This is a genomic window from Luteimonas sp. BLCC-B24 (assembly GCF_028550595.1).
GTDB lineage: Bacteria > Pseudomonadota > Gammaproteobacteria > Xanthomonadales > Xanthomonadaceae > Luteimonas.
In genome coordinates, this window is record NZ_JAQQGN010000007.1 from 57,057 (window position 1) to 111,911 (window position 54,855).

Here is a 54,855-nt window from a genome sequence, read left to right on the forward strand (position 1 = left end):
CCGAGGTCGCCCAGTTCCGGCAGATCGGCATCCGTTCGGTCGATCCCGATGAGAAGCGCCTGGTCAAGGCGCACGGGCTCGATATCTACGACATGCGCTACATCGACGAGGTCGGCATGCGCCGCGTGGTCGAGCAGGCCTTGAGCGGACTCGACGCCGATACGCATCTGCACGTGAGCTTCGACGTCGACGTGCTCGACCCGACGATCGCCCCCGGCACCGGTACGCCCGTGCCGGGCGGCATCAACTACCGCGAGGCCCAGCTGGTGATGGAAATGATCGCCGATACCGGGCGGCTGGGCTCGCTCGACATCGTCGAGGTCAACACCGCGCTCGACCACGGCAACACCACCGCGGAACTGGCGGTGGATCTGGTGGAAAGCCTGTTCGGCAAGTCGACGCTGATGCGGGATTGAACGCGCGTGCATGGGCGCGGCGCGCGGAGGGAGAGAACGACGTGGCGTTCACAGGCGCGCTTCCTATAGTGCGCGCCATGGTTGCGGGAAGACGCAATCGCCGTTGCAAGACCACATCCTGGAGAGTCCCATGAAGCGTTCGATCGCACTTTTGCTGCTTGCCCTGTTCACCGCCGGCTCGCTCAGCGCCTGCAACACCGTTCGTGGCGCTGGCCAGGACGTGCAGAAGGTTGGTGAGAAGGTGGAAGACAGCGCGGAGCGGACCGGCGGCACGACCCGTCCCTGAGTCAGCCGCATCATCGACACCCGGGCCGGCGCTTGCGCCGGCCTTTTTTTTGCCTGGCCGCTGGAACGCCCGATCACGTCGGGCCGGCGGTATGACCGCACGCTCAGCGAGATGACGGCCCGGCACACGAAACCTTGACCCGGAGTTGATGGCGCGGCCGCGAGGATGGATCTGCACGGCGATGCAGCGCGCGACGCCGACGAGTCCGAAGGAGGACGCCATGAACAAAGACATCATTTCCGGCAAGTGGACCCAGCTCAAGGGCAAGGCACAGGCGAAGTGGGGCGATCTCACCGACGACGTGTTCGACGTCGCCGCCGGCGACAGCAAGTACCTCGCAGGCAAGCTGCAGGAGAAGTACGGCTGGGAACGCGAACGTGCCGAACAGGAAGTGCGCGATTTCGAGAAGACGCTGGACTGATAGCGTCGTACTGCCGCGCAGGCGGCACGGTCACCGAGCAACGGACCGGCCCTCGCCGGTCCGTTGTCGTGTGTGGCTCCCGGTGCGGTCAGGGGTCGGGCACGAACCCGCCGGGAAACGCATCGGGGCGCCGGCGCTGCGCGTGCACACGCGGTCCGATTCCGAGCGCGGCGAGTGCGTCGACACTGTCGTAGCGCAGTACGGTGCGCTGGGCCGGTACACGCGTGGCGCGTTCGAAGGCGGTGCGTGTGACCGGCGCCCATTCGCGTGCGCCGTGGCCGGTGCCGATCTGCTGCGGCAGGGCTGCCGACTCGCGGGCGCGTGACGCGTCCGCGCGGTCGCCGCTTGCGCGCGCGGACGGACGCACCGTGTCGCCCGCGGGTGGAGGCGCGGCCACCGCCACCGGCGCCGCCCGTTCGCGGAACACCGCGATGCCGATCGCACCGACATGGTCCGGGCGCCCGGTGCGCGCCGCGTAGCTGCCGGGCAGGGCGGTGAACTCGAAACGGGCGACATCGTCGTTCGATTTGCGCCAGCCGGTGATCTCCGTACGTTGCCACGGCGCCAGGACGTAGCCGGTCTGGTCGGGCGATGCGGTCTCGCCACTGACCGCGTTGACACCGTCGATCGAAAGCACGACCAGGACACGTTCGCCGGTCGTATTGCGCAACCGCACGGCATACGGCGTGCCGGGGCGCCCTGCGATCCAGTACTCGCCGCGATGTGGCCAGGCCGGCAGTGGCTGGCTCCGGTCGCGATCGACGATCTCCATTTCCACCAGCGGCTGCGGCGGCGCCGGGCGGTAGGCGACGGCAGCGGCTGGCAGAAGCAGCAGGCCGGCACAGGCCAATGCGGCGGACGAGCGGAGGAAGGGCGTCATGGCACGGTCTCGTTCGGGAAGGTGCAGAGGCGAACGCATGGGCGCGCGATCTGGGGTTTGCCGGGGCGGGTGCCGGCCAGCGGGTAGACTTGCCGCCTGTTCCAGGCCCGTCACCGTCCATGTCACAGCGTCCACAGCGCGTTCTCACCGGTATCACCACGTCCGGGACGCCGCATCTCGGCAACTACGTCGGTGCCGTGCGTCCGGCGATCGCCGCCAGCCGCGCGCCGAATACCGAGAGCTTCTATTTCCTCGCCGACCTGCACAGCCTGATCAAGGCCCAGGATCCGGCGCGCACCCAGCGATCCACGCTGGAAATCGCGGCGACGTGGCTCGCCGCCGGGCTCGACCCGGCGACGGTGTGGTTCTACCGCCAGAGCGACGTGCCCGAGACCACGGAGCTGATGTGGCTGCTGACCTGCGTGGCCGGCAAGGGCATTCTCAACCGCGCGCATGCCTACAAGGCCGCGGTCGACCGGAACCGGGCCGACGGCGAGGACGACGATGCCGCGGTGACCGCGGGGCTCTTCATGTACCCGGTGCTGATGGCCGCCGACATCCTGATCTTCAACGCCGACCGCGTGCCGGTCGGCCGCGACCAGGTCCAGCACATCGAGATGGCACGCGATTTCGCCCAGCGCTTCAATCACGTCTACGGACGCGACTGGTTCACCCTGCCCGAGGCGGTCATCGACGATCAGGTCGCGCTGCTCCCGGGGCTCGACGGCCGCAAGATGAGCAAGAGCTACGAGAACACGATTCCGCTGTTCGTGCCGCCGGCGCAGCTCAAGAAGCTGGTGTTCTCGATCCTCACCGACTCGACCTTGCCCGGCGAGGCGAAGTCGACCGACGGCTCGGCGCTGTTCCAGCTCTACCAGGCCTTCGCCACGCCGGACGAAACCGCCGGATTCGCGGCCGCGTTCGCCGACGGCATCGGCTGGGGCGATGCCAAGCAGCAGCTGTTCGACGTCGTCGAGCGCGAGATCGCGCCGATGCGCGAGCGCTACGAGGCCCTGATCGCGCGCCCCGGCGACATCGAGGACACGCTGCGCGAGGGCGGCCGGCGCCTGCGCGAGCGTTATGCGATTCCGCTGCTGCGCGATCTGCGCGATGCGGTGGGGCTGCGCGATCTGGGCAAGGTGACCGTGGCGACCGGCGAGGCGATGGACGTCGCGCTCGCGGTGCGACCGCTGGCGGTGTTCAAGCAGTATCGCGAACCCGACGGCCGCTTCTATTTCAAGCTCGTCGACGGCGAGCGCGTGCTGCTGCAGAGCGACGCGTTCGAGGCGCCGCGCGACGCCGGGCAGACGATCGCCCGGCTGCGGCGCGGCGAGCTCGCGGTCGGCGATGCGCCGGTGACGCTGGGCGAGGGCGTCGATGCCGCCACCGTGCAGGCCGCGCTCGCCGCGCTGGCCGCCGCCGATGCCGAGAAGGCCGCACCGTGAGTCCCCTCGTCGCCGAGAATCTGGCGCTGCTGCTGTTCCTGCCGTGGTTTCTGATTCTGGGTGTGCTGTTCTGGATGGTGCCGCGGCAGCCGCGCGGGGCACGCCGCGTGGTGTTCGATCTGCTCAGCCTCGGGGTCGCGCTGTCGGCCTTTCTGCTGTCGATCCATTGGGCGCACGCCGCCGCCGACCGGGGGCACGGCGCGATGTGGGCGCAGATTCTCGCCACCGCGGTCGGCTATGGTGTCTTTCTCGCCGCGCTCGCCGTCGCCTTCGTCGCGCGCGCGCGCGTTCTGCGTCCGCGCGCAGGCGACGACGGCTGAGTGCGCCGGCAGGCACGCATCGGGCGTGGACAGCGCACGTCCTAGACTGCCGGTTCTGTCCAGCAGGAGACCTGCGATGCGCGACCGGAACGGCATCACGATCATCGACACCGGCTACGTCCGGCCCGGCCTGTGCGCGGCCTACCTCGTCGAGTCCGGTGGTCGCGCGGCGCTGATCGACTGCGGCACCGCCACGTGCGCGCAGACCGTGCTCGACGCGATCGATGCGGCGGGCGTGGACCGCGCCGCCGTCGACTGGTTGATGGTCACCCACGTGCATCTCGATCACGCGGGTGCGGCCGGGCCGCTGATCCGCGCGCTGCCGAACGCGCAGCTGGTGGTGCACCCGCGCGGCGCGCCGCACATGATCGACCCCACCCGGCTGATCGCCGGCGCGAAGGCGGTCTACGGCGAGGCGATGTTCGAGCGCGACCATGCCGGCATGCGGCCGGTGCCCGAAGCGCGCGTGGTCGTCGCCGAGGATGGGCATGTCGTCGAACTCGCCGGGCGTCCGCTGCTGTGCATCGACACGCCGGGCCATGCGCTGCACCACTACAGCGTCTGGGACGCGGACACGCACAGCTGGTTCGCCGGCGATACCTTCGGTCTGTCGTACCGAGAATTCGACACGGCGATGGGACCCTTCGTCGTTCCCACGACCTCGCCGGTGCAGTTCGATCCCGCGCAGATGCACGCCTCCATCGACACCCTGCTCGCGCGTGCGCCCGAATCGATCCGGGTCGCGCATTACGGCGAGGTCGACGACTGCGTGCGGCTCGGCGCCGACCTGCACGAGCAGATCGACGCGATGGTGACCCTCGCACGCGCGGCCCAGGGCGCGCCGGATCGGCATGCGCGGATCGTCGACGGGCTGACCCGGCTCTACACCGCACGTGCGCACGATCACGGCGTCGAGGATGCGCCCGCGCGCGTGGCCGAGGTGCTCGGCGGCGACATCGAGATCAACGCGATGGGACTCGAGGTCTGGCTGGATCGCGCGGCCCGCTGACCGTGTCGCCGCCGGCGCCGGTGCCGCACGCGGGCGTCGGGCCGAGACCCTGCCCGCTGACGGCCGCGGTCATGCCCAGGTGGTGGTGTGCGCGCCGAACGGCTCGCGCTGCGGGCGGATCACGCAGAAGCGGTGCCCGCTGGGTGCTTCCATTACCCACCAGCGTTTGACAAAGCCGATCCGTCTGGCGCCGAGCGCCTCCAGGCGATCGGCCTCGGCGTCGATGTCGTCGGTCTCGATGTCGAGGTGGATGCGCGAGGCGTGATCGACCTTCTGCAGCAGCAGAAGGGGTTCGTCCGTGTCCGACTCGAGTTCGGCGTAGCGGCCGTCGCCGTCTTGGTCTCCGGTCGCGACCGCTCGGCCGAGGGCGCGGCTCCAGAACTCGATGTGCGGGGCCAGATCCTCGACCTGGCAATCCAGTACGAAGGTGGACAGGCGGCTGCGGTGGGGCATGGCGGGCGCTCCGGTGAAGGGAGCGCCAGCATGCCGCGGCCCGGTTGCAGCGGCTGCGACGACCCGCGCCGCGCGCCGGATTCGCCGCGGCGTGGCCCGGCAGTCCGTGATGACGCCGACGGTGCCTGCCCACGCGCCGCCCGGAGGCGCGTCAGGGCGAGGCCGCCGCCCTGATCACTGGGCGAGGGCCAGGTCGTCGAGCATCGCCTTGAGGAAGCGCGCGGCCTCGCCGCCGGTCGCGGCCCGGTGGTCGAAGGTCAGCGACAGCGGAATGACCTTGTGCGACTCGAAGCCGCCGATCACCGGGGTGATCTGGTGGCGGCCGCGGCCCGCGGCGACGATGGCCACGCACGGTGGCACCACGACCGGCGTGGCGTAACGACCGGCGAACATGCCGAAGTTCGACAGCGAGATCGTGTAGCCGCTGAGTTCGCTGCCCGGGATGCTGCGGTCCTCGACCTGCGCGCGCAGACGGTTGATGCCTTCGCGCACGCCGCGCGCGTCGAGCATGTCGGCATTGCGCAGCGCCGGCACGAACAGGCCGTCGTCGGTGTCGACGGCGATGCCGATGTCGACATGCGGGTGCAGGGTACGGGTGAGCTTGTCGCCGTCGAACCAGGCATTGAGCGCAGGCACCGCGCGCGCGGCGACGCAGATCGCGCGGATCAGGCGGCTGGTCACGTCGTTGCCGGGCACCCAGGCCTGGATGTCGGCATCGTCGCTGAGTGTCGTGGGCACCACCTTGGCGTGCGCATCGGCCATCACTCGCGCCATGTTGCGGCGCACGCCCTTCAGTGGCTCGGGCTGCCCGGAGGCCGAGACCGATGGCGGCTGCGTGCGCATCGGCTTGCCCGAGGCGGACAGCGCGGTGCGTGTGGCCGCCTGGCGGGGCGCGTCCTGTGCGGGCGGGGCGTCGTGGCTGACGCGGTATTCGCCGGCACGCGGCGGTGGCGCGCTGTCGTTCGCGCCGGGCGCGGCGCTGCCGTCGACGGCGGCCTGCTTGACGTCGGCCATCGTCACCACGCCGTCGGCGCCGGTGCCGCGCACGCGCGCGATGTCCACCTTCAGCTTGCGGGCCAGCGCGCGCACGGCCGGCATCGCCTTGACGCCGCCGGCCGAGCTGGCCTGCTCGCTGTGCACGGTGTCGGAGGACTGCATCGCGCCGACCACGGTGCCGCTGTCGGCGCGCGCGCCGCCGGCGTCGGACTTCGCTTCCGGCTGGGCGCCGTCGCCTTCGGCAATGGCGCCGCCTTCGCTGGATGCGACGACCTTGTCGTCCGGCGCCGGATCCTGGGTGCCGACACCGTGGCCGGCAGCGGGCTTCGGCGGGCCGTGATGGTGGCCGGTGTCCTGACCCTCGGCGCGCTGCGGCAGGCTGGGGTCGATCTCGAACTCGGCCAGCACCGCGCCGGTCTCGATGATGTCGCCGGCCTCGCCTGCGAGCTTCAGCACCTTGCCCGATACCGGCGAGGGCACGTCGACGACCGCCTTCGCGGTTTCCATCGAAACCAGCGCGTCGTCGAGGCGGATCGTGTCGCCCACCTTGACCGCCCATTCGACGATCGTGGCATCCGGGAGGCCTTCGCCGAGATCCGGGAGGCGGAAGGAAGTGGTGTTGGCCATGCGTGCAATCCTCAATCGATCGTGCCGGCGGGGGCCGGCGGTGCGAGCACGCGGGCCGGAACCCAGCCGCGTCTGCCCGTTCTGTCTTCGGCCCACCACCACTCGGCGAGCGCGTGATGCAGCAGCAGCGTATCGCCTGCTTCGGCGTCGAGCTCCTGCGTGTCGTAGTCGTCGCTGGCGACCGCGCGTGTCGGATCACCGGCATCGCGCGCGCACAGCGCGTCGGGAATCCAGCCGCCCAGTCCGTCGGCGCGGACGACCCAGACGAACTGCGGCCACTCCGTGTCGCGCGCGCCCAGCGTCAGTGCCTCGCCGGAGCGCACCCGGATGGCGGGGCGGTCCGGCGCACGATGCGCCGTACGGACCCGCGCGGATACCGGTGCCGCCATCGCGTCTCAGCCCGCCGCCATCGCCCGCTTGGCCGCGGCGACGATCTTCTCGACGCTCGGCAGGTACTTCATTTCCAGGCGGAACAGCGGGATGTGGGTGTCGTAGCCGGTGACGCGCTCCACCGGCGCGACGAGGTCATACATCGATTCCTCGGCCAGGCGCGCGGCGATCTCGGCGCCGAAGCCCGCGGTCTTCGGTGCCTCGTGCACGATCACGCAGCGGCCCGTGCGCGAGACCGATTCCGCGATCGTCGCGAAGTCCAGCGGCTTGAGCGTGGCGACGTCGATGACCTCGGCGCTGATGCCGTCCTGGGCGAGCGTTTCGGCCGCTTCCAGCGCTTCCTTGACCTGCGCGCCCCAGCTGATCAGGGTGACGTCGGTGCCGTCGCGCAGCACGTAGCAGACGTCGAGCGGCAGCGCCTCGCCATCGTCCGGCACCACTTCCTTGTACTGGCGGTAGATGCGCTTGGGCTCGAAGTAGATCACCGGATCCGGCTCGCGGATCGCGGCCAGCAGCAGGCCGTAGGCACGCGCCGGCGACGAGGGCATGACCACGCGCAGGCCGGGCACATTGGTGAAGATCGATTCGTTGGCTTCGCTGTGGTGTTCCGGCGCGCGGATGCCGCCGCCCCATGGCACGCGCAGCACCATCGGGCAGGTCAGGCGGCCGCGGGTGCGGTACCGGAAGCGCGCGGCATGACAGATGATGTGATCGACCATCGGATACATGAAGCCGTCGAACTGGGCTTCGGCGACCGGCTTCATGCCCATCGCGGCCATGCCGACGGTCAGACCGGCGATCGTGGTCTCGTCGAGCGGCGTATCGAGCACGCGCTCGGCGCCGAACTGCGCCTGCAGGCCGGCGGTGGCGCGGAACACGCCGCCGTTGACGCCGACGTCCTCGCCGAGCACGACCACTGAATCGTCGGCGCGCAGCTCGTGGGCCAGCGCCTGGGTGATCGCCTCGATCAGGGTGATCGCGGCGGGCGTGTCGCCCTTCGCGGCGGCGGCCGTGGTCTTGCTGGCAGCGACGTTCATGCCCGGCCCTCCGCGGCAATGGCCTTGGCGCGCTGTTCCAGCAGGTCCGGCGGCGGGTCGGCGTAGAGGTAATCGAACATCGCTTCCACCGGCTGCACCTTCAGTTCCAGATAGGCGTTGATCTCGACGTCGATGCGCTGGGTGCAGTCGGCGATCCAGGCCTTCTCCTGGTCCTCGTCCCACACGCCCTTCGCGGTGAGATAGCTGCGCAGGCGGGTCATCGGATCACGCGTCCACGCCTCCTTGACCTCGGCCTCGTCGCGGTAGCGGCGGGCATCGTCGGCGGTGGTGTGGTCGTGCAGGCGATAGGTCATGAACTCGATGACGCTGCCGCCTTCGCCATTGCGGGCGCGCTCCAGCGCGCGGCGCATGCCTTCGAGCACGGCGACCAGATCGTTGCCGTCGACCTGCAGGCAGTGCAGGCCACCGGCCAGGCCCTTCTGCGCCAGCGTCGGCGCACCGGTCTGCGACTTGCGCGGCACCGAAATCGCCCAGCCGTTGTTGATGATGCATTGCACGAAGGGCAGCGCGTAGGCGCCGGCGGAATTGATCGCCGCGTAGGTGTCGGTCTTCGAGCTGCCGCCGTCGCCGCAGCAGGTCACCGCCACGCGCGGCTCCTTGCGCAGCTTGAACGCCAGCGCCGCGCCGGCCGCGTGCAGGCACTGCGTGGCGATCGGCACGCACCACGGGAAGTCGTGCTTCTGGTTCTGGAAATCGTTGCCGCGCTCGTCGCCGCCCCAGTACATCAGGATCTCGCGCAGCTGCACGCCGCGCATGATCTGCGCGCCGTATTCACGGTAGCTCGGCGCGAACAGGTCCTCGGGCCGCATCGCCGCGCCGATGCCGACGTGCGTGGCCTCGTGGCCCAGGCACGCGGCATAGGTGCCGAGCTTGCCGGTGCGCTGCAGGGCGATCGCCTTGCTGTCGAAGGTGCGCACGAACAGCATCTGCTTGAACAACGGCAGCAGCGTGGCGGGATCGGAGAAGGCGGCGGGGAATTCGGCGACGGGCGTGCCGTCGGGGCCGAGATACTGCAGGTGTTCGATTTCGAATTTCGCGACGACGGTCATCGATCCAACCGGTCAGGGACAATGGTTGCCGATGATACCGGTGGGGTCGTTAAGGCCCGTTGCGCGCTGCCGCATGACGACGGGCATGCGGATCGCGTATGTGTGCCGCGGTCAGGCGTCGCTGCCGCGGCCCGGGCCGATGTGGGTGCGCACCTCGAACAGTTCGGGAAAGAACGTCAGCTCCAGCGCCTGCTTCAGGAACCCCACGCCGCTCGAACCGCCGGTGCCGCGCTTGAAGCCGATGATGCGCATCACCGTGCGCATGTGGCGGAAGCGCCACAGCTGGAACTGGGTTTCCAGATCCACCAGGTCCTCGCACAGCGCGTATTCGCGCCAGTAGCGGTCGGTGTCTTCGTAGATCGTCTCGAACACCGGCACCAGGCCATCGTCGAAGGTGTGCGGTTGCCGCCAGTCGCGGGCGAGGTGGCGCGCATCGACCGGGTGCCCCCAGCGCGCGAGATAGCACAGGAATTCGTCGTACAGCCCGGGGGCATCCAGCGCGGCACGCAGCCCGGCCTGGCCGTCGGGGTCGTGTGCGAACACGTCGAGCATCGCCGCGTTCTTGTTGCCCAGCAGGAATTCCACCGTGCGGTACTGCAGCGACTGGAAGCCCGACGAGGGCCCCAGCACGTCGCGGAATTCCATGTACTCGGCCGGTGTCATCGTTTCCAGCACCGACCACTGCTCGGTCAGCTGTCGCAGCACCTGCTTGCAGCGCGCCAGCACCTTGCGGCAGCGCCAGACCTCGTCGCGCTTGAGGTGGCCGATCGCGGCCGAGAGCTCGTGGATCATCAGCTTGAGCCACAGCTCGGACACCTGGTGCTGCACGACGAACAGCATCTCGTCGTGGTGGGGCGGCTCCGACAGCGGTTGCTGGGCGGCCAGCAGCAGGTCCAGACGCAGGTAGCCGCCGTAGGTGATGCGGCCCGACAGGTCGCGGTGGATGCCCGCTTCGAGCGGGCGCTGATTGCGGTCGATGGTCATCGCCACAGCGTACTGCATGGCCCCGGATGATCCGCCGGGGTGACGCCGGGCGGCGCCTTGTGCCGCGCCACGTCATGCAAACGACACGGTTTGCCGGCACACTCCCATCGGGGCGCCCGGTCCGGGGCGCGAGCGGGGTGAGGCATGACCAGATTCCAGGGCCGGCTGCTGTCGGCATTACTGCTGTGCTGCAGCGCGGGCGCCGCGCAGGCCGATGTCGTCATCAGCCAGGTCTACGGCGGCGGCGGCAACAGCGGGGCGCCGTTCAGTGCCGACTACGTCGAGCTGTTCAACACCGGCGACCTGCCGGTGTCGCTGGGCGGCCGCTCCCTCCAGTACGCCAGCGCGACCGGCACCGGCAATTTCGGCGCCGGCCCCAGCCAGATCGTCGTGCTGCCCTCGGTGGAGATTCCGGCCGGCGGCTATTTCCTGGTCGGCCTGGCCGGCGGCGCCAACGGTGCGGCGCTGCCCGCGCCCGATGCCAGCGGCACGATCAACATGTCCGGCACCACCGGCAAGGTGGCGCTGGCGAACACGACGTCCAGCCTCGGCTGCAACGGCGGCAGCGCGGCCTGCACGCCGGCGCAGCAGGCGCTGATCCTGGATCTCGTCGGCTTCGGCGGCGCCAATTTCTTCGAAGGCGGCGCCCCGGCGCCGGCGCCGAGCAACACCACGGCCCTGTTTCGCGCCGGCGACGGCTGCACAGACAGCGACGACAACGCCGCCGACTTCGCCACCGGCGCCCCCGCGCCGCGCAACAGCGCTGGTGTGCCCAACATCTGCAGCGGCGGCGGCACGCTGTATCTGAGCATCACCGACACCAGCGGCGCCGAAGGCGACGCCGGCACCACGCCGTTCTTCTTCACCGTCAGCCTGAACCAGCCGGCCGGTCCCGAGGGTGTGACCGTGGACTACGCCACCGCCGACGGCACCGCCACGGTGGCCGATGGCGATTACGTCGCGCGCACCGGCGCCCTGGTCTTCGCCGAGGGTCAGCGCGAGCTCACGCTGCACGTGGACGTCGTCGGTGATGAACGGGTCGAACCGGACGAGACCTTCCACGTCGATCTGGACAACGCCGTCGGCGCGCTGCTGGCCAAAGCCCGCGGCACCGGCACGATCGTCAACGACGACGTCAACACGGTCGCCATCCACGCCATCCAGGGCAGCGGCGAGCGTTCGCCCTACGAAAACCAGCCGGTCGCCACCACGGGCATCGTCACCGGGCGCAAGAACAACGGGTTCTTCATCCAGACGCCGGACGGCGAGGACGACGGCGACCCGGCCACGTCGGAGGGCGTGTTCGTCTTCACCAGCAGTGCGCCGCCGGCGGATGCCGCCGTGGGCAACAAGGTGCTGGTGCAGGGCACGGTGATCGAATACATCCCGGCCGCCGATCCCCACCAGTTGCCGCTGACCGAGATCACCAATACCTCGGTCGTGGCCCTGTCGACCGGGCATGCGTTGCCGGCGCCGGTCGTGCTGACGCCCGAACTGCCGAATGCGGATGGCGGCCTCGGCCAGCTGGAGCACCTCGAGGGCATGCGCGTCACCGCGCCCAGCTTCACCGTCGTCGCGCCCACCGGCGGCAACACCAACGAGACCCAGGCCACCGGCAGCAGCAACGGCCGCTTTGCGGTCGTGGTCACCGGCACGCCGCGGCCGTTCCGCGAGCCCGGCATTCCGGTGCCCGACCCCGACCCGCTGGGCAGCAGCGCGCCGGCGATCCCGCGCTGGGATTTCAATCCCGAGACGATCGCCGTGGGCAGCAGCACGATCGGCGCGCCGACCGCGAACCTGGCCGCAGGCTGCCGCATCGTCGACGGCTCGCTGACCGGCCCGCTGGACTACACCTTCCGCCGCTACACGATCTATCCCGACGCGGCGCTGATCAGCGACTGCAGTGGCGCGGGCGAGGTGCGGCCGGCGATGGCACCCGGTCCGGACCACGTCACGTTCGCGACCTACAACCTCGAGCGCTTCTTCGACACCGTCAACGACGGCAACAGCGGGCCCACACTGACCGCTGCGGCGCTGGAACGGCGCCTGTCGAAGGCCTCGATCGGCATCCGCGGCTATCTGCACACACCCGACATCCTCGGCGTGACCGAGGTGGAGAACCTGTCGGTGCTGCAGACCCTGGCGACGCGCATCAATGCCGATGCGGTCGCGGCCGGGCAGCCGGATCCGGGCTATGTCGCGTATCTGGAGGAAGGTTTCGACGTCGGGGGCATCGACGTCGGGTTCCTGGTCAAAACCGGCGAGGTGGCGGCCGGCATCGCGCGCATCGAGGTCGGCGCGGTCACCCAGCGGGGCGCGGACGCGGTGCTGCAGAACCCCAACGGTTCGACCAGCGTGCTCAACGACCGGCCGCCGCTGGTGCTCGACGGCGTGGCGCATTTCGCCGACGGCCGCACCTTTCCGCTGACCGTCATCGTCGTCCACCAGCGCTCGCTCAGCGGCGTCAACGACGACGGCCCGGGCAGCAACGGCTGGGCGACCGCCGGTCAGCGCGTGCGCGACAAGCGGCAGAAACAGGCCGACTTCCTGGCCGCGCTGATCCAGGACATGCAGCGGGCCGATCCGGCCCGGCCCATCGTGGTGCTCGGCGACTTCAACGCCTTCGAGTTCAACGACGGTCTGGTCGATGCGATCGGCACCGTGACCGGCCTGCCGTCGCCGGACAGCGCCACCGCGGTGGACGGGGACGGCGCGGTGCTCGTCTCGCCGTCGCTGCTCAACATGACCCTGGAGGCGGCGCCGGAGGAGCGCTACTCCTTCGTCTTCGACTACCAGGCGCAGTCGCTCGACCACGTGCTGGTGAACCAGGCGCTGGTCGACTCGCCGTTGGTGGTCGGGCTCGACATCAGCCACGCGCGGATCAATGCGGACTTCCCGGAAGTGGCCCGCAACGATGCCGACACGCCGACGCGGCTGTCGGATCACGACCCGACGGTGCTGCTGGTGCGCCTGGCGCCGGTGGAGACCGCCGACCTCGGCATCGAGGTCGAGGCGATCGAACCCGAAGCCGTCGCCGGTCGGTCGATGGCGTTCGCGGCCACGCTGGTCAACGCCGGGCCGGACGCGGCGCAGTTCCCCGGGGTCGGCGCGGTGCTGGACGTGGAGGTGGATGACCTCGTGATCTCCGCGGCCGATGGCTGGAGCTGCGAGGCACCGGTGGCCGCAACCGGCACCACGACGGTGTCCTGCAGCCGTGATGCGCTGGCCGCAGGCGACGAGGCGGTGTTCGCGCTGTCGGCCACCGCGCCGGCGACCGCGATCGGTCGCGAGGTCTCGCTGACCGTCGCGGCGGCCTCGCAGACCCAGGATCCGGAGGCGGGCAACGACAGCGCGGTCGCCGCGGTGGCCGTGGTCGAGGACCCCGCGTCCGCGGCCCGGGCGCTGGCCAACGGCGAGCAGGTCGGCGAAGTCGCCGGCGCGGCGGGCGAGTCCCGGCTGTTCCGCATCGACGTGCCGGCCGGTGCGCGCAACCTGCGCATCCTCAGCGCCGGCGGCACCGGCGACGTCACGCTCTACGCCAGCCGCGACACGCTGCCCACCGCCGACGACTGGCAACTGCGCTCGCAGCGGCCCGGCAACAACGAGGTCGTCCAGATCGCCGCGCCCCAGGCCGGTCCCTGGTACATCCGCCTTCGCGGCGAATCGGCGTTCGCCCGGGTCACGGTGCGCGCCAGCTACACGCCCTGACCGACGTCGCGACCACCGCGAACATCGAACCGGACCCCCGCGCGAGCGGGGGTCTCGCGTTGGCGCGGACGCGGTGCGCGGCGGCGCGGGCGCCGGGCCGGGCCCTGCCGGCTGCTGCTAGGATGCGGTTCGCATGTCAGCAGGGGATGCCCGCCGAATGAGCCAGTCCAGTCCCGAGATCGCCGCGCCGCGCGGCGTCGTCGCCCGTTTCCTCGACGCCGTCGAGCGCGTCGGCAACAAGTTGCCGGATCCGGCGGTGCTGTTCCTGGGATTGATGCTGGTGGTCTGGGTGGTCTCGGCGCTGCTGGCGAACGTCAGCTTCGCCGAGATCGATCCGCGCAGCGGCGACCCGATCCAGATCCGCAACCTGCTGGCCGGTGCCAGCTTCACCACCTTCATGGCCGACATGGTCCGCACCTTCGTGACCTTCGCGCCGCTGGGCGTGGTGCTGGTGGCGATGCTCGGCCTCGGCGTCGCCGAGCACACCGGCTTCATCAATGCAGCGCTGCGCGCGGTGCTGTCGATCACGCCGAAGATGCTGCTCACGCCGATGCTGGTCGCGGTCGGCATCTTCAGCCATGTCGCGGTGGACGCCGGCTACGTGCTGGTGATCCCGCTGGGCGCGGTGATCTTCTACGCCGCCGGGCGGCACCCGCTGGCCGGCATCGCGGCGGCGTTCGCCGGTGTCTCGGGCGGCTTCTCGGCGACCTTCATTCCGTCCAGCCTCGATCCGCTGCTGGCCGCCCTGACCCAGGAAGCGGCCAACCTGATCGACCCGGCCGTGGTGGTCAACCCGCTCAACAACTTCTATTTCACCACCGCCTCGACCGCACTGGTCGTGCTGGTGGGCTGGTTCCTGACCGACCGCATCATCGAGCCGCGCCTGCGCGGCACGCCGGTCGACGGCGACGCCAGCGACATGCCGACGATGCAGACCCTGACCGCACCCGAGCGCCGCGGCCTGGTGCTGGCCGTGCTGGCGATGCTGGCCTGCGTGGTGGCGCTGGTGGTCACGGCGGTGCCGCTCGGCTCGGCCTGGCGCGCGCCGGCTGACGCCCCCAGCGGCGCCGGCGAACTGCTGGTCTCCACGGCGCCGCTGATGCAGTCGATCGTGCCGCTGATCTTCATCCTGTTCGTCGTGCCCGGCATCGTTTACGGCTACGCCTCGGGCACGGTGAAGTCGCACCGCGACGTCATCGCCGGCATGAGCAAGGCAATGAGCGGCATGGGCTACTACATCGTCATGGCGTTCTTCGCCGCGCAGTTCATCTATGCCTTCGGCCAGAGCAATCTCGGCGCGCTGCTGGCGATCAAGGGGGCGAACGGCCTGCAGGCGCTGGGCCTGCCGACCGGCGTGACCCTGATCGGCATCGTGGTGCTGTCGGGCTTCGTCAACCTGCTGGTCGGCTCGGCGTCGGCCAAGTGGGCGCTGATCGGCGCGATCATGGTGCCGATGCTGATGCAGCTGGGCATCTCGCCCGATCTCACCCAGGCCGCGTATCGCGTCGGCGATTCGAGCACCAACATCATCACGCCGCTGCTGCCGTACTTCCCGCTGATCGTGGTGTTCTGCCAGCGCTACGTGAAGTCGAGCGGCATCGGCACGCTGCTGGCGCTGATGCTGCCGTTCTCGATCACGCTGCTGGTCACGTGGTCGGCCTTCCTGCTCGGATTCTGGGCGCTGGGGATTCCGCTGGGCGTCGGCGCGAGCTACGTCTACCCCGCGGGCTGAATGCGCGAAGCATGTCGATGACGCCGCCGGACCCCGTGCCCGGCGGCCACCGCGCGTGGCAAAAGTCACTTTCCATGCGGATCGGGCGCCGCTAAGTTAGCGCGTCGCCCGGGCCGGCTCCGGGCATCCGACCAACGTCAGGAGTCGCCCTACGTGTCCATGAATCCGTACGCCGCCGAGGAGAAGAAGACCATCCTCGGTCATCCGCGCGGCCTGTTCGTGCTGTTCTTCGCCGAGATGTGGGAGCGGTTCTCCTACTACGGCATGCGCGCGCTGCTGATCTTCTATCTCGTGCAGCACTGGATGTACTCGGATTCCGAGGCGTCGGTGATCTACGGCGCCTATACCGCGCTGGTCTACATCGCGCCGGTGGTCGGCGGTTACCTGGCCGACCGGTATCTCGGCCAGCGCAAGGCGGTGGTGTTCGGCGCGGTGCTGCTGACGTTCGGCCACTTCCTGATGGCGTTCGAGGGCGACGGCGGGCAGAGCGCGGCCGAGATCAACATCTTCTGGCTGGCACTGGCCTTCATCATCGTCGGCTCGGGCTTTCTCAAGGCCAACATTTCGGTGATGGTCGGCCAGCTGTACCCGCGGACCGACATCCGTCGCGACCCCGCGTACACGATCTTCTACATGGGCATCAATCTGGGCGCCGCGCTGGGCGCACTGGTTGCCGGCTACCTCGGCCAGACCTACGGCTGGGCCTGGGGCTTCGGCGCGGCGGGCGTCGGCATGCTGCTGGGCCTGATCGTGTTCGTGCTCGGCAAGCCGTTGCTGATGGGGCGGGGCGAGTCGAAGAACCCGCAGCGGCTCGCGGCGCCCGTGCTGGGCATCCGGTTCGAGTGGCTGCTCTACGTATGCGGCGTGCTGGCCGTGGGCGTGGTGTGGTTCCTGATCCAGTACCAGTCCCTCGTCGGTGGCCTGCTGATGGGCACCGGCGCGCTGCTGGTGGGCTACGTGATGTACACGGCCGTGTTCAAGCTCGAGCGCGAGGCGCGCAACCGCATCTTCGCCGCGCTGATCCTGATCATCGGCTCGATCCTGTTCTGGGCATTGTTCGAGCAGGCGGGTGCGTCGCTGAACCTCTTCACCGACCGCTCGGTCGACCGCCAGATCTTCGGCTGGGACGTGCCGGCGTCGATGTTCCAGTCGCTGAACTCGATCTACATCATCCTGCTCGCCCCGGTGTTCGCGATGGCGTGGCTCTGGCTGGGGCGCCGCGGCTGGGAGCCGTCGACGCCGATGAAGTTCGCGCTGGCGGTGGTCCAGGTCGGCCTGGGCTTCCTGATTCTCGTCTGGGGCGCGAACAGCGTGGGGCCCGGCGAAATGACGCCGGTGATCTTCATCTTCCTGATCTATCTGGTCCACACGACCGGCGAGCTGTGCCTGTCGCCGGTGGGTCTGTCGGCGATGAACCGTCTGGCGCCCGCGCACATGGCCAGCCTGATCATGGGGACCTGGTTCTTCGCCTCGGCCACCGGCAACTTCGCTGCGGGCCTGATCTCGGCCGCCACCGGCGGCGAGGGTGCAGGTCCGGGCCGTGTGCTCGAGGTCTACTCGAACGTGGGTTGGCTGGCGGTCGGTGTCGGCATCCTGATGATGCTGGTCGCACCGCTGATCCGGCGCCTGATGCATCTCGATACGCTCAAGGACGACGAGCCCTCGCTCGCCGGCCAAGACGCGATCGGCGAACCGGCCGCGGCCGGCGTCCGGATCGACGAAGAGCGCCGTCCCTGACGGAAGTGGCCGTCCCAAAACGACAACAGCGCCCTCGAGGCGCTGTTGTCGTTCAAGGGATCAGGAATGCGATCCGCGCCCGGTTCAGTCCTTCAGGGGCGCCTCGAGCTTGGCCATCAGCGCGGCGAGCTGCGCACGTTCGCCCGGGTCCAGCGGCGCCAGCACGTTGCGCTGGTACTCCAGCGCCAGCGGCACGATGACGTCATACACCGCGTAGCCGGCCTCGCTGAGTTCGAGCACCGAACGTCGACGGTCGCTGTCGTGCATCTCGCGCAGCAGCAGATCGCGCTCCAGCAGACGGGCCACGGCCCGGCTCACGGCGACCTTGTCCATCGCGGTGCGCTCGGCGACGTTGTTGGCCGACAGACCCGGGTACCGGCCCAGCACCGCGATCACCCGCCATTCGGTCACGCTGATGTCGAAGCGCTCGGAATACAGCGCCGCCAGTCCGCGGCTGATGCGATTGGTCAACACGCTGAGGCGGTACGGCAGGAACTGCTCGAGATCGAGCGCGGCGTGGTCGTGACCCGTGTGGTCGGCGCCTGTCGGGGCGGCGTGGGCGGACGCGGTCGAAGCCGGTTGCGTCATGGTGCAGTGCGCCTTGCAAGTGGTTGCACGTGAAACTATAAAGGAGGGTCTGAAGCCGCGTCCCCTGTCGCGGCCCCATCGCGATGGAGTATCCCATGAGCGCCCAAGCACAGACGTCCGGTCCCAACCTCGGCATGGACGTGACCACGTTCGAAAACCCGATGGGCATCGACGGTTTCGAATTCGTCGAGTTCGCCGCGCCGGCCGACAAGGCCGAGTTCATGCATGCCTACTTCCGGAACATGGGCTTCACCGCGGTGTTGCGGCACAAGACGCGGGCGATCACGGTCTATCGCCAGGGCGGGGTGAACTTCCTGCTCAACGAGGAGCCCGGTTCCTTCGCCGCCGAGTTCGCGAAGGCGCACGGCCCGTCGGCCTGCGGGTTCGCCATCCGCTTCAAGCAGCCCGCGTCCGAGGTCTACACGCGCGTGCTGGACAACGGCGGCGAAGCGATCGGCGCGGGCGAATCGACCAAGGCCGTCGACGCGCCCGTGGTCAAGGGCATCGGCGACTGCATGCTGTACCTGGTCGACCGCTACGGCGCGTCGGGTTCGATCTACGGCGACGACTATGTCGCGATCGACGGCGCCGAGCAGAACCCGGCTGGCTTCGGCCTCACCTTCATCGACCATCTCACCCACAACCTCTACTTCGGCAACATGCAGAAGTGGTCGGACTACTACGAGAAGCTGTTCAACTTCCGCGAGATCCGCTACTTCGACATCAAGGGCGCCAAGACCGGCCTGAAATCGAAGGCCATGACGGCGCCCGATGGTGTGGTGCGCATTCCGCTCAACGAGTCGAACGACCCGAAGTCGCAGATCAACGAATATCTCGACGCCTACAAGGGCGAGGGGATCCAGCACATCGCCTGTTTCACCGACGACATCTATTCGACGATCGAACAGATGCGCGAGAAGGGCATCGCGTTCCTGGACACGCCCGATACGTACTTCGAGGTCATCGACGAGCGCATTCCCAACCACGGCGAGGACGTCGAGCGCCTGGCGCGCAACAAGATCCTCATCGACGCGGACCCGGAAACCAAGCAGCGCAAGCTGCTGCAGATCTTCACCCAGAACGCGTTCGGCCCGATCTTCTTCGAGATCATCCAGCGCAAGGGCAACGAGGGCTTCGGCGAAGGCAACTTCCAGGCGCTGTTCGAGAGCATCGAACGCGACCAGATGAAGCGCGGCGTGCTGTAAGTCCGCGCCGCAGCGACGTTGCGCGGAGGGCACGCAGGCCGGTGCCCGAGACGCCCGCCGGCTCCGCGAACGCGGGTTGGCGGGCTGCGACACGAGCCGTAGCGACCCGCCCGGCCCCTTCCGTCCGCGGCGACCGAACCCTCCAGGTGAAGCGATGAATGCAGCGACCGACGACACCGTGATTCCACTGCCGCGCCACGATGCGCAGCCCCGGCCCGCGCTGGACTACATGTCCGGCTTCGGCAACGAGTTCGCCACCGAGGCCGAACCCGGCACGCTGCCGGTGGGGCAGAACTCGCCGCAGCAGGTGGCGCACGGGCTCTACGCCGAACAGCTGTCCGGCACCGCGTTCACCGCGCCGCGCGGCGAGAACCGGCGCAGCTGGCTCTACCGCATCCGTCCCGCCGTGATGCACGGCGGCTTCGTGCCGTTCGAGCAGCCGCGCTTCCATGACGGCTTCGACCGCGGCCCGGTGTCGCCGGACCAACTGCGCTGGAGTCCGCTGCCGATCCCCGAGACGCCGGTGGATTTCATCGACGGTCTGTATTCGGTGGCGGGCACCGGCGGCGCGGGCGCGCACGAGGGCGTGGGCATCCACGTCTATGCCGCCAATACCTCGATGACCGGGCGCTTCTTCTACAGCGCCGACGGCGAACTGCTGCTGGTGCCGCAGCAGGGCCGCCTGGTCCTGGCGACGGAGCTCGGTACGCTCGAGGTCGAGCCGCAGGAGATCGCCGTGATCCCGCGCGGCATCCGCTTCCGCGTGGAGTTGCCCGATGGCCCGAGCCGCGGCTACGTGTGCGAGAACCAGGGCCGGGCGCTGCGCCTGCCCGATCTGGGGCCGATCGGTTCCAACGGCCTGGCGAACCCGCGTGACTTCCTCACGCCTGTAGCGCGCTACGAGGACGTCGAGGGCGATTTCTCGCTGATCGCGAAGTTCCAGGGCCATCTGTGGCAGGCCCCGATCGGACATTCGCCGCTGGATGTCGTGGGCTGGCACGGCAATTACGCGCCGTACAAGTACGACCTGCGCCGCTTCAACACGATTGGCTCGATCAGCTTCGATCACCCCGATCCGTCGATCTTCACCGTGCTGACCTCGCCGAGCGAATCACCGGGCACGGCGAACATGGACTTCGCGATCTTCCCGCCGCGCTGGCTGGTCGCGCAGCACACGTTCCGCCCGCCGTGGTTCCACCGCAACATCGCCAGCGAATTCATGGGGCTGGTCCACGGCCAGTACGACGCCAAGGCCGACGGCTTCGCGCCGGGCGCGTGCTCGCTGCACAACTGCATGAGCGGGCACGGCCCCGATGCGGCGACCTTCGACAAGGCCAGCGTGGCCGATCTGAGCAAGCCCGACATCATCCGCGACACCATGGCCTTCATGTTCGAGACGCGTGCGGTGATCCGTCCGACACGGCAGGCGCTGGACGCCGACCATCGACAGACCGATTACCAGGCGGTCTGGCAGGGCCTGCAGCACCGCTTCACACCGCCGCGCTGAGCCTGCGCGCGGCCGGAGCGGGCGCGCTGCGGGACGGAGAACGGGGCCGCGCGGCGCGCGCGCCCTGGGTTCGCGCGTCGTTAACGGTGCATCGCCGAGTCTGCCGCCGACCTCACCGCGGAACTTCCCATGAAGCGTTCGATCGCCTGCGCATCCGTGCTCGTCCTGGCCCTGTCGGCGTGCAGCGAGTCCGGGCCGCCCCCGGCGTCGTCATCCTCCGCAGCGCCGACGGCGCTCGAGTCGGATCCGGCCGCGCCGCCGCCGATGGAGGCGCCGACCGGTGCGACGCCGGCATCCGGCAGCAACCGCCCCGCCGTGGTCGAGGACGTGATCACCTTCCAGGGCTTCGGGCCGGCCACGTTCGGCGCGGACCAGGAACAGGTGCGCATGGCCTGGGGCAACGACCTCGGCGATGCGCGGCCGTCCGAACCCGGCGGCTGCTACTACCTCACGCCGCAGCCGCTGGGTGCGGCGGGCTACAACATCGCGTTCATGATGGAAGGCGACCGCTTCGTGCGCATCGACGTGCGCAACGCGGGCTACGCCGCGCCCGGCGGCGGCAAGGTCGGAATGGACCGCGCCGAGATCGAGCGCCTCTACGCCGGCCGCCTCGAAGCGACGCCGCACAAGTATGTGGACGGCGCGCTGTACCTGCGCGTGCGCGACGGCGCGCATGCGCTGGTCTTCGAAACCGACACGGACGGCCGGATCACCGAGTGGCGGGTGGGCGTACCCCCGCAGGTCGACTACGTCGAAGGCTGCAGCTGAGCCGGTGCAACGCCGCCTGGTCGCACGCGCGTGCGCTTGGCGGCTGGGCAATGCGCGCGCGGATCAGCGCTCGGGCGGCGCGGGGTCGTCGCGGTCGACGGTCGCGTCGTCCGGATCAGGGGTGCGGTCGGGATGCGGCGGACGGTCGTCCATCAGCGACAGCGCGGCACGCGACATCAGATGCGCGCTGATCGGCGCGGTGAGAAACAGGAATACGGTGATCAGCAGCTCGCGCGGATGCACGCCGCTGCCGTTGACCCAGTGATAGACGATCGACGCGAACAGGATGCAGCCCACGCCCAGCGTGCTGGCCTTGGCGGGGCCGTGGAGACGGCGGAAGAAGTCCGACAGTTTCACCATCGCCACCCCACCCAGCAGGGTGAAGAAGCAGCCCACCACCAGCAGGCTCACGACCACGATCTCGAACAGGGTGCTCATTCGACGATGTCCCTCCGGATCACGTACTTGCTCAGCACCACGGTGCCGACGAAGCCGAGCATGGCGATGATCAGCGCGGCCTCGAAGTAGACCTCGGTGTCGAGCAGCATGCCGAACAGGATCAGCTGCGCGATCGCACTGATGTAGAGCGTATCCAGCGCGAGGATGCGGTCGGGCGCGGTGGGGCCGCGCAGCAGGCGCCACAGCGAGAGCACCATGGCCAGGCCGACCAGATGCATGCCGGCGACGATGACGATGTCGATCATGGAAAGATCTCCCTCAGCGGCGCTTCGTAGCGGTGCTTGATCTGGGCCACCAGGGCGTCGGGATCGTCGACGCTCAGGCAATGCAGCAACAGATACTGCCGGTCTTCCGACAGCTCGGCCGACACCGTGCCGGGCGTCAGCGTGCACACACTGGCCAGCGCGGAAATGCCGTGGATGTTGGTCAGCTCCAGCGGTACCCAGACGAACTGGGACTTCAGCCGCGATTCCGGACCGAGCACCTGACGCGCCACCGTGATGTTGGCGACGACGATGTCGCGCAGCACGATGCCCATCAGGCGGAACACGCCGCGCAGCCGGCCCAGGCGTGCGAACTCGCGCTCCAGACGCGCCGCCAGCAGCGGCATCAGCCAGGCGAGCAGCAGCGCGAGGAGCACGTTGCCGGGGCTCACGTCCTGGGCCATCAACAACCAGAACGCGAAGACGGTCAGGCTCTGGGGAATCGACGGCAGCATGCGACGCTTCATCGTGCAGGCTCCCGGATCAGCGGTGCCGTTTCCCGCAGCACCTGGATGTAGGTGTCGACGTCGAGCACCTGCTCGGCGGCCGCGTTGGTGTAGCGCAGCACCGGGCCTGCGAACAGGGTCATCGCGATGCCGTAGCCGAGCAGCACGACGGTGGCGACGATCTCGCCGCGTCGCAGCGGCGGCGGGGGCGTCGTCTCCGGCGCGGGCTCCACCCGCCAGAACAGGCGCGTGCCGCTGCGCGACAGGCCGATGATCGTCATCAGGCTGCTGCCGAGGATCACCGTCCAGATCCAGCCCATCTGCGCTTCGGGCACCGCGTTGAGCAGTTGCAGCTTGCCGATGAAACCCGACAGCGGCGGCAGGCCGGCGATCGACACCGCCGCCACCAGGAACAGGGCCGCCGGCAGGGTCTTGTTCGGCATCGTCGCGATCGGCATCAGATAGTCGCCGTTGCTGCCGCGGTGGCGCTGGATGATGTCGGCCAGCAGGAACAGGGCGGCACTGACGAACACGCTGTGCGCGAGGTAGTACAGGCCCGCCGAGATCGCGCCGGCATTGCCGAGCGAGAACGCCACGAACAGCGTGCCGGCCGACAGCAGCACCAGATACGCCACGCCGATGCGCAGCCGTGGTGCACCGATCACGCCCAGCGCGGCGAGCACGATCGTCGCCGCACCCGCCGGCAGCAGCCAGTCCCAGGCGATGTTCGCCAAGGGACCGGCCTGCTCGCCGAACATCAGCGTGAACACCCGCAGGATCGCGTAGAGACCGACCTTGGTCATCACCGTGAACAGCGCGGCCACCGCGGCGGGCGCGCGCGCGTAGGCCTCGGGCAGCCACAGGTACAGCGGCAGCAGCGCGGCCTTGGCGCAGAACACCAGCAGCAGCAGGCCGGCGCCGGCGTGGATCAGCATCGTGCGCTCGGGCGGCGCGATGGCGATGCGCGCCGCCATCTCGGTCATGTTGAGCGTGCCGAGCATGCCGTAGAGCAGGCCTAGCGCCAGCAGGAACACCACCGACGCGGCGATGTTGAACACCACGTAGTGCATGCCCGCCTTGATCCGCGCGCCGCGGGCGCCGCTCAGCAGCAGACCGTAGGAGGCGATCAGCATCACCTCGAAGAACACGAACAGATTGAACAGGTCGCCGGTGAGAAAGGCGCCGTTGAGACCGGCCAGCTGCATCTGGAACAGCGCATGGAAGTGCAGTGCGCGCTTGTCCCACCCGGCGCAGGCGTACAACAGGCAGGGAATCGCCAGCAGCGTGGTGGTCAGCACCATCAGCACCGACAGGCGGTCGGCCACCAGGGTGATGCCGAGCCGCGCCGGCCAGTCGCCGAGCAGGTAGACCAGCATGTCCTCGCGGTGCACCTGCACCAGCAGCGTGATGTTGACCGCCAGCAACGCGAGCATGCCGATCCATGCCCAGGTCCGCAGGATCGAGGTGCGATGGCGGCGCTCGAGCAGCAGCAACAGGGCACCGGTGACGATGGGCACCAGGACGGGAAGCACGGGCAGGTGATTCATCGCGCGCCTCCCTGCTGCTGCTCGTCCGGCTCTTCGCCGTCGACGTGGTCGGTGTGCAGGTCGGCGTGCTCGCGCATGGCGACCACCACCGCGACCGCCGTCATCGCGAACGCGATCACGATGGCCGTCAGCACCAGTGCCTGGGGCAGCGGGTCGGAATAGTTGGCGAGCGTGTGCGCCACGCCGTCGCGCAGCACCGGCGGCTTGCCGACGACCGGCCGGCCGGCGGCGAAGATCATCAGGTTGGTGGCGTAGGACAGCAGCGTCAGCCCCAGGATCACGTCGAAGGTGCGCGCGCGCAGCATCAGATACAGGCCCGATGCGGCCAGCACGCCGATGGCGGTGGCGATAGCGAATTCCATCAGGGCACCTCCTTCTCGGCCTGGCGGTGTTTGACCGTGCCCAGGGTCGCGAGCATCAGCAGCGTGCCGGAGAACACCACGAAGTAGACGCCGGTATCGAACACCAAGGCGCTGGCCAGCGGGACCAGCCCGACCACGGGCAGCTCCAGGTCGAGATGGCCACTGGTCATGTACGGCAGCCCGAACCACCACGAGCCCACGCCGCCGAGCACCGCCAGCAGCAGGCCGATCGCGATGCCGCGCAGGTAATCGAAGCCGAACGTGGCCTCGACCGCGCGTGCGCCCTGCAGCACGTACATCACCAGCACCGGCACCGCGAACACCAGGCCCGCGATGAAGCCGCCGCCCGGCGCGTTGTGGCCGCGCAGGAACAGGTAGATCGACACCGTCAGCGCCAGCGGGAACAACAGCTGGGTGAGGTCGGTGGCGATCGGCAGGTGCGCCGGCGGTCCGGGCATGATCTCGTCCGGCTTCAGCCGCGACCAGCGCAGCAGCGCGTGCACCACCAGCGCGGCGACGCCGAACACCACGATCTCGCCGAAGGTGTCGAAGCCGCGGAAGTCGACCAGGGTCACGTTGACCACGTTGCGGCCGTAGGCCTCGGGCAGCGCACGCACCAGCAGCTCGCTGGAAATGGTGTCGGCGGGCGACATCATCATCGCGTAGGCCAGCACCGCGAGCCCGCCGCCGGCGACGATCGCGATGGTGAGATCGCGCGCCTTGCGCATCCGACGGTGCGAGACCTTCGACTGTTTGGGCAGGTAGTTCAGCGCCATCATCATCAACGCGATCGTCACCATCTCCACCAGCAGCTGGGTCAATGCCAGGTCCGGCGCCGAGAGATAGACGAAGACCAGGCTGACCGCGAGGCCCGCTGCGCCGATGACGATGAGGGCGGTCAGGCGACGCGCGTGCACCACCACCGTGCCGATGGAGGCCGCGATCAGCAGGCCCCACAACACCCAGCCGATCACCGGCAGCGGCTGTGGCGCGCCCAGGCCCGCCAGCACCGGCAGGGTGCGGCCGAGCATCGGCACGCCGGCCAGCACCACGCCGACCAGGATCATCAGGAACAGGCTGCGCTGCAGGCTGCCGTTGGCCACGCGATCGGTGAACCGGCGGGCCAGCGCGAACAGCGCTTCGACATTGACGTGGAAGGCATTGCGGCCGATCGAGCGGGTGACCACCGCGTGGAAATCCAGCAGCCGGCGCAGGCCGAAGTACAGCGCCACGCCGAACACCAGGCTGGCGATGCTCATCACCAGCGGCAGATTGAAGCCGTGCCAGACCGACAGGCTGAACGCCGGCGCCGCGTCACCGAGCGTGCCGCGCACCATCGTGTGCAGCAGCGAGCCGACCGTCAGCGCCGGCACCATGCCGACGATCACGCACAGGATCGCCAGCACGCCGACCGGGATGCGCATCCAGCGCGGCGGCTCGTGCGGCACCACGTCGAGCGCGCGCGGGCCGTTGCCGAAGAAGGTGTCGTGCACGAACCGCAGGCTGTAGGCGATGCCGAAAATGCCCGCCAGCAGCGCGGCGACGCTGATGATGATGCGCATCGTGCCGTGGCCGCCGATCTCCAGCGCCTCGGCGAAGAACATCTCCTTCGACAGGAAGCCGTTGAGCAGCGGTATGCCGGCCATCGCCAGCGAGGCGATGATCGCCAGCACACTGGTCATCGGCATGTAGCGCCTGAGATTGCCCAGCCGGCGCATGTCGCGTGTGCCGCATTCGTGATCGATGATGCCCGCGGCCATGAACAGCGAGGCCTTGAACGTCGCGTGGTTGAGGATGTGGAACAGGCCGGCCACCACCGCCATCTCGGTCGAGATGCCGAACAGCAGCGTGATCAGCCCGAGGTGGGAGATCGTCGAATACGCCAGCAGGCCCTTGAGGTCGTGCTGGAAGATCGCGAACCAGGCGCCGACCAGCAGCGTGGTCGCGCCGACGCTCGTCACCACGTAGAAGAACAGGTCCGTGCCGGCGAGCGCCGGGTGCAGGCGAGCCAGCAGGAAGACGCCGGCCTTCACCATCGTGGCCGAATGCAGATAGGCCGAGACCGGGGTGGGCGCGGCCATCGCGTGCGGCAGCCAGAAGTGGAACGGGAACTGCGCGCTCTTGGTGAAGATGCCCAGCAGCACCAGCGCCAGCGCCCACGGGTACAGATGGCTGGCGCGGATCAGGTCGCCCGAGGCCAGGACGACGTCGAGGTCGTAGCTGCCGACGATGCGGCCGATCAGCAGCACGCCGCCCAGCAGGGCCAGGCCGCCCATGCCGGTGATCGTCAGCGCCATGCGCGCGCCCTGGCGCGCGTCCTGGCGGTGCGACCAGAAGCCGATCAGCAGGAACGAGCTGATCGACGTCAGCTCCCAGAAGATCGCGAGCAACAGCAGATTGCCGGCGGTGACCATGCCGACCATCGCGCCCATGAAGAGCATCAGATAGGTGAAGAACCGCCGTGGGCTGTCCTTGGCCGACAGGTAGTAGTGGCCGTAGAGGACGACCAGGCCGCCGATGCCCAGGACCAGCAGGCCGAAGGTCCAGGCCAGGCCGTCGATGCGCAGGCTGAAATCCAGCCCGGCTTCGGGAATCCAGGCGTAGCTCGTGCGTGCGATCTCGCCGTCGAAGACGCTGCCTGCCAGCAACGCCAGAATGCCCAGACCGAGCAGCGGGGGCAGGCCGGCGAGCACGGCAATGCTGCGGCGGGAGGCCGTGCGCGAGAGCGCAATGACCAGGGCCAGCACGAAGGGCAGGGCCAACAGAAGTTCGAGCATCGGGCTCCTTGTGGAGGCAGGTCGGCCGAGTGGCCGGCGGGTCACGCAAGGGCCGGGCAGTTTACCTGATGAATGTGGTGGGTTCGTCGACGCCGGCCGATATGCTATGTCCCATGATGCCGCACCGCCCCCGCCCTCTGCCGCCCCGGCGACGCGCCCCGTGACGCGTCGTGCGCTGGTGTTCGGCGCCAGCGGCGCGATCGGCCGTGCGCTGCTCGGGCGCCTGCTGGCGCACGGCTGGGCGGTCGATGCGCTGTCGCGTGGCGAGCGGCCCGGCGCCGACGGGCTGGCCTGGCATCGGGGGGATTTCGCCCATCTGCCGGCGTTGCCCGGGCGGGTGGACGCGATCTTCAGCTGCGGGCCGCTGGACCAGTTCTCGGTCTGGTATCGCGATGCGGCCGTGGACTGTCCGCGGGTCGTCGCCTTCGGATCCACCAGCGATGCCACCAAGCGCGACGCCGCCGATGCCGGCGAACGCGCCCTCGCCGAGCGCCTGCGCGATGCCGGCGAACGGGTGTTTTCGGCTGCGGCGCGGCGCGGCGCGGCCGCCACCGTGCTGCGGCCCACGCTGATCTACGGCGCGGGAAGCGACCGCAACCTCGGCCGCATCGTCGCCCTGGCGCGGCGCAGCGGGGTCTTCGTGCTGCCGGCCGACGCCGTCGGGCGGCGTCAGCCGGTGCATGCGGACGACCTGGGGCAGGCGGCCTTCGCCGTGGTCGATGCGCCCGCCGCCCACGGCCGGGCGTATGCCCTGCCTGGTGGCGAAACCCTGCCGTACCGCGAGATGGTCGCGCGCACGCTGGCGGTGCTCACGCCGGCGCCGCGCCTGCTCACCGTGCCGGGGCCCCTGTTCGCGCTCGCGCTGCGCGCCGCGCACGCGACCGGACGCCTGCACGGCTTGCCACCGGGCGCGGTGGCGCGGATGCGCGAAGACCTGGTGTTCGACGCCGCCCCCGCGCACGCCGCGTTCGGCTATGCGCCGCGGCCCTTCGAGCCCGATGCGGCGATGTTCCCGCCCGGTTGAGGCGAGACACTCACGGACCGGCCATCGGCTCCTCGACCAGCCGCCGCGCCTTGCGCAGCGCACGCAGGGCGACCGCGAGCACGCCGCCCAGGACCATGGCGCCGCCGATCCACAGTCGCGGCCCCGGCCGATCACCCCAGAATGCGATGCCCAGCGCGATCGCGAACACCGGCACCAGCAACAGCCACGGCGTCAGCATCGCCACCGGATAGCGCTGCACCAGCACGTAGTACAGCCCGTGCCCGAGCAGCGACGACACGAAGGCCGCGTACACCGCGCCGCCCCAGCCGATCCAGCTCGCCTGGCCGAGCATCGCGAACCCGCCGGGCTCGAACACCAGGCTGATCGCCAGCAGCGGCAGCACCGCGAGCACGGCCGTCCAGCCCTGCATGTTCCACACATCCACACCGCGCAGCGGTTTCATCAGCACCGTAGCGATGGCCAGCATCAGCGCCGACGCCAGCATCGTCAGCAGCGCCGCCGGATTCGCCAGCACCACCGGGTCGAAGCCCAGCACCAGCACACCGCCGAAGCTGACCGCGATCGCCAGCCCCGTGCGCCAGGCGAAGCGCTCGCCGAGCACCCACCACGCCAGCAGCGCGGTCAGCGGGATGTAGCTCTGCATCACGATCGCCGGCGAGGACAGATCGCTCGACAGGCGCAGCGCGAGAAAGCTCAGGCCGAAGTGCAGCACGCCGATGCACAGGCAGGCGGCCAGCAGTCGCGGCCATTGCCCGGGCGCGGGCGCGCGCAGCACGAACACCAGCGGCAGCGCCAGCAACGCGAAGCGCAGGGCGGTGAACAGGAACGGCGGAATCTCGCGCAACGCGTGCGCCGAGACCAGGAAATTCAGCGCCCAGGCGACGCAGACGAGCAGGATCAGGGCGAGGTCGCGGGGCGACACGGCAGGTACCGGCAGCGGGCGCGCAAGGATCGCACGCCCGGCCGGCGCCCGGGCCTCCCTGGCCCGGATGCGGTCGGGTGGGGGCGGCTCAGTAGCGCCAGCCGAGCCGGCGGTAGAGCTTGGCCAGCACCCAGGCGGGCCCGATCAGCAGATACACCAGATCGGTCAGGAAGCTCGGCTTCTGGCCTTCGATCTTGTGGCCGACGAACTGGGCGATCCACGCCAGCACGAACACGCTCACCGCCGTGATCAGCAGAACGCGGGTGCCGAGCCACTGGTGCAGCGCGAAGGTCAGCGCGCCGAGCAGCAGAAACACCGCGAGCATGCCGAAGCCCAGCGGCCGCGACGCCCGGTGATAGAACCGCCAGGCCGCGAACATCGCCAGCGCCGCCCAGATGCCCGGCTTGAAGATCGTGCCGCCCGGAATGCACCACAGCAGCGCGATCACCGTCCACAGGATCGCCGGCACGGCGAACACGTGGATCCACTGGTTGGTGTCGTTGCGGTGGTCGCCCGAGTAGCTGGCGAACCAGCGGTCGATGGAGCGTTCGGGTGTTGCGTGCATCGCAGGTCTCCGGGCGTGCGCAGGGGCCAGGGCGAGGATACGCGCGACGCGCCGCCGGCGCTGCAGGTCGGCGGCTCCGTGACTCTGCGTCTGCTCCAGTTCCTGCTCCTGCTCTCGCGAATGGCGAAGGCACTGCAACGTATGTAGACCCGGAGGGCGCCGGCCATGGATGGCCGGCGTTTTCCGACCGAGGCAGGATGCCGAGTCGGAAAATCCCGGAACGAATGAATCGCCGGATGAGCTTCGTCGGGGAGACGTTTTTCTTTGGTTCCGTTTCTTTTGGGGTCTACCAAAAGAAATGAACTCGGCCGCGCCAGCGGACGAAAGCGTTTGATGTTGCGTTGGCGCCGCCTGCAGTCGAGCAAGCAAAAGCAAGAACAATGCTTTCACTCGCCTGCCGGCGAGCGACTCACTTTTCTTTGTTGGCCCAAAGAAAAGTAAGCAAAAGAAAGGGCCTCCTCGACGAAGCACATCCGGTGAGTCATTCGTTTCGGGATTTCTCGACTTGCCATCCTGGCTCGGTCGAGAAACGCCGGCCCTCCATGGCCGGCGCCCTCTGGGTCTGCAGGCAGTGCTAACTCGTCATCGCGTAGGAACATCAAACGCTCGGCACTGCCGATCCGCACGGGCCTGAGCCCATGTGTTCTGCAGCCGTAGTCGGTCAACGCGTTGGCGTTCGCTCGGGCCGGGTACCCGCCCTGCGCACGTCGCGCAGGCGCATGGTCAGTCGACCGAAATCCCCGCCAGCTTCTGCAACGCGTCCGCATACCGGCCACGCGTGCGCTCGATGACCTCGGGCGGCAGCTTGGGACCGGGCGCGGTCTTGTCCCAGTCCAGCGTTTCCAGGTAATCGCGCACGATCTGCTTGTCGTAGCTCGGCGGGCTGGTGCCGACCTCGTACTCGTCGGCCGGCCAGTAGCGCGACGAATCGGGGGTCAGCATCTCGTCCATGACGTAGAGCCGCCCGTCGGCGTCGGTGCCGAACTCGAACTTGGTGTCGGCCAGGATGATGCCGCGCTCGGCCGCATGCGCCGCGGCGAACGCGTACAGGCGCAGCGTGGCGTCGCGCACCTGTTCGGCGAGATCGGCGCCGATGCTGTGCACCATGGTGTCGAAGTCGATGTTCTCGTCGTGGTCGCCGACGGCCGCCTTGGTCGACGGGGTGAAGATCGGCTGCGGCAGCTGCTCGGCCTGGCGCAGGCCGCCGGGCAGGGCGATGCCGCTGACGCGGCCGGTGCGCTGGTAATCCTTCCAGCCGCTGCCGATCAGATAGCCGCGGGCGATGGCCTCGACCGGCACCGGCTTGAGCTTCTTCGTCACCACCGCGCGCTGCGCGTACAGCGCCGCATCGACGGCGTCGGGCAGCACGCTGGCGACCTCGATGCCGGTGAGATGGTTGGGCATCAGCGAGGCGGTGCGGTCGAACCAGAAATTGCTGATCTGGCACAGCATCTCGCCCTTGCCGGGAATCGGGTCGGGCAGCACCACGTCGAACGCGCTGAGGCGGTCGGTGGCCACGATGAGCAGGCGCTCGTCGCCGAGGTCGAACACATCGCGGACCTTGCCGCGGTGACGCAGGTGGAGGCCGGGCAGGTTCGCTTCGAGCAGGGTCGTCGACACGGTTGACATCCGGATGGATCGCAAGCGGCCGGCAAGTGTAGTGCGAACGCGGGTGGGGTGCAGGTGCACGTCCACAGCCCCCTGCCCGTGGCCCGGCTACACTCCGGCGCATGACACGCTGGTATGGAAAACTGCTGGGCTTCATCGCCGGGTGGCTGCTGCTGCGGCACCCCGCCGGCGGGGTCATCGGCCTGGTGATCGGGCACGCCCTCGACGCCGGCTGGCTGGCGCCCCGGCGGCTCAAGGCCTACGACGTGCTCGGCGTGGCGCCCGACGCCAGCGAGGCCGAGATCGATCAGGCCTACCGCCGGCTGATCTCGCAATATCACCCCGACCGGGTGGCCGGGGCCGCGCCCGAACTGCGCGCCCGGGCCGAATCGCGCGCGGCCGAGATCAACGCCGCGTACGACCGCATCCGCAAGGCCCGCGCCGGCACCACGCGCCCACGCCGCTGACGCCGGCGGCCGGATGCGGCCCGGTTCGCGCCCCGAGCCGGCAGGAACCGCGGGCAGGCCCCGCCGCATCGCCCGATCGCGGGCCCGGTGCGCGTACGCGCGATCCGGCCTGCAGGCGCCGGGCCGCGCCCGGACGGGCGCGGTGCGCGACCACCCGGGACGCGCGCAGCGGCGGTGCCCGCCGCCCCCGGCATCCCGGGTGGACAGCGCGCGGCCGTACGCGCGGGCCGGCACGACGCGGCGCCGGCGCCACGTCGGCGTCCGCGCCCGTTTCCCCCGGCACTCCGGCGAGGGCCGGGCGCCGGCATGCGATGGAGCATCCCGCAGGCGCGGAACTAGAATGCGCATTGCGGTTCCGCCGCCCGCCCCGTCCCCGCCTGGAGTGTCCATGCAGCCTGCCGTCATCGCCCCGTCGATCCTGTCCGCCAACTTCGCCCGGCTCGGCGAGGAGGTCGATGCCGTGCTGGCCGCGGGCGCCGACTGGGTGCATTTCGACGTGATGGACAACCATTACGTGCCCAATCTGACCATCGGGCCGCTGGTCTGCGAGGCGCTGCGCGCGCATGGCGTGACCGCACCGATCGACGTGCATCTGATGGTGGAGCCGGTCGATCGGCTGGTGCCCGACTTCGCCAAGGCCGGCGCCTCGCTGATCACGTTCCATCCCGAGGCCAGCCGCCACGTGCACCGCACGATCCAGCTGGTCAAGGCCGAGGGCTGCCAGGCCGGCCTGGTGCTCAATCCGGCGACCCCGGTCGAGGTGCTCGACTACGTGCTCGAGGAACTCGACATGGTGCTGCTGATGTCGGTGAACCCCGGCTTCGGCGGGCAGGCCTTCATTCCGTCCACGCTCCACAAGCTGCGTCGGGTGCGCGAGCGCATCGACGCGTGCGGCAAGCCGATCCGCCTGGAGATCGACGGCGGCGTGAAGCCCGACAACATCGGTGCGATCGCGGCCGCGGGCGCCGACACCTTCGTCGCCGGCTCGGCCATCTTCGGCAAGCCCGACTACCGCGCGGTGGTCGAATCGATGCGCGCGGCGATCGCCGCGGCCACCGGCGCGCGTTGACCCGCATGGCCACCGCCACCTGCGATCTCTGCGACGCCCATCCCGACGAGGTGCGCGTGCTCGATCTGCCGCTGCGCGACTACGGCGGCCGCCGCGCGTTCGCGGGCACGGTCAGCACGGTGCTCGCGCTGGAGGACAACTCGCGGGTGCGCGAGGCCGTCGCCGAGCCCGGGCAGGGCCGGGTGCTGGTGGTCGACGGCGGTGGCGCGACACGCCGGGCGATGCTCGGCGACCAGCTGGCGGCCCTGGCGGTGACCAATGGCTGGGCCGGCGTGCTCGTCCACGGCGCGATCCGTGACAGCGAGGCGATCGGTGGCATGGATCTCGGCGTCAAGGCGCTGGGCACCGTGCCGCTGAAGACCGAGAAGCGCGGGCAGGGCATGCGCGACGTACCGGTGAGATTCGGCGGCGTGACGCTGCGGCCGGGCGACTGGCTGGCCGCGGACGCCGATGGCGTCATCGTCGCCGACCGCGCGCTTGCCTGAAGGCCCTGGCGCCCGGTCCGGGTCCGGTAAAAAAAAAGACCGCGTCCTGCGACGCGGCCTTCCGGAAAAATTGGAGGCTGATCCCGCCTCCGCCCGTCGTCCCTGATATGGCCTTCAATCCTCCGTGTCTCCGGTGACATCCCGATGACACCGGGCCGACCGGAACGTGACGACCGGTTAACGGCGACGCTCCGGGTGTCGGCTACGCTGCGCGCCGTCCCCGCACGCGACCCCCTCCATGTCCCTGTCCCACTGGCGCCTGATCCTCAACGGCAAATCCGCCGGTGACGATGCCGTGCGCGAGGCCGTCCACGCACTGCGCGAACGCGGCCTGACGGTGGACGTGCGGGTGACCTGGGAAGCCGGCGACGCCGCACGTCACGTCGGCGTCGCGGTGGTGGACGGTGTGGACACGGTGATCGCCGGAGGCGGCGACGGCACCTTGAAGGAAGTGGCCGCCGCGCTCGCCGCGCACGACGGTGATGCGCATGCGCTGCCGTCGCTGGGCGTCCTGCCGCTGGGCACGGCCAATGATTTCGCCACCGCCGCCGGCCTCCCCGACGAGCCGCTCGCCGCGCTCGAACTGGTCGCGGCCCAACGGCCGCGGCCGATCGATCTGATCCGGGTGCACGCCGACGGTGCGGTGCACTGGTGCGCCAATCTCGGCTCCGGCGGCTTCGGCACCCAGGTCACGGTCGAGACCCACGAAGGCCTGAAGAAGGTGCTCGGTGGGCTGGCGTATTTCATCACCGGCCTGTCGCGGATCGGCCGGATCGAGCCGATCCGGGCCCACATCCACAGCGCCGGATTCGACTGGAACGGTGACTTCATCGCCCTGGGCGTGGGCAACGGCCGCCAGGCCGGCGGCGGGCAGGCGCTGTGTCCGGATGCGCTGATCGACGACGGCCTGCTCGACATCACCGTGGTGCGCGAGCTGGAGGGCGAACTCGTCTCCACGCTGCGGACGGCGCTGACCGAGGGCAAGGTGGCCGCGCTCGACCAGGTGGCCGTGCGCACGCGCCTGCCGGCGGTGACGGTCGATGCGGCCGCGCCGATGACGCTCAATCTCGACGGCGAGCCGGTGGTGGCGCAACGCTTCGAGATCGAGTGCGTTCCGGGCCGGCTGCGCATGCATCTGCCGCCGGACTGCCCGCTGCTGCGCGACGCGGCGGGGCAGGGTGTTCTGTAGTTCCTGTCGCGCGCGGCCGGTCGAGCCGCTACAGTAGCCGCCATGCACGCGACCGCCCTTCCGCATTTCCGTTTGCACGACGCCGGCTGGCGATGGTGGCGTACCGCCTCCGTTGCCCCCGTTCGTCCGCCCGACCAGGAAATGCCGCGTGATCACGCCGACCGAGTTCCAGCACTACGCCACTGACGGCCACACCCACGTTCCCGTGGTACGCGAGGTCCTGAGCGACCTCGATACGCCGCTCTCGGTCTACCTCAAGCTCGCGGACGGCCCGCACACCTACCTGTTCGAATCGGTGGAAGGCGGTGAACGCTTCGGCCGGTACTCGATCATCGGCCTGCCGGCCGAGCGCGTGTATGCGTTCCACGGCCACACGCTGAGCGTGCGCGAGCATGGCGAAGTCATCGAGACGCGCGAGGTGGACGATCCGTTCGCCGAAGTCGAGCGTCTGCGCGCTGCGCATTCGGTGCCGCGGATCGACGGCCTGCCGGATTTCACCGGCGGGCTCGTCGGCTGGTTCGGCTTCGAGTGCATCGAGTACATCGAGCCGCGCCTGCGCCGGGGCGTCCGCGACGACGTGCGCGACGAACTCGGCACGCCCGACATCCTGCTGATGCTCAGCACCGAAGTCGCGGTGTTCGACAACCTCAAGGGTCGGCTGTATCTCGTGGTCCACGCCGACACCCGCGAGCCGCAGGCCTGGGTGCGCGCAAACCGCAGGCTCGACGCCCTGACCCACCGCCTGCGCCAGGGCGGCGCCGGCTACCCGGAAACGCTGCAGCCCGCGGCGCTCGACGAATCGGATTTCGTCTCCGGCTTCACCCGCGAGGGGTTCCTCGACGCGGTCGCGAAGACGAAGGAGTACATCGCCGCCGGTGACGCTTTCCAGGTCGTGCTGTCGCAGCGCATGTCGGTGCCGTTCAATGCGCGCCCCGTCGACGTCTACCGCGCATTGCGTGCCTTGAATCCGTCGCCCTACATGTACTTCCTCGATGTCGGTGGCACCCAGGTCGTCGGCTCCTCGCCGGAAATCCTGGTGCGGCTCAAGGAGGGCGAAGTCACCGTGCGTCCGATCGCCGGCACCCGCCCGCGCGGCGGAACGCCGGCCGAGGACATCGCGCTGGAAGCCGAGCTGCTCGCCGATCCCAAGGAACGCGCCGAGCACCTGATGCTGATCGATCTCGGTCGCAACGATGTCGGGCATGTCTCGGCCGCGGGTACGGTCGAGGTCGGCGAGCGTTTCGTCATCGAACGCTACAGCCACGTCATGCACATCGTCAGCGAGGTCACCGGCCGGCTGAAGAGCGGCCTGAGCTACGCCGACGTGCTGCGCGCGACGTTTCCCGCCGGCACCGTCAGCGGCGCGCCGAAGGTGCGCGCGCTGGAGATCATCCGCAGCCTCGAGCCGGTCAAGCGCAACGTGTATTCGGGCGCGGTCGGCTACATCGGCTGGCACGGCGACGCCGACACCGCGATCGCGATCCGCACCGCGGTGATCCAGGACGGCCGCCTCTACGTGCAGGCCGGCGCCGGCATCGTCCACGACTCGGACCCCGAGATGGAATGGGCCGAGACCATGAACAAGGGCCGCGCGCTGTTCCGCGCGGTCGCGCAGGCGGCGAAGGGACTCTAGCCATGCGGACTGCGGGATTGACTGGTGCGTCCGTCATCGCGGCCCGGTGCTGGGGCGGCGTCGTGCTGGCGGCCTCCATGGCGTGCGCTCATGCCGATGATGGCATTGGGCCGAACAGCCGGACGCCCTCGGTCACCGTCTCCGGCACGTCCATCCATTACGTCGGCGCAATGAATGAAGCAGGCGCCCAGGCGCTCGAGGCGGTTCTCGAGGCGCAGGGCACCCGCCCGGATACTTTCATTGTGGAATCAGGCGGTGGCGAGGGACGCCCGGCCATGCGCATCGGCACGCTGGTGCATGAGCGGGGACTGCATGTTGTGGCGACCGGTCGCGGCTGCAACTCGGCCTGTGCCAACTACGTATTCGTGCCGGCGCTGCGCAAGACGATCCGACCGGGCAGCAAGGTGGTCTGGCACAACAGTTGCCCATCGAATCTTCCGACGAGCGCCGGTGCGCTGATCGACGCTCACCGACAAGGAACAGGCGAGATCAACGCCACACGTGATGACGGCGCCGAGGTCGCTCAGGCCGATATCGCGGACCTGCTGGTGTCGAAACAGGCGGTCATCGAGCAGAGCCTCCGGGAACTGAAAGCCGCGCACGCGCATTTTTTCGCCGGCCGCGGCATCGATGACCGCGTGAACTGTTTGACCGACTACTTCGCGTTGCCGTTCGATCACTACACCCTGAGCGTGGACGACATGGCCCGGTTCGGCGTGTGCAATGTGACAGCCGATCCCGATTACCTTGCGCAGACACTCCGCGCCGTGCGGGACGCGGGCGTCGGTGAACGGATGTTCGGGGTCATCGATCTGCGTCGAGCGCCTGCATTGCCTGCAGCGCCTGGGCTCAGGCGCTGCGACGAGGCAACCCCGTAGCGATGCGCTCGTCCTCTGCCCCTCATCCCTTTTTCTGCTCGCGGATTGACCCATGCTGTTGATGCTCGACAACTACGACAGCTTCACCTGGAACCTCGTGCAGTACCTGCAGGCGCTGGGCGCCGAGGTGCGGGTGGAGCGCAACGACGCGCTGACGGTCGAGCAGATCGAGAAGCTCGCCCCCGAGCGCATCGTGATTTCGCCGGGGCCGTGCACGCCGAACGAGGCCGGCGTGTCGCTCGACGTCATCGAACGCCTCGGCGCGACGACGCCGATCCTCGGCGTCTGCCTCGGGCACCAGGGCATCGGCCAGGCCTACGGCGGCAAGGTGATCCGCGCGCAGCGGATCATGCACGGCAAGACCTCGGCGATCCGTCACGCGGGCCGCGGCGTGTTCGCCGGCCTGCCGGACGGGTACGAGGCGACGCGCTACCACTCGCTAGTGGTCGAACGCGCGTCGCTCCCGGACTGCCTCGAAGTGACCGCGTGGACCGAGAACGAGGACGGCTCCATCGAGGAGATTATGGGCCTGCGGCATCGCAGCCATCCGGTCGAAGGCGTGCAGTTCCATCCCGAGTCGATCCTGACCGAGCACGGCCATGCGCTGCTGAAGAACTTTCTGGACAGCTGAGCCCTCCGGCAGCGTGAGCGGCAGGAAGGCGCCACGCTTTTCACGAATCACGAATCACGAATCACGAATCACGAATCACGAGCCCCCATGCCCATCACCCCGCACGAAGCCCTGCAACGCACCATCGAACATCGCGAGATCTTCCGCGACGAGATGGTCGAGCTGATGCGCCAGATCATGCGTGGCGACGTCTCGCCGCTGATGACCGCCGCCATCCTGTCCGGCCTGCGGGTCAAGAAGGAAACCGTCGACGAGATCGCCGGCGCGGCCCAGGTGATGCGCGAGTTCGCGCTGCCTGTGCCGGTCGCCGATGCGGACCGCACGCACCTGGTCGACATCGTCGGCACCGGGGGGGACGGTGCACACACCTTCAATATCTCGACGGCGAGCATGTTCGTCGTGGCCGCAGCCGGGGCCAAGGTGGCCAAGCACGGCAACCGCAGCGTGTCGTCCAAATCCGGCAGCGCGGACGTGCTCGAAGCGCTCGGCGCGCGGATCGACCTGCAGCCGGACGCCGTCGCGCGCTGCATCACGGCGACCGGCATCGGCTTCATGTTCGCACCGGTGCATCATCCGGCGATGCAGGCGGTCGCGCCGGTGCGCCGCGAGATGGGCGTGCGCACGATCTTCAACATCCTCGGGCCGCTGACCAATCCTGCCGGCGCACCGAACATCCTGATGGGCGTGTTCCACCCCGACCTCGTCGGCATCCAGGTCCGGGTGCTGCGCGAGCTCGGTGCGCAGCGTGCGCTCGTGGTCTGGGGGCGCGACGGCATGGACGAGATCTCGCTCGGCGCCGGAACCCTGGTCGGCGAGCTGCGCGATGGGGACGTACGCGAGTACGAGATCCATCCCGAGGACTACGGCATCGCGATGGCGGCCAGCCGCAACCTCCGTGTCGAGGACGCCGCGCAGTCGCGCCGGCTCCTGCTCGAGGCCCTCGACGGCACGCCCGGCCTGGCCCAGGACATCGTCTGCCTCAATGCCGGAGCGGCGCTGTACGTGGCCGGCGTGTCGGCGTCCATCCACGACGGCGTGCGGCGCGCGCGCGAGGTGATCGCCAGTGGCGCGGCGCGGGCGCGCCTCGAGGCCTTCGTCCACGCGACCACCGCCGGCTGAGGCCGTACCAGAGCGCGAACGCGGTCGCAGTTCGGTAGATGAACAGTGGAAATGCTGCAGCGCGGCGGGCATCGTGGCGCGTCGTCGCTGCCATGCCGCCACGCTGTATGCCGTTCCCGGTTCTGCCTCGTCCGCCCTACTACGTGGCCATCTTCCGGTCCGTCCGCAATGCGCACGACGATGCGGGTTACCAGCACGCCAGCGAGCGCATGTTCGAACTCGCGCGCCTGCAGCCGGGCTTTCTCGGCATGCAGTCGGCGCGCGGCGAGGACGGCGCGGGCATCACCCTGAGCTACTGGGTCGACGAGGACGCGATCCGCGCCTGGCGTGCGCAGGACGAGCACGGCGTGGTGCGTGAGACCGGGCGGCGCGCCTGGTACACGGGCTACATGCTGCAGATCGCTCGGGTGGAGCGGTCCTACAGCTGGGATGCGGACGCGCAACACAGCGAGTCCGAGCCGGCGATGGCGTGATCCGGCGCGCCGGCCGCCGGCCGGCTGCGGTATCGTGAGCGGCCTTTTTCGACCGGCACCGGCTGCCGGCCCATGGTGCCGATCTTGAACGACGTCCTGCAGCGCATCCTGGCGCGCAAACACGAAGAAGTCGCCGCCCGGCGCGCGGCGCTGCCATTCGCCGACCTCGTCGCCCGCGCCGCCGATGCGCCTCCGGTGCGCGGGTTCGCGCGCGCGATCGAGGCGAAGATCGCGGCCGGCGACGCGGCGGTGATCGCCGAGGTCAAGAAGGCCAGTCCGTCCAAGGGCGTGATCCGCGCGGACTTCCAGCCCGCCGACATCGCGCGCAGCTACGAGGCCGGCGGCGCGGCCTGTCTGTCGGTGCTGACCGACATCGATTTCTTCCAGGGCGCGGACGCGTATCTGCAGCAGGCGCGCGGCGCGTGCGCGCTGCCGGTGCTGCGCAAGGACTTCACCATCGATCCGTGGCAGGTGGTCGAGGCGCGCGCGCTGGGGGCGGACTGCATCCTGCTGATCGTCGCTGCACTCGACGACCGCCAGCTGGTCGAACTCGCCGAGCAGGCGATGCGGCTGAACATGGATGTGCTGGTCGAGGTGCACGACATCGACGAGCTCGAGCGCGCGTTGCAGGTGCCTGCGCCGCTGCTCGGCATCAACAATCGCAGCCTGCGCTCCTTCGAGGTCTCGCTCGACACCACGCTGGCCTTGCAGTCCGCAGTGCCGCGCGACCGCCGCCTGGTGACCGAGAGCGGCATCCACAGCGCCGACGATGTCGCGCGCATGCGCAGCGCGGGCGTGGAGGCGTTCCTCGTGGGCGAGGCCTTCATGCGCGAGCCCGATCCCGGCGCGGCGCTGCGCCGGCTGTTCGCCGTGCCCGGTGCGTCCGAGGCCGTGGCCGCGCCCGCATCCGCGTCCGGTGCCGTGTCGCCCGATCTGTCGTCGATCGCCATTGCCGCGGCCACCGCGCCGGTACCCGATGCAGTGCCGGCGCCGGCTGCCGACGACGGCGCGCCGGTGGTGGCCAGCCTGCTGCGCAACGCGCCCGGGGTCGAGGCGAAGACCGTGGTGTTCGATTTCGACCACACGCTCTACGACGGCGACTCGGGTACCCATCTGTTCGCCTGGCTGATCAAGCGCAGCTGGTGGCGCCGGGCCCTGGCCGTGCTGGTCACCCCGGTGTGCGGGCCGATGATCGCGTTCCTGCCCACGCGCCGCCGCGGCATCTCGGCCTATGTCTGGATCGGGACGATCGGGCTGCACAGCCGTGGCTCGCTGGATGCCCTGATCGACCGCTACGTGGCGCTGCACGCCGACGCGATCCGGCCGCGCCTGCTGCCGGTGGCGCTGGAGGTGCTGCACGTCCATCGCGAGGCCGGCGACCGTGTCGTCATCGCCACCGGCGCGCCCCCGGAGCTGGCGCGCGCGATCCTGGCCTTCGTCGCGCACGAAGCGGTGCCGGTCATCGGCACCCTGGTCGGTCCGAAGTTCGGCGGCGTCGGCGCGAAGCGGCACTGCCACGCCGAAGAGAAGATGCGCATGCTGCGCGAGCAGGGCTACGGCGACATCGACATCGCCTACTCCGATTCCTCGGCCGACGTGCCCCTGCTCAAGGCGGCCAAGGCGCCGGTGGTGGTGAACCCCAAACACGGCAGCATCGCGATGTTCCGGCGGATCCTCCCGGCCGGTACGCCGATCCTCAACTGGGGCTGCGCCGACCGCGGAGGCGCGCCCGCGACGGGCTCAGCCGAGCAGCACTGAGCGGCCGATCTGGTAGAGGCTGATCGCCATCACCAGCAGGCCGACGGCGAGGAGCACCCAGCGCTCGCGCACGTGGCGCACGAACAGCGCGGCGAGCGGGGCGGCGATCATGCCGCCGACCAGCAGCCCGAGGATCACCTCCAGGTGCTGCAGGCCCATGGTCAGGAAGAACGTCACCGAGATCGCCAGCGTGACCAGGAACTCGGCCGCATTGACGGTACCGATGGTGGTGCGCGCCGCGCCGCCGCGGGCCAGCAGCGTCGACGTGGCCACCGGCCCCCAGCCGCCCCCGCCGGTGGCATCGAGCAGGCCGGCGAAGAAGCCCAGCACCGGCACGCGCTGGACCTCGCGCCTGGGCACGAGGCGGCCGGCCGCCCGCAGCAGGATCAGCGCCGAGAGCACCAGCAGATAGGCGTAGATGAAGGGGCGGACCACGTCGCCCGGCAGGCGCGTCAGCACATAGGCCCCGATGACGCCGCCAACCACGCCGGGGACCGCCAGGCGCAGGAACAGGCGGCGGTCCACGTTGCGCATCACCAGATGCGACACCCCCGAGGCGCCGGTGGTGAACACTTCGGCGGTGTGCACGCTGGCGCTGACCGCCGCCGGCGGCACGCCCATGCTCAGCAGCACCGACGACGAGACGAGGCCGAAGGCCATGCCGAGCGCGCCGTCGATCAGCTGCGCGGCCAGACCGACCATCACGAAGAACAGGAATTGGTCGCCGAGATCCATCGCAATGCGCCTGGGGAATGCGGGTGAAGCGTAGCGCTATCCGTCGGCGCGCCGCGGGCACGTGATGATCGGGCGGCAGGACCGGCGCCGGGGTGTCGGAACGACCGGCAGGGACGGGCCGCGCGGCCCGCGCCAGGCTCAGGCGTCGCCGAGACGCTTGATGAAGCGCAGCGTGCCGTCCGAGAACCCGCAGGCCTTGTAGAACGCATGGGCGTCGGCCCGCTGCGAGCCGCTCGACAGCTCCAGCCGCGCAGCGCCGCCGAACCGCGCACGGCGCTCGGCTTCCTTGAGCAGCTGACGGCCCAGGCCGTGGCCCTGGGCCGCGCTCGTCACCACCAGGGCGGTGATGCGGCAGGTGGTCGTACCCAGCGGCAGGTAATACATGAAGTCCAGGGCGATCAGGCCGCAGACGCGGCCGCCGCTGCGTGCGAGCACCAGCGCCTGGCGGTCGTTCGCGGTGATGGCGCGGATGCGCTCGCGCGCATCCGCCATGCTGCAGGGATAGCCCAGCTCCGACAGCAGGGCGGCCACGTCGTCGGCATCGATGACCGACGCGCTGCGCAGATCCGCGTCCGGAAGATCCCCACGCGGTGCGAAGTGGCCGGGCTTCATGTCCGCGCCGGGTTCAGCGCGTGCCGAACAGCACGACGGTCTTGCCGCGCGCGGTCAGCTTGCCGTCGGCCTGCAGTTTCTTCAGTACCCGCCCGGCCATCTCGCGCGAGCAACCGACGAGACGCGCGAGCTCCTGGCGCGAGATCCGCAGCTGGGTACCCTGCGGGTGGCTCATCGCCTCGGGCTCACGGGTCAGGTCGTGCAGCGTGCGGATGATGCGGTCGGTCACGTCGAGAAAGGCCAGGCGTCCGGCCTTGCGGCTGGTGTCGAGCAGGCGCCGCGAGAGCTGCGCGCCGATCGCGTACATGATCGAGGTCGCATCGTTGGCCAGCGTGTTTTCGAACAGCTGGTACAGCCGTTCGTAGCTGATCTCGGCCAGCTCGCACTGGGTGCGCGTGCGCAGGATCACCTCGCGCACGTCGGACTCGATGAACAGCCCCATCTCGCCCACCATCTCGCCCGGCCCGAAATAGCCGAGGATCAGTTCGCGACCGTCGTCTTCCTCGGTGATGATGCTGACCGAGCCGCTGACCACGAAATAGAGCGTGCCGGCCGGATCGCCAGGGCGAAAGACCTCGCTGCGCGGCGGGTAGCGGCGGCGATGGCAGTGTGCGAGGAAGCGTTCGATGGCGGCAGCCGATGGAGCCATCGGGTGCGGCGATCGTGGAGAGCTGATCAGGGCCACGGGCGTCTGGATCATGGGGCCATCGGAACAGGGAATGCCGAAGAGTAGGCCGTCCGCGCCGCGGGGGCAAACCGTGACGGCGGCAAGGTCGCGGGCGACGGCCGCTTTGCCGCATAATCCCGGTTTGCCCAACCCCCGAGGGTCGACCGCTGTGGTCAAACCGCTCCCGCGCCTGAAGCTCCAGGGTTTCAACAACCTGACCAAGGCCCTGTCGTTCAACATCTACGATGTCTGCTACGCGGCATCCGAAGACGAGCGCCAGCGTTACATCGCCTACATCGACGAGGTCTACAACGCCGACCGGCTGACGCAGATTCTCACGGACGTGGCCGAGATCATCGGTGCCAACATCCTCAACGTCGCGCGTCAGGACTACGAGCCGCAGGGCGCGTCGGTGACCATCCTCATTTCCGAGGAGCCGGTGATCGACAAGGCCCAGGCCAAGGGCGTGATCTCCGACGCGGTGGTCGCGCACCTCGACAAGTCGCACATCACGGTGCACACCTATCCGGAAACCCATCCGGACAACGGCATCGCGACGTTCCGCGCCGACATCGACGTGGCGACCTGCGGCGTGATCTCGCCGCTGAAGGCGCTGAACTACCTAATCGAGAGCCTCGAGTCGGACATCGTGACGATGGACTACCGCGTGCGCGGCTTCACCCGCGACGTGAAGGGCAAGAAGCACTACATCGACCACAAGATCAATTCGATCCAGGACTACCTGGCCAAGAACATCAAGTCGCGCTACGACGCGCTCGACGTCAACGTCTACCAGGAGAACATCTTCCACACGAAGATGCATCTCAAGGAGTTCGACCTCGACCAGTACCTGTTCGAGGAAAAGGCGCGCAACCTGTCGTTCAAGGAGCGCATGAAGATCGAGGCCCGGCTCAAGCGCGAGATCGAAGAGCTGTATCACGGCCGCAATCTCGTCGATTGACCGGGACACCGTCATTGGTGATTGGTGATTCGCAATGGCGGGTCATGCAACGAGAACGGCCCCGCGCGATGCGGGGCCGTTCTCGTTTGGCGGCGTCACTGTTCCGGGCGGCGAGGCACTGCTTCGTCGAATCACGAATTACCGATCACCAATCACCGCCGCCCACCTACAGCCTGTACGCGACCGTCTTCATCACGTTCGAAGCGGCCGCCATCAGTGACGGGATCGGCCACGGCAGCACGCGTGCGCCGGCCTGCTCGGCATGGTCGGCGTGGCGCGCCTCGTCTTCCTTCATCTGCCGCAGGATGTCGCGGCTGCGCTGGTCGGCGGGCGGCAGGGTGTCGAGGTGTTCGTCCAGATGCGCCTCGACCTGGCGTTCGGTCTCGACCACGAAGCCGAGGTTCCAGCCGTCGCCGCGCAGGCCGGCCAGTACGCCGAGCGCGTAGCTGCCGCCGTACCACAGCGGGTTGAACATGCTGGGCCGGCTGTCGAGCTCCTTCAGACGCTCGGCGCACCAGGCCAGATGATCGGTTTCCTCCTGCGCGGCCTCGAGCAGGTGGGCGCGGGTGGTGTCCTCGCGCGCCACCGCGGCCTGGCCGAAATACAGGCCCTGGGCGCAGACCTCGCCGACGTGGTTGATGCGCATCAGGCCGGCGGCGTGGCGGCGCTCGGCATCGTCCGGGATCACGTCCGGGGTGTCGGCGGCGGGATTGGGGCGCGCGGCGGGCGGGTTGCCGAACACGGTGTCGAGCGCACGCTGGGTCTCGATCAGCAGCTGGTCGAGGGGGCTGTTGCGGGAGCGGAGTAGGGCCATCGGCTCGGAATCCTGCGGTTCGGGGCGGGTGCCGCGTGGCGTATCATTCTCGGTGCTGGGACGTGCACGTGCCAGCACGGCCGGCGCATCCGCGCCCTGGCTTGCGCGGTGCCGCGCCGGCGGGCTATCATTCCGCTTCTGTGCTGCACGCTCTACAACGCGAGGCGAAGTTCCGCCGGCAACGGCGCAATCAGCCCGACCAGTCACCCATCGAGTATTTCCATGAAGACCTTTGTTGCCAAGAACGAGACCGTCCAGCGTGACTGGTACCTCGTCGACGCTACCGGCAAGACCCTGGGCCGCCTGAGCGCGGAAATCGCCCACCGTCTGCGCGGCAAGCACAAGCCCGTCTACACCCCGCACGTCGATACCGGCGACTACATCATCGTGGTCAACGCCGAAAAGATCGCCGTGACCGGCAAGAAGCTGACCGACAAGCTCTATCACCGTTTCACGGGCTACATCGGCAACCTCAAGACCGAGAGCCTGGGCCAGGCGCTGGAGCGCCACCCGGAGCGCGTGATCGAGATCGCCGTCAAGGGCATGCTGCCGAAGAACACGCTCGGCCGCGCCATGTACCGCAAGCTCAAGGTCTACAAGGGTGCCGAGCACCCGCACGCCGCCCAGCAGCCGCAGCCCCTGGAACTCTAAGTCATGGCAATCACCCAGAATTACGGCACCGGCCGTCGCAAGTCCTCCGTCGCCCGCGTGTTCCTGCGCAAGGGCAGCGGCAAGATCACCGTCAACGACCGTCCGCTGGACGAGTTCTTCGGCCGCGAGACCGCGCGCATGATCGTGCGCCAGCCGCTCGAGCTCACCCAGAACACCGAGACCTTCGACGTCGTCGTCACCGCCAGCGGCGGTGGCACCACCGGCCAGGCCGGTGCGATCCGCCTGGGCATCGCCCGCGCGCTGGTCGAGTACGACGAAACCCTCAAGACCGAGCTGCGCAAGGCGGGCTTCATGACCCGTGACGCCCGCGAAGTCGAGCGCAAGAAGGTCGGCCTGCACAAGGCACGTCGCGCCACGCAGTTCTCGAAGCGCTGATTCGCGTCCCGATGCCATGCGTCGCGCATGGCATCGCTGGCGCCGACGCTTGCGGAGAATTGCGGTTTCGGCGTTAGAATATGCACCATAGCCCCGTCGCCAAGCGGTAAGGCACCTGACTCTGACTCAGGCATTCGGAGGTTCGAATCCTTCCGGGGCTGCCATCTACATCGAGAAGCCCGCCGCCAGGCGGGCTTTTTCGTGTCCGGGGATTGCCGCTCGTTGACGGTGCGTCGGACGCCGCAGTCAGTGCGCGCGGCGCACTCTAGAATGCGTCGATGAACGCCTACTCCCCACCGTACTCCTCCGCTTCGACGCTGGTCCCCGATCTGCGTGCCAACGGGTACGTCGTGCTCGCTGCGCGCGACGTCGCGGCCGTCTGTGACGTCGCGATCGATGCGCTCGATGCCCTGCGTCCGAGCTGGGACGACCTGCCCGAAGACGGGTATCTGAAGGACGGGGGCCGCTACCGCCGACGGCGTCACGCCTGCTTCGTGCAGGAGTCGGATGCGCTGCGCGCCGCGCCCCATCGCGCGCACTGGCAGTCCGAGGATTACAACGCCCTGCATGGCGGCATGCATCGCTGGTTCGAACCTGTCGTGCCCGAGGTCGTCGCGGCGCCGGCGTGGGCGCGCCTGTTGACCGGCCTCGGCGCCCGGTTCGCGCAGGTGCATGCCCGCATGCCCTGGCATATCGAAGCGCACCAGTTCCGTATCGACACCACCGACGGAATCGGGCGTCCGACGCCCGAAGGCGCGCATCGCGACGGCGTGGATTTCGTCGCCGTGCTGCTGGTCGGCCGTCACGGCATCAAGGGCGGCGAGACCCGGGTGTTCGAAGCCGACGGCCCCCGTGGCCAGCGCTTCACGCTCACCGAGCCCTGGTCGGCACTGCTGCTCGACGATGCGCGGGTGATCCACGAATCCACGCCGATCCAGCCCGAGGCCGCGGCGGGGCATCGCGACACCCTGGTGCTGACGTATCGCAGCGGCGCGTTCCAGGGCGAGGACTGAGGCGCGCGGCGCGCGGATGCCTGCATCCGGCGCGTTGGTTACAATCGCAACGAAATAGCAGACGCCAACGGAGTTGCCGATGAAGCTGGGTTCCCTGAAAGAAGGCGGTCGCGACGGCAGCCTGATCGTCGTCTCGCGCGACCTGACGCGCGCGGTGCGCGCGACCGGCATCGCCTCGACGCTGCAGCAGGCGCTCGACGACTGGTCGAACGCCGCGCCGCGCCTCAATGCCCTCGCCGAATCGCTCGACGCCGGCGATGCCGACGGCGTGTTCGATCTCGACGTCGCCAAGCTGGCAGCGCCGCTGCCGCGCGCCTACGAGTTCGTCGACGGCAGCGCGTATCTGCCGCACGTCGCCCGCGTGCGCCGCGCGCGCGGCGCCGAGGTGCCCGAGAGCTTCTACACCGATCCGCTGATGTACCAGGCCACCAGCGCCGGGTTTCTCGGGCCGCGCGATACCGTCAAGGTGGTCAGCGAGGACTACGGCATCGACCTCGAGGCCGAGATCGTGGTGATCACCGACGACGTGCCGATGGCGGTGACGCCGGAGCAGGCCGCCGGGCACATCCAGCTCGTCGGTCTGGTCAACGATGTGTCCCTGCGCAATCTGATTCCCGGCGAGCTCGCCAAGGGCTTCGGCTTCCTGCAGTCCAAGCCGCGTTCCGCGCTGAGCCCGGTGTTCGTCACCCCCGACGAGCTCGGCGATGCGTGGCGGGACAACAAGCTGCATCTGCCGCTGCTGACGCACGTCAACGGGGACTGGTTCGGCGCGCCGGAGGCGGGTGTCGACATGCAGTTCGATTTCGCCCAGCTCGTCGCGCACGCGGCGAAGACGCGTCCGTTGACCGCAGGCACGATCGTCGGCTCCGGCACCATCGCCAACGAGGACACCGCCAAGGGGGCCTCGTGTTTCGCCGAGCGCCGCACGGTCGAGGCGCTGGAGCACGGCGCGCCGAAGACACCGTTCATGGCCTTCGGCGATACCGTGCGCATCGAGATGTTCGATGCCGGGGGACGCAGCATCTTCGGCGCGATCGAGCAGGTGATCGAGCGCCAGGCGCGGCCGGAGTAAGCCCGGTGTCCGACGCGCTGGTGCTGCATACCTACTGGCGGTCCAGCGCGGCGTATCGGGTGCGCATCGCGCTGCATCTCAAGGGTCTGGCGTTCGAGAGCGTGCCGGTGCATCTGCTCCAGGACGGCGGCCAGCAGCGCACACCGGCGTTCGCGGCGCGCAATCCGCAGCGCCTGGTGCCGACGCTGCAGCACGGCGCGGCCGTGCTGACCCAGTCGCTGGCGATCATCGAGTATCTCGACGAGGTGTGGCCCGAGCCGTCACTGCTGCCGGGCGATGCGGCGGCCCGGCACCGCGCGCGCGCGCTGGCCCAGCTGGTCGCCTGCGACGTCCACCCGCTCGGCAACCTGCGCGTGCTGCAGTTCCTCGAGCACACCTGGTCGCTGGACCAGGCGCAGCGGCACCAGTGGCTCGAACGCTGGATCACCGAGGGCCTGGCGGCGTTCGAAGCGTTGCTGACGCGCGCGCCGCGGACCGGCGACTTCTGCATCGGCCCTGCGCCGACGATCGCCGACTGCGCGCTCGTGCCGCAGCTCTACAACGCGCGGCGGTTCGGGATCGGCCTCGACGCCTATCCCCGGATCCGCGCGATCGAGGCCGCGTGCCTCGCGCTGCCCGCCTTCGACGCCGCGCGGCCGGAACGGCAGCCCGACGCGGCCTGAGCGCGCGTCGCGGGCCGCCCGCATGCGATCAGCTGTGACTGCCGGCGGCGAACACGTCGGCGTACGGGTCGTGCGCGCCGAGACCGCCTTCGGACAACCGGAACTTGAGGTCCAGCCCATCGCGGGAATCGGCCGCGCGCAGCGCGGTCTCGCGCTCGATGCGCCCTTCCTTGTACAGGCGGAACAGGCACTGGTCGAAGGATTCCATGCCGTCTTCCAGCGATTCCTCCATCGCCTGCTTGATCTCGTGCACCTGTCCGCGGCGCAGCAGGTCGCGGATCATCGGCGTGTTGAGCAGCACCTCGGTCGCCGGCAGGCGGCGGCCGTCCATGCCCTGGACCAGACGCTGCGACACCACCGCACGCAGGTTCAACGCGAGGTTCATCAGTACGTTCTTGTGCGCGGCTTCGGGGAAGAAGTTGAGAATGCGCTCGATGGTCTGGTCGGCATTGTTGGAGTGCAGTGTCGCCAGGCAGATGTGCCCCGTCTCGGCGAACGCGATCGCCGCTTCCATCGTGGTCGCGTCGAGGATTTCGCCGATCAGGATGACGTCCGGCGCCTCGCGCATCGCGTTCTTGAGCGCGTTGTGGAAGGTCTGCGTGTCCAGGCCGACCTCACGCTGGTTGACCAGTGACTTCTTGTGCCGATGCAGGTATTCGATGGGGTCCTCGATGGTGAGGATGTGGCCCGACGTGCTGGCGTTGCGGTGATCGATCATCGAAGCCAGCGTGGTCGACTTGCCCGAGCCGGTGGAGCCGACGATCAGCACCAGCCCGCGCGGGGCCATGATGATGTCCTTGAGCACCTGCGGCAGCTGCAGCTCCTCGATGCTGGGAATGCTGCTGCGGATCGCGCGCACCACCATGCCGGTCTCGCCGCGCTGGCGGAACACGTTGATGCGGAAGCGGCCGGCGTCCTGCAGCGAGTACGCCATGTTCATTTCCATGTCGCGCTCGAACTGCTGGATCTGGTTCTCGTCCATCAGCGAGTAGGCGATCTTCTTGACCATGCCCGGCGGCAGGCCGGTGCTGCCCAAGGGATACAGGCGCCCCTCGACCTTGATGTACACCGGCGCCCCGGTGCTCAGGAACATGTCCGACGCGTTCTTTTCCGTCATCAGCTTCAGGAAGTAGCCGATATCCATGTACGAATCCCCAAGATCGCCCGGATCACGTTGCGCGGCCCGGTGTGGCTGACGACAATGACCCGGATCCGCTCCGGGACACATCCCCTCGATGAACGCAAGCTTCGCACACATCCGACGGCTGCTGCAGGCCGCAACACTGGTCGCAGTGCTCACTTTGAGCGCATGCGCGAGCGCGCCGCCGCCCACCGAGGAGCTGGCCGCCGCGCGACTCTCGGTCGCACGCGCCGGTGATGCGGACGCCGACCAGTACGCGCCCACCGACATCGTGCAGGCCCGCCGCGCGCTCGAGCAGGCGCAGGCCGCCATGGGCAGCGGCCGCGACGCCGAGGCGCGCACGCTCGCGCTGTCGGCCAGCGCCCTGGCCGACCTCGCCCACGCCCGTTCGCTGCAGGCCGCGACCGAATCCGAGCTCGCCGCCCGCCGTGCCGAAATCACCACCCTGCGGCAGCGTCTGCAGGCGGAGGACTGACCATGCGCCTGTCATTGCTGCTCGCCACATTGCTGATCGTTCCGGCAGCCCACGCCCAGTCCGAGCCGGCGGCCGATGCGGCCGCGCTGCAGCAGCGGCTGCAGGCCATCGACGCCGACCCGTCGACCGCGGGCGCCGCCGCGTACGAACGTCTGCAGGCGCGTCAGGCGCTGGCGTCGCTGGCCGCCGCGCGCAGCAACCAGCGTGCCTCGGCGCTGCAGATCGCGCAGTGGCGGGTCGAGACGGCCGAGATCGCGGCCCGTACCGAGCGCAGCCGGCGTGAACTCGCCGAACTCGAGCGTCAGCGCAGCCAGCTGCTGGTCGAGGCCAGCCGGCAGGACGCGGTGCGTGCGCGTCAGGAGGCCGAGCGCCTGCGCATCCAGGCGCAGATCCAGGCCGAGGAGGCGGCGCGCCTGCGCCTCGCGGCCGAGGAAGAGGGCGCCGCGCGTCAGCAGGCCGAAACCGTGCTACAGGGCGTCGCCAGCGGTGAGGCGGCCAAGCTGCGGGCCGCCCGCCAGCGCGAGGCCGAACTCAGGCGCCGGGAAGCCGAGCTGCTGCGCAGCCTCGAAGACTGAACGTCGACGCGCCGCGGCGTCAGTCCGCTGAATCGAAATGGAATCAAGGGCTTGCGTCGTCCCGATGCGGCAAGCCGCATGGTTGCGCGGTTCTCATGGGGCGTCAGCGCCGCCGAATCCCGGTTCGTGCCGGCCTCGATCACCCGCTGTCGCCGGGCCTCTTGCCGGCTCGAAACCGGGGGAGTAGGGTCGATTTCCCGGGTGGCATCGTTTCCAGTCCGCCACCCGGTCAACGAGCCAGGCCGATGACCGAGACGATCCCCCACCAGGTGCCCGAAGTCCGCGTTCCACGCCGCCGCGGCCGCCTGATCGGGTCCTCCGCTGCGCGGTCCTGGCTGTCGTCCCCGCAACGCCCCTGCCGTCACCGGCCGGGGCGTTTGCATGTCCGTCAGGAGGATTCCATGTTCGAAGCGCAATCGCAGACAGAACTCGAAGAGCTCATGAAGGAGAACGTCGAGTTCCGGCAGCTCTACTACCGGCACAAGGAACTGGACAAGAAAGTCCTCAACGCCGAACTCGGCGTGCTGGCAGTCGACGAAACCACGCTGTCGCAGATGAAGCGCGAAAAGCTTCACGCGAAGGACCGCCTGACCTCGATGTACGACGCGTTGCAACACTAGTTCCTACAGTCGCGGGCGGTGGCGGTCATCCTCGTCGATCGTCACCGCCCGCGGGTGTCTTCATCGGCCCGGCCCTGCGCCCGGCCCGTCGATGCGATAATCCCGGCCTGTTTGTCTTGCAGGACCCGGATCCACCATGCCGATCGCCTCGTCCGTTCTCGATCTCATCGCCGATACGCCCATCGTCAAGGCCCGCGGGCTGGATGCCGGCGTCTGCGAGCTGTACTTCAAGCTCGAGAGCCAGAACCCCGGTGGCTCGATCAAGGACCGCATCGGCCTGAGCATGATCGAGGCGGCGGAAGCCCGGGGTGACATCCAGCCGGGCGCCACGCTGGTGGAAGGGACCGCCGGCAACACCGGCATCGGTCTGGCGCTGGTCGCCCAGCAGAAGGGCTACAAGCTGATCCTCGTGGTGCCGGACAAGATGAGCCGGGAGAAGATCTTCAATCTCAAGGCGATGGGCGCCGAGGTCGTGCTGACCCGCTCCGATGTCGCCAAGGGCCATCCCGACTACTACCAGGACCTCGCCGAGCGCATCGCGCGCGAGACGCCCGGTGCGTACTTCATCAACCAGTTCGGCAATCCGGACAATCCGGCCGCGCACGAACACGGCACCGGCCCGGAAATCCTGCGCCAGATGGCCGAGGCGGGCGGGCTCGACGCGATCGTCTTCGGCTGCGGCAGCTCGGGCACCATGACCGGCCTGTCGCGCTGCTTCGCCCGGCACGCACCGGACGTGGAAATGGTGCTGGCCGATCCGGTGGGCTCGATCCTCGCCGAGTACATCAACGACGGCGTGCTCAACGACAAGTCCGGCAGCTGGATGGTCGAGGGCATCGGCGAGGATTTCCTGCCCGGCATCTCCGATTTCTCACGGGTGAAGAAGGCCTACGCGATCAGCGATCAGGAAAGCTTCCTCGCCGCGCGCCAGCTGCTGCAGAGCGAGGGCATCCTCGGCGGCTCGTCCACCGGCACGCTGCTGGCGGCCGCACTGAAGTACTGCCGTGAGCAGACCACGCCGAAGAAGGTGCTGGTGTTCGTCTGCGACACCGGCAACAAGTACCTCAGCAAGCTCTACAACGATTACTGGATGCTCGACAACGGTTTCCTCGAGCGCGAGCAGCACGGCGACCTGCGCGACCTGATCCTTCGCCCCTACTCGCGCCGCGACACCGTCGTGCTGGCCCCGACCGACCTGCTGGTCACCGCCTACCAGCGCATGAAGCTCTACGAGATCTCGCAGCTGCCGGTGATGGACGGCGACCGTATCGTCGGCATCCTCGACGAGAGCGACGTGCTCCTGCACGTCTACGGCGACGAAGCCCGGTTCCGCGATCCGGTCTCGACCGCGATGGTCAGCAAGCTCGACTTCCTCGACGTCAAATCGCCGGTCGAGGCGCTGCTGCCGGTGTTCGACCGCGGCCAGGTCGCGATCGTCACCGATGGCGACACGTTCCTCGGCCTGATCACGCGGATCGATCTGCTGAACTACCTGCGCCGGCGCGTGCAGTGACCCTCGGGGCCGTGCGTCGGCCCTGAACCTGCCGTTCAGTCCAGGCGACTAGAATCCCCCGTCTTTCCAGGAAGCGTCCATGTCCCAGTCCCACTCCGAGCGCCGCGACCTTGCGCTCGCCACGCTGGCGATCCACGCCGGGCAATCGCCCGACCCGTCGACCGGTGCGGTGATGCCGCCGATCTATGCGACGTCCACGTACGCCCAGTCCAGCCCGGGCGAGCACCAGGGCTTCGAGTACTCGCGCACCCACAATCCCACGCGCTTCGTCTACGAGCGTTGCGTTGCGGGCCTGGAAGGCGGCACGCGCGGCTTCGCGTTCGCGTCCGGCATGGCGGCGACGGCGACCCTGCTCGAGCTGCTCGACAGCGGCGACCACGTCGTCGCGATGGACGACCTGTACGGCGGCAGCTACCGCCTGTTCGAGCGCGTGCGCACGCGCAGCGCCGGCCTGTCCTTCAGCTATGTCGATATGACCGATCCGGCCGCGTTCGAGGCCGCGATCACCGAGAAGACGAAGCTCGTCTGGATCGAGACGCCGACCAACCCGATGCTGAAGATCGTCGACATCCGCGCGATCGCCGACATCGCCCACAAGCGCGGCCTGATCGTCGTCGTCGACAACACCTTCGCCTCGCCGATCCTGCAGCGCCCGATCGAACATGGCGCCGACATCGTCATGCACTCGGCGACCAAGTACCTCAACGGTCACTCCGACATGGTCGGCGGCATGCTGGTGGTCGGCGACAACGCCGAACTCGGCGAGCAGCTGGCGTTCCTGCAGAACTCCTGCGGCGCCGTGCAGGGCCCCTTCGACAGCTTCCTCGCGCTGCGCGGCCTCAAGACCCTGCATCTGCGCATGAAGGCCCACTGCGAGAATGCGCAGGCACTGGCCGAATTCCTCGACGGCCACGCCGCGGTCGAGCAGGTGATCTATCCGGGTCTGGCTTCGCATCCGCAACACGCACTGGCCAAGCGCCAGATGGACGGCTTCGGCGGCATCATCTCGGTGCGCATCAAGGGCGGGTATGAGGCTGCGAAACGCTTCTGCGAACGCACCGAGCTGTTCACGCTCGCCGAGTCACTGGGCGGCGTGGAGAGCCTGGTCAACCATCCGGCGGTGATGACGCATGCATCGGTGCCGGTGGAGCGGCGCGGGGCGTTGGGGATTAATGACGATCTGGTGCGGTTGAGCGTTGGGGTGGAGGCATTAGAGGATCTGCGTGCGGATATCGAGGTGGCACTCGAACAGACCGCTGCGCCGGGCGTGATCGCAGCGGCCGGGGCGGAGCTGCCGCGTTGAGTCAGCAGAATACCCGGCATTCCACGTCGCCGATTGCGCTGGCCAGGACGGTTTCGCGCAACCAGGGGCTGATCCGCGGACTCGTGGTGCGCGAGGTGGTCGGCCGCTACAAGGGGTCGGTGATGGGCCTCATGTGGTCCTTTTTCACGCCGATCATGATGCTTGCGGTATTCACCTTCGTTTTCAGCTATGTCTTCAACGCGCGATGGGGCACAGGCACGGGATCGAAGACGGAGTTCGCGCTGGTCCTGTTTGCGGGTCTCATGGCGTTCAATCTGTTCGCGGAATGCTGCAACCGTGCTCCGCTTTTGGTGACCGGGAACCTCGGGTACGTGAAAAAGGTGGTGTTCCCACTGGAGGTCTTGCCAGTGGTCTCGCTGGCCGCCGGCGTGTTCCATTTCTTCGTCAG

General features: G+C 69.1%; 57 protein-coding genes, 1 tRNA gene and 1 pseudogene (2 of these 59 running past the window's edge). 37 read left to right on the forward strand and 22 right to left on the reverse strand.

The genetic code is table 11. From position 1 onward, the window contains the following. The 3 genes from rocF to PQS31_RS13775 form a co-directional block, all read left to right on the forward strand. Positions 1–416, forward strand: partial view of an arginase gene (gene rocF / locus PQS31_RS13765; RefSeq protein WP_272763310.1) — the 3' portion only. 508 nt of this gene lie to the left of the window's left edge; only the last 416 of its 924 coding nucleotides appear in the window; its start codon lies beyond the left edge, outside the window; it ends in the stop codon at positions 414–416. Positions 417–546: 130 nt separating this feature from the next. Continuing rightward, entirely contained in the window at positions 547–702 is a 156-nt protein-coding gene (locus PQS31_RS13770; RefSeq protein WP_096209906.1) for an entericidin A/B family lipoprotein, read from the forward strand. A gap of 220 nt (positions 703–922) precedes the next feature. Continuing rightward, positions 923–1,123 (forward strand): CsbD family protein, encoded by a 201-nt coding sequence (locus tag PQS31_RS13775; RefSeq protein ID WP_272763311.1) that lies wholly within the window; start codon positions 923–925, stop codon positions 1,121–1,123. 88 nt (positions 1,124–1,211) lie between these two features. Here the strand turns inward: PQS31_RS13775 and PQS31_RS13780 are convergent, their stop codons facing one another. Next, the gene (locus tag PQS31_RS13780) at positions 1,212–2,003 is read right to left on the reverse strand and encodes a hypothetical protein (protein WP_272763312.1); all 792 of its coding nucleotides are present in this window, start codon (positions 2,001–2,003) and stop codon (positions 1,212–1,214) included. 119 nt (positions 2,004–2,122) lie between these two features. Between PQS31_RS13780 and PQS31_RS13785 the strand changes: the two genes are divergently transcribed. The 3 genes from PQS31_RS13785 to PQS31_RS13795 all read left to right on the forward strand — a co-directional run bounded on the left by PQS31_RS13785 (position 2,123) and on the right by PQS31_RS13795 (position 4,777). After that, positions 2,123–3,448 (forward strand): tryptophan--tRNA ligase, encoded by a 1,326-nt coding sequence (locus tag PQS31_RS13785; RefSeq protein WP_272763313.1) that lies wholly within the window; start codon positions 2,123–2,125, stop codon positions 3,446–3,448. Then, entirely contained in the window at positions 3,445–3,768 is a 324-nt protein-coding gene (locus tag PQS31_RS13790; protein ID WP_272763314.1) for a hypothetical protein, read from the forward strand. Before PQS31_RS13785 ends, PQS31_RS13790 begins: the two co-directional genes overlap by 4 nt. Before the next feature lie 76 nt (positions 3,769–3,844). After that, positions 3,845–4,777 carry an MBL fold metallo-hydrolase gene (locus tag PQS31_RS13795; RefSeq protein ID WP_272763315.1) on the forward strand — a complete coding sequence of 311 codons (933 nt, stop codon included), beginning with the start codon at positions 3,845–3,847 and terminating at the stop codon, positions 4,775–4,777. A 69-nt stretch (positions 4,778–4,846) separates the two neighbouring features. On the opposite strand, the gene PQS31_RS13800 is transcribed toward PQS31_RS13795, so the two are convergent. From PQS31_RS13800 to PQS31_RS13825, 6 genes are all read right to left on the reverse strand, one after another. Continuing rightward, a complete protein-coding gene (locus PQS31_RS13800; protein ID WP_272763316.1) occupies positions 4,847–5,230 on the reverse strand; it encodes a VOC family protein in 384 nt (127 codons plus the stop codon). A 174-nt stretch (positions 5,231–5,404) separates the two neighbouring features. Next, complete coding sequence (locus PQS31_RS13805) at positions 5,405–6,853, reverse strand: dihydrolipoamide acetyltransferase family protein (RefSeq protein WP_272763317.1); 1,449 nt, start codon at positions 6,851–6,853, stop codon at positions 5,405–5,407. Positions 6,854–6,864: 11 nt separating this feature from the next. Beyond that, entirely contained in the window at positions 6,865–7,242 is a 378-nt protein-coding gene (locus PQS31_RS13810; RefSeq protein WP_272763318.1) for an SH3 domain-containing protein, read from the reverse strand. A gap of 6 nt (positions 7,243–7,248) precedes the next feature. After that, on the reverse strand, positions 7,249–8,280 hold the full coding sequence (locus PQS31_RS13815) for an alpha-ketoacid dehydrogenase subunit beta (RefSeq protein WP_272763319.1): 1,032 nt from the start codon (positions 8,278–8,280) through the stop codon (positions 7,249–7,251). Continuing rightward, a complete protein-coding gene (gene pdhA, locus PQS31_RS13820) occupies positions 8,277–9,350 on the reverse strand; it encodes a pyruvate dehydrogenase (acetyl-transferring) E1 component subunit alpha (RefSeq protein ID WP_272763320.1) in 1,074 nt (357 codons plus the stop codon). Before pdhA ends, PQS31_RS13815 begins: the two co-directional genes overlap by 4 nt. Before the next feature lie 111 nt (positions 9,351–9,461). Then, positions 9,462–10,334 carry a tryptophan 2,3-dioxygenase family protein gene (locus PQS31_RS13825; RefSeq protein ID WP_272763427.1) on the reverse strand — a complete coding sequence of 291 codons (873 nt, stop codon included), beginning with the start codon at positions 10,332–10,334 and terminating at the stop codon, positions 9,462–9,464. A 144-nt stretch (positions 10,335–10,478) separates the two neighbouring features. Here PQS31_RS13825 and PQS31_RS13830 point away from each other — a divergent pair, with 144 nt between their 5' ends. The 3 genes from PQS31_RS13830 (at position 10,479) to PQS31_RS13840 (ending at position 17,511) form a co-directional block, all read left to right on the forward strand. Beyond that, positions 10,479–14,042, forward strand: coding sequence for a pre-peptidase C-terminal domain-containing protein (locus PQS31_RS13830; RefSeq protein WP_272763321.1), 3,564 nt, complete (start codon positions 10,479–10,481; stop codon positions 14,040–14,042). A 157-nt stretch (positions 14,043–14,199) separates the two neighbouring features. Further along, positions 14,200–15,774 carry an AbgT family transporter gene (locus PQS31_RS13835; RefSeq protein WP_272763322.1) on the forward strand — a complete coding sequence of 525 codons (1,575 nt, stop codon included), beginning with the start codon at positions 14,200–14,202 and terminating at the stop codon, positions 15,772–15,774. Positions 15,775–15,933: 159 nt separating this feature from the next. Then, the gene (locus tag PQS31_RS13840) at positions 15,934–17,511 is read left to right on the forward strand and encodes a peptide MFS transporter (RefSeq protein ID WP_272763428.1); all 1,578 of its coding nucleotides are present in this window, start codon (positions 15,934–15,936) and stop codon (positions 17,509–17,511) included. Positions 17,512–17,595: 84 nt separating this feature from the next. Here the strand turns inward: PQS31_RS13840 and PQS31_RS13845 are convergent, their stop codons facing one another. Next, on the reverse strand, positions 17,596–18,099 hold the full coding sequence (locus tag PQS31_RS13845) for a MarR family winged helix-turn-helix transcriptional regulator (protein ID WP_272763323.1): 504 nt from the start codon (positions 18,097–18,099) through the stop codon (positions 17,596–17,598). A 95-nt stretch (positions 18,100–18,194) separates the two neighbouring features. Here PQS31_RS13845 and hppD point away from each other — a divergent pair, with 95 nt between their 5' ends. From hppD to PQS31_RS13860, 3 genes are all read left to right on the forward strand, one after another. Continuing rightward, a complete protein-coding gene (gene hppD / locus PQS31_RS13850) occupies positions 18,195–19,304 on the forward strand; it encodes a 4-hydroxyphenylpyruvate dioxygenase (RefSeq protein WP_272763324.1) in 1,110 nt (369 codons plus the stop codon). A 229-nt stretch (positions 19,305–19,533) separates the two neighbouring features. Then, the gene (gene hmgA / locus PQS31_RS13855; RefSeq protein WP_272763429.1) at positions 19,534–20,811 is read left to right on the forward strand and encodes a homogentisate 1,2-dioxygenase; all 1,278 of its coding nucleotides are present in this window, start codon (positions 19,534–19,536) and stop codon (positions 20,809–20,811) included. 129 nt (positions 20,812–20,940) lie between these two features. Beyond that, on the forward strand, positions 20,941–21,579 hold the full coding sequence (locus tag PQS31_RS13860) for a hypothetical protein (RefSeq protein ID WP_272763325.1): 639 nt from the start codon (positions 20,941–20,943) through the stop codon (positions 21,577–21,579). Between the two features lie 63 nt (positions 21,580–21,642). On the opposite strand, the gene PQS31_RS13865 is transcribed toward PQS31_RS13860, so the two are convergent. The 6 genes from PQS31_RS13865 to PQS31_RS13890 are packed head-to-tail and all read right to left on the reverse strand — an operon-like array spanning position 21,643 to position 27,433. Further along, positions 21,643–22,017: a Na+/H+ antiporter subunit G gene (locus tag PQS31_RS13865; RefSeq protein WP_272763326.1), complete on the reverse strand. Its 375-nt coding sequence runs from the start codon at positions 22,015–22,017 to the stop codon at positions 21,643–21,645. Then, positions 22,014–22,283: a K+/H+ antiporter subunit F gene (locus tag PQS31_RS13870; RefSeq protein WP_096209887.1), complete on the reverse strand. Its 270-nt coding sequence runs from the start codon at positions 22,281–22,283 to the stop codon at positions 22,014–22,016. Before PQS31_RS13870 ends, PQS31_RS13865 begins: the two co-directional genes overlap by 4 nt. Then, positions 22,280–22,768 (reverse strand): Na+/H+ antiporter subunit E, encoded by a 489-nt coding sequence (locus tag PQS31_RS13875; protein ID WP_272763327.1) that lies wholly within the window; start codon positions 22,766–22,768, stop codon positions 22,280–22,282. Before PQS31_RS13875 ends, PQS31_RS13870 begins: the two co-directional genes overlap by 4 nt. After that, entirely contained in the window at positions 22,765–24,294 is a 1,530-nt protein-coding gene (locus tag PQS31_RS13880; protein WP_272763328.1) for a monovalent cation/H+ antiporter subunit D, read from the reverse strand. Before PQS31_RS13880 ends, PQS31_RS13875 begins: the two co-directional genes overlap by 4 nt. Further along, positions 24,291–24,656: a Na+/H+ antiporter subunit C gene (locus tag PQS31_RS13885; protein WP_272763329.1), complete on the reverse strand. Its 366-nt coding sequence runs from the start codon at positions 24,654–24,656 to the stop codon at positions 24,291–24,293. Before PQS31_RS13885 ends, PQS31_RS13880 begins: the two co-directional genes overlap by 4 nt. Continuing rightward, positions 24,656–27,433 carry a monovalent cation/H+ antiporter subunit A gene (locus tag PQS31_RS13890; protein WP_272763330.1) on the reverse strand — a complete coding sequence of 926 codons (2,778 nt, stop codon included), beginning with the start codon at positions 27,431–27,433 and terminating at the stop codon, positions 24,656–24,658. The genes PQS31_RS13885 and PQS31_RS13890 overlap by 1 nt, the downstream gene beginning before the upstream one ends. Before the next feature lie 106 nt (positions 27,434–27,539). Between PQS31_RS13890 and PQS31_RS13895 the strand changes: the two genes are divergently transcribed. After that, positions 27,540–28,457, forward strand: a complete 918-nt coding sequence (locus tag PQS31_RS13895) for a nucleoside-diphosphate sugar epimerase (protein WP_272763331.1) — start codon at positions 27,540–27,542, stop codon at positions 28,455–28,457. A 10-nt stretch (positions 28,458–28,467) separates the two neighbouring features. Here PQS31_RS13895 and PQS31_RS13900 read toward each other — a convergent pair whose 3' ends face one another. From PQS31_RS13900 to PQS31_RS13910, 3 genes are all read right to left on the reverse strand, one after another. Beyond that, positions 28,468–29,361 carry a DMT family transporter gene (locus PQS31_RS13900; RefSeq protein ID WP_272763332.1) on the reverse strand — a complete coding sequence of 298 codons (894 nt, stop codon included), beginning with the start codon at positions 29,359–29,361 and terminating at the stop codon, positions 28,468–28,470. Between the two features lie 88 nt (positions 29,362–29,449). Then, positions 29,450–29,926, reverse strand: a complete 477-nt coding sequence (locus PQS31_RS13905; RefSeq protein WP_272763333.1) for an Mpo1-like protein — start codon at positions 29,924–29,926, stop codon at positions 29,450–29,452. A gap of 723 nt (positions 29,927–30,649) precedes the next feature. Next, positions 30,650–31,546 (reverse strand): phosphoribosylaminoimidazolesuccinocarboxamide synthase, encoded by an 897-nt coding sequence (locus PQS31_RS13910; RefSeq protein WP_272763334.1) that lies wholly within the window; start codon positions 31,544–31,546, stop codon positions 30,650–30,652. 110 nt (positions 31,547–31,656) lie between these two features. Here PQS31_RS13910 and PQS31_RS13915 point away from each other — a divergent pair, with 110 nt between their 5' ends. The 11 genes and pseudogenes from PQS31_RS13915 to PQS31_RS13965 all read left to right on the forward strand — a co-directional run bounded on the left by PQS31_RS13915 (position 31,657) and on the right by PQS31_RS13965 (position 41,236). Next, positions 31,657–32,001, forward strand: a complete 345-nt coding sequence (locus PQS31_RS13915) for a DnaJ domain-containing protein (protein WP_272763335.1) — start codon at positions 31,657–31,659, stop codon at positions 31,999–32,001. Between the two features lie 388 nt (positions 32,002–32,389). Beyond that, a complete protein-coding gene (gene rpe, locus PQS31_RS13920) occupies positions 32,390–33,070 on the forward strand; it encodes a ribulose-phosphate 3-epimerase (protein ID WP_272763336.1) in 681 nt (226 codons plus the stop codon). A gap of 5 nt (positions 33,071–33,075) precedes the next feature. Further along, positions 33,076–33,555 (forward strand): ribonuclease E activity regulator RraA, encoded by a 480-nt coding sequence (gene rraA, locus PQS31_RS13925; protein ID WP_272763337.1) that lies wholly within the window; start codon positions 33,076–33,078, stop codon positions 33,553–33,555. A 238-nt stretch (positions 33,556–33,793) separates the two neighbouring features. Beyond that, on the forward strand, positions 33,794–34,744 hold the full coding sequence (gene yegS / locus PQS31_RS13930; protein ID WP_272763338.1) for a lipid kinase YegS: 951 nt from the start codon (positions 33,794–33,796) through the stop codon (positions 34,742–34,744). 148 nt (positions 34,745–34,892) lie between these two features. Beyond that, complete coding sequence (gene trpE, locus PQS31_RS13935) at positions 34,893–36,377, forward strand: anthranilate synthase component I (RefSeq protein WP_272763339.1); 1,485 nt, start codon at positions 34,893–34,895, stop codon at positions 36,375–36,377. Between the two features lie 62 nt (positions 36,378–36,439). Next, a complete protein-coding gene (locus PQS31_RS13940) occupies positions 36,440–37,255 on the forward strand; it encodes a hypothetical protein (RefSeq protein WP_272763340.1) in 816 nt (271 codons plus the stop codon). Between the two features lie 52 nt (positions 37,256–37,307). Beyond that, positions 37,308–37,886, forward strand: a complete 579-nt coding sequence (locus tag PQS31_RS13945; RefSeq protein ID WP_272763341.1) for an aminodeoxychorismate/anthranilate synthase component II — start codon at positions 37,308–37,310, stop codon at positions 37,884–37,886. Between the two features lie 87 nt (positions 37,887–37,973). Continuing rightward, entirely contained in the window at positions 37,974–39,005 is a 1,032-nt protein-coding gene (trpD, locus tag PQS31_RS13950) for an anthranilate phosphoribosyltransferase (protein WP_272763342.1), read from the forward strand. Between the two features lie 107 nt (positions 39,006–39,112). Continuing rightward, positions 39,113–39,478 (forward strand): antibiotic biosynthesis monooxygenase, encoded by a 366-nt coding sequence (locus PQS31_RS13955; RefSeq protein WP_272763343.1) that lies wholly within the window; start codon positions 39,113–39,115, stop codon positions 39,476–39,478. Positions 39,479–39,562: 84 nt separating this feature from the next. Next, positions 39,563–40,345, forward strand: a pseudogene (trpC, locus tag PQS31_RS13960) (indole-3-glycerol phosphate synthase TrpC); the annotation flags it as partial. Positions 40,346–40,504: 159 nt separating this feature from the next. Further along, entirely contained in the window at positions 40,505–41,236 is a 732-nt protein-coding gene (locus PQS31_RS13965; RefSeq protein WP_272763430.1) for an HAD-IB family phosphatase, read from the forward strand. Here PQS31_RS13965 and PQS31_RS13970 read toward each other — a convergent pair. The 3 genes from PQS31_RS13970 to crp all read right to left on the reverse strand — a co-directional run bounded on the left by PQS31_RS13970 (position 41,219) and on the right by crp (position 43,232). Then, positions 41,219–41,971 (reverse strand): sulfite exporter TauE/SafE family protein, encoded by a 753-nt coding sequence (locus PQS31_RS13970; RefSeq protein ID WP_272763344.1) that lies wholly within the window; start codon positions 41,969–41,971, stop codon positions 41,219–41,221. The two genes, PQS31_RS13965 and PQS31_RS13970, sit on opposite strands and share 18 nt — an antisense overlap. A gap of 138 nt (positions 41,972–42,109) precedes the next feature. Next, a complete protein-coding gene (locus tag PQS31_RS13975) occupies positions 42,110–42,583 on the reverse strand; it encodes a GNAT family N-acetyltransferase (protein ID WP_272763346.1) in 474 nt (157 codons plus the stop codon). A 13-nt stretch (positions 42,584–42,596) separates the two neighbouring features. Continuing rightward, positions 42,597–43,232: a cAMP-activated global transcriptional regulator CRP gene (crp, locus tag PQS31_RS13980; RefSeq protein ID WP_272763347.1), complete on the reverse strand. Its 636-nt coding sequence runs from the start codon at positions 43,230–43,232 to the stop codon at positions 42,597–42,599. Positions 43,233–43,419: 187 nt separating this feature from the next. Between crp and speD the strand changes: the two genes are divergently transcribed. After that, on the forward strand, positions 43,420–44,211 hold the full coding sequence (gene speD / locus PQS31_RS13985) for an adenosylmethionine decarboxylase (protein ID WP_272763348.1): 792 nt from the start codon (positions 43,420–43,422) through the stop codon (positions 44,209–44,211). Between the two features lie 166 nt (positions 44,212–44,377). On the opposite strand, the gene coq7 is transcribed toward speD, so the two are convergent. After that, positions 44,378–45,025, reverse strand: a complete 648-nt coding sequence (gene coq7 / locus PQS31_RS13990; RefSeq protein ID WP_272763349.1) for a 2-polyprenyl-3-methyl-6-methoxy-1,4-benzoquinone monooxygenase — start codon at positions 45,023–45,025, stop codon at positions 44,378–44,380. 222 nt (positions 45,026–45,247) lie between these two features. Here coq7 and rplM point away from each other — a divergent pair, with 222 nt between their 5' ends. The 6 genes from rplM to maiA all read left to right on the forward strand — a co-directional run bounded on the left by rplM (position 45,248) and on the right by maiA (position 48,819). After that, a complete protein-coding gene (gene rplM, locus PQS31_RS13995) occupies positions 45,248–45,676 on the forward strand; it encodes a 50S ribosomal protein L13 (RefSeq protein ID WP_096209866.1) in 429 nt (142 codons plus the stop codon). Between the two features lie 3 nt (positions 45,677–45,679). Further along, positions 45,680–46,072, forward strand: a complete 393-nt coding sequence (gene rpsI, locus PQS31_RS14000) for a 30S ribosomal protein S9 (RefSeq protein ID WP_272763350.1) — start codon at positions 45,680–45,682, stop codon at positions 46,070–46,072. Positions 46,073–46,161: 89 nt separating this feature from the next. Further along, positions 46,162–46,236, forward strand: a tRNA-Gln gene (locus PQS31_RS14005). 114 nt (positions 46,237–46,350) lie between these two features. Next, complete coding sequence (locus tag PQS31_RS14010) at positions 46,351–47,085, forward strand: 2OG-Fe dioxygenase family protein (RefSeq protein ID WP_272763351.1); 735 nt, start codon at positions 46,351–46,353, stop codon at positions 47,083–47,085. Positions 47,086–47,164: 79 nt separating this feature from the next. Then, on the forward strand, positions 47,165–48,157 hold the full coding sequence (locus tag PQS31_RS14015) for a fumarylacetoacetate hydrolase family protein (RefSeq protein WP_272763352.1): 993 nt from the start codon (positions 47,165–47,167) through the stop codon (positions 48,155–48,157). A gap of 5 nt (positions 48,158–48,162) precedes the next feature. Then, a complete protein-coding gene (maiA, locus tag PQS31_RS14020) occupies positions 48,163–48,819 on the forward strand; it encodes a maleylacetoacetate isomerase (RefSeq protein ID WP_272763353.1) in 657 nt (218 codons plus the stop codon). Between the two features lie 28 nt (positions 48,820–48,847). Here the strand turns inward: maiA and PQS31_RS14025 are convergent, their stop codons facing one another. Next, complete coding sequence (locus tag PQS31_RS14025; RefSeq protein ID WP_272763354.1) at positions 48,848–49,963, reverse strand: PilT/PilU family type 4a pilus ATPase; 1,116 nt, start codon at positions 49,961–49,963, stop codon at positions 48,848–48,850. Between the two features lie 91 nt (positions 49,964–50,054). Between PQS31_RS14025 and PQS31_RS14030 the strand changes: the two genes are divergently transcribed. From PQS31_RS14030 to PQS31_RS14055, 6 genes are all read left to right on the forward strand, one after another. After that, positions 50,055–50,435 (forward strand): DUF4398 domain-containing protein, encoded by a 381-nt coding sequence (locus PQS31_RS14030; RefSeq protein WP_272763355.1) that lies wholly within the window; start codon positions 50,055–50,057, stop codon positions 50,433–50,435. Positions 50,436–50,437: 2 nt separating this feature from the next. Beyond that, complete coding sequence (locus PQS31_RS14035; RefSeq protein ID WP_272763356.1) at positions 50,438–51,010, forward strand: hypothetical protein; 573 nt, start codon at positions 50,438–50,440, stop codon at positions 51,008–51,010. 401 nt (positions 51,011–51,411) lie between these two features. After that, the gene (locus tag PQS31_RS14040) at positions 51,412–51,630 is read left to right on the forward strand and encodes a YdcH family protein (RefSeq protein ID WP_096209859.1); all 219 of its coding nucleotides are present in this window, start codon (positions 51,412–51,414) and stop codon (positions 51,628–51,630) included. Between the two features lie 136 nt (positions 51,631–51,766). Continuing rightward, entirely contained in the window at positions 51,767–53,143 is a 1,377-nt protein-coding gene (locus tag PQS31_RS14045) for a pyridoxal-phosphate dependent enzyme (protein ID WP_272763357.1), read from the forward strand. Between the two features lie 79 nt (positions 53,144–53,222). Beyond that, positions 53,223–54,446, forward strand: coding sequence for a cystathionine gamma-synthase (locus PQS31_RS14050; RefSeq protein ID WP_272763358.1), 1,224 nt, complete (start codon positions 53,223–53,225; stop codon positions 54,444–54,446). Next, positions 54,443–54,855, forward strand: the start of a protein-coding gene (locus tag PQS31_RS14055; RefSeq protein WP_272763359.1) for an ABC transporter permease. Its footprint extends 418 nt past the window's final position; 413 of the gene's 831 nt are visible here — the first part of the coding sequence; the start codon lies at positions 54,443–54,445; its stop codon lies off the right edge, out of view. The genes PQS31_RS14050 and PQS31_RS14055 overlap by 4 nt, the downstream gene beginning before the upstream one ends.

What these genes read in the sequence shown, in the direction of transcription:
- crp (WP_272763347.1), bottom strand. Translation starts at nt 43,232, where the DNA reads ATGGCTCCATCGGCTGCCGCCATCGAACGCTTCCTCGCACACTGCCAT.
- PQS31_RS13780 (WP_272763312.1), bottom strand. Translation starts at nt 2,003, where the DNA reads ATGACGCCCTTCCTCCGCTCGTCCGCCGCATTGGCCTGTGCCGGCCTG.
- rplM (WP_096209866.1), top strand. Translation starts at nt 45,248, where the DNA reads ATGAAGACCTTTGTTGCCAAGAACGAGACCGTCCAGCGTGACTGGTAC.
- PQS31_RS14015 (WP_272763352.1), top strand. Translation starts at nt 47,165, where the DNA reads ATGAAGCTGGGTTCCCTGAAAGAAGGCGGTCGCGACGGCAGCCTGATC.
- trpD (WP_272763342.1), top strand. Translation starts at nt 37,974, where the DNA reads ATGCCCATCACCCCGCACGAAGCCCTGCAACGCACCATCGAACATCGC.
- rpe (WP_272763336.1), top strand. Translation starts at nt 32,390, where the DNA reads ATGCAGCCTGCCGTCATCGCCCCGTCGATCCTGTCCGCCAACTTCGCC.
- PQS31_RS13975 (WP_272763346.1), bottom strand. Translation starts at nt 42,583, where the DNA reads ATGAAGCCCGGCCACTTCGCACCGCGTGGGGATCTTCCGGACGCGGAT.
- PQS31_RS13905 (WP_272763333.1), bottom strand. Translation starts at nt 29,926, where the DNA reads ATGCACGCAACACCCGAACGCTCCATCGACCGCTGGTTCGCCAGCTAC.
- PQS31_RS13860 (WP_272763325.1), top strand. Translation starts at nt 20,941, where the DNA reads ATGAAGCGTTCGATCGCCTGCGCATCCGTGCTCGTCCTGGCCCTGTCG.
- PQS31_RS13840 (WP_272763428.1), top strand. Translation starts at nt 15,934, where the DNA reads ATGAATCCGTACGCCGCCGAGGAGAAGAAGACCATCCTCGGTCATCCG.
- PQS31_RS13830 (WP_272763321.1), top strand. Translation starts at nt 10,479, where the DNA reads ATGACCAGATTCCAGGGCCGGCTGCTGTCGGCATTACTGCTGTGCTGC.
- PQS31_RS13890 (WP_272763330.1), bottom strand. Translation starts at nt 27,433, where the DNA reads ATGCTCGAACTTCTGTTGGCCCTGCCCTTCGTGCTGGCCCTGGTCATT.
- PQS31_RS13800 (WP_272763316.1), bottom strand. Translation starts at nt 5,230, where the DNA reads ATGCCCCACCGCAGCCGCCTGTCCACCTTCGTACTGGATTGCCAGGTC.
- PQS31_RS13775 (WP_272763311.1), top strand. Translation starts at nt 923, where the DNA reads ATGAACAAAGACATCATTTCCGGCAAGTGGACCCAGCTCAAGGGCAAG.
- PQS31_RS13875 (WP_272763327.1), bottom strand. Translation starts at nt 22,768, where the DNA reads ATGAAGCGTCGCATGCTGCCGTCGATTCCCCAGAGCCTGACCGTCTTC.
- PQS31_RS13955 (WP_272763343.1), top strand. Translation starts at nt 39,113, where the DNA reads ATGCCGTTCCCGGTTCTGCCTCGTCCGCCCTACTACGTGGCCATCTTC.
- PQS31_RS13845 (WP_272763323.1), bottom strand. Translation starts at nt 18,099, where the DNA reads ATGACGCAACCGGCTTCGACCGCGTCCGCCCACGCCGCCCCGACAGGC.
- coq7 (WP_272763349.1), bottom strand. Translation starts at nt 45,025, where the DNA reads ATGGCCCTACTCCGCTCCCGCAACAGCCCCCTCGACCAGCTGCTGATC.
- PQS31_RS13870 (WP_096209887.1), bottom strand. Translation starts at nt 22,283, where the DNA reads ATGATCGACATCGTCATCGTCGCCGGCATGCATCTGGTCGGCCTGGCC.
- PQS31_RS13795 (WP_272763315.1), top strand. Translation starts at nt 3,845, where the DNA reads ATGCGCGACCGGAACGGCATCACGATCATCGACACCGGCTACGTCCGG.
- rraA (WP_272763337.1), top strand. Translation starts at nt 33,076, where the DNA reads ATGGCCACCGCCACCTGCGATCTCTGCGACGCCCATCCCGACGAGGTG.
- PQS31_RS13865 (WP_272763326.1), bottom strand. Translation starts at nt 22,017, where the DNA reads ATGAGCACCCTGTTCGAGATCGTGGTCGTGAGCCTGCTGGTGGTGGGC.
- rpsI (WP_272763350.1), top strand. Translation starts at nt 45,680, where the DNA reads ATGGCAATCACCCAGAATTACGGCACCGGCCGTCGCAAGTCCTCCGTC.
- hppD (WP_272763324.1), top strand. Translation starts at nt 18,195, where the DNA reads ATGAGCGCCCAAGCACAGACGTCCGGTCCCAACCTCGGCATGGACGTG.
- pdhA (WP_272763320.1), bottom strand. Translation starts at nt 9,350, where the DNA reads ATGACCGTCGTCGCGAAATTCGAAATCGAACACCTGCAGTATCTCGGC.
- PQS31_RS14050 (WP_272763358.1), top strand. Translation starts at nt 53,223, where the DNA reads ATGTCCCAGTCCCACTCCGAGCGCCGCGACCTTGCGCTCGCCACGCTG.
- PQS31_RS13885 (WP_272763329.1), bottom strand. Translation starts at nt 24,656, where the DNA reads ATGGAATTCGCTATCGCCACCGCCATCGGCGTGCTGGCCGCATCGGGC.
- PQS31_RS14025 (WP_272763354.1), bottom strand. Translation starts at nt 49,963, where the DNA reads ATGGATATCGGCTACTTCCTGAAGCTGATGACGGAAAAGAACGCGTCG.
- PQS31_RS13770 (WP_096209906.1), top strand. Translation starts at nt 547, where the DNA reads ATGAAGCGTTCGATCGCACTTTTGCTGCTTGCCCTGTTCACCGCCGGC.
- PQS31_RS14035 (WP_272763356.1), top strand. Translation starts at nt 50,438, where the DNA reads ATGCGCCTGTCATTGCTGCTCGCCACATTGCTGATCGTTCCGGCAGCC.
- PQS31_RS13805 (WP_272763317.1), bottom strand. Translation starts at nt 6,853, where the DNA reads ATGGCCAACACCACTTCCTTCCGCCTCCCGGATCTCGGCGAAGGCCTC.
- PQS31_RS14040 (WP_096209859.1), top strand. Translation starts at nt 51,412, where the DNA reads ATGTTCGAAGCGCAATCGCAGACAGAACTCGAAGAGCTCATGAAGGAG.
- PQS31_RS13825 (WP_272763427.1), bottom strand. Translation starts at nt 10,334, where the DNA reads ATGACCATCGACCGCAATCAGCGCCCGCTCGAAGCGGGCATCCACCGC.
- PQS31_RS13880 (WP_272763328.1), bottom strand. Translation starts at nt 24,294, where the DNA reads ATGAATCACCTGCCCGTGCTTCCCGTCCTGGTGCCCATCGTCACCGGT.
- PQS31_RS13915 (WP_272763335.1), top strand. Translation starts at nt 31,657, where the DNA reads ATGACACGCTGGTATGGAAAACTGCTGGGCTTCATCGCCGGGTGGCTG.
- PQS31_RS14045 (WP_272763357.1), top strand. Translation starts at nt 51,767, where the DNA reads ATGCCGATCGCCTCGTCCGTTCTCGATCTCATCGCCGATACGCCCATC.
- PQS31_RS13945 (WP_272763341.1), top strand. Translation starts at nt 37,308, where the DNA reads ATGCTGTTGATGCTCGACAACTACGACAGCTTCACCTGGAACCTCGTG.
- PQS31_RS13810 (WP_272763318.1), bottom strand. Translation starts at nt 7,242, where the DNA reads ATGGCGGCACCGGTATCCGCGCGGGTCCGTACGGCGCATCGTGCGCCG.
- PQS31_RS13895 (WP_272763331.1), top strand. Translation starts at nt 27,540, where the DNA reads ATGTCCCATGATGCCGCACCGCCCCCGCCCTCTGCCGCCCCGGCGACG.
- PQS31_RS13815 (WP_272763319.1), bottom strand. Translation starts at nt 8,280, where the DNA reads ATGAACGTCGCTGCCAGCAAGACCACGGCCGCCGCCGCGAAGGGCGAC.
- PQS31_RS13785 (WP_272763313.1), top strand. Translation starts at nt 2,123, where the DNA reads ATGTCACAGCGTCCACAGCGCGTTCTCACCGGTATCACCACGTCCGGG.
- yegS (WP_272763338.1), top strand. Translation starts at nt 33,794, where the DNA reads ATGTCCCTGTCCCACTGGCGCCTGATCCTCAACGGCAAATCCGCCGGT.
- PQS31_RS14030 (WP_272763355.1), top strand. Translation starts at nt 50,055, where the DNA reads ATGAACGCAAGCTTCGCACACATCCGACGGCTGCTGCAGGCCGCAACA.
- PQS31_RS13835 (WP_272763322.1), top strand. Translation starts at nt 14,200, where the DNA reads ATGAGCCAGTCCAGTCCCGAGATCGCCGCGCCGCGCGGCGTCGTCGCC.
- hmgA (WP_272763429.1), top strand. Translation starts at nt 19,534, where the DNA reads ATGTCCGGCTTCGGCAACGAGTTCGCCACCGAGGCCGAACCCGGCACG.
- PQS31_RS14010 (WP_272763351.1), top strand. Translation starts at nt 46,351, where the DNA reads ATGAACGCCTACTCCCCACCGTACTCCTCCGCTTCGACGCTGGTCCCC.
- PQS31_RS13970 (WP_272763344.1), bottom strand. Translation starts at nt 41,971, where the DNA reads ATGGATCTCGGCGACCAATTCCTGTTCTTCGTGATGGTCGGTCTGGCC.